Here is a 49,631-nt window from a genome sequence, read left to right as displayed (position 1 = left end):
TGGCGGCTCGCTCGCGCCGCATCTGCGCGACGAGCTGGAGAGCGCCCTGGGGTTCCCCGTCAAGGTGCCCGACCGGCCGAGGACCTGTGTCGCGGAGGGCCTCGCCCTGGCCGGGGCCCGGCCCGAACCCCACGCCCGTCCCGCCTGACCGCCGAGCCCGACCCTGGTCCCCGGGACGCCACGATGACCCCTGCGCCCAGCCGCCCCACCCGATCGACGCGGCCCGACCGTGTCCTGGCCGCCCCACCGTTCCCCCCTCCCCGGCCGCCTCGGAGCACCCGCGCCGCCGGGTCCCGGATCTGGCGCCGCGCCTGGCCCTGGCTGGCGGCGCTCGCGGCGCTGGTGGTCGTGGTGGTCACGGAACTGGGTCTGCTCCAGGGGCGCATCGAGACCGACCTGGCCCGTCTGCGCGACGCGGCAGGCGTCCCGACCGCCCCGGCGAGCGTCCCCGGCCCCACGCTCCCGGCGATCCCCGTCGTGGCGCCCGCGTCCGCCGGTGCGATCGCCGCGGTCCGCCTCCGCGTCCTCGACCCCCCGTGCGCCGCGTCGGGCCCGTGCACCGTCGTGGTCGGGGTCGACCGGTTCCCCGGGGCCGTCGCGGCGCCCGTCCCCTGGACGCTGCTCGTCCTGGACCGCTGCCGCGGCACGCTGGTCCCGCTCGGCGCCGGGGTCACCGCGGTGACGGGCGGCGACTACGGGGTGGCCACCGTCGCGCTGCCGCCCGGCCCTGCGCTCGCCGTCCTCGCCGTCACCGCTGAGCCCTCGCACGCGGCGTCGCCCGCCGTGAGCATCGGAGCGGGACCGTGCTGAACGACGACGCGGGTGGCGGCTGGGACGAGGCGGCGCGGGTCCCGGACCCCGGCGCCGGATGGGGCCGGACGCGCCGGGGGCCCGTCGCCCGGCTGCGTCGGTGGCTGCGGCGTGCCGTCCCGACCCGCCGCGCCGGCAGGCAGGACCGCGCGGCACACCGTCGGGAGCGGGCTCGCGCCCGGGAGGAACGCGGGGCCGAGCCCCGGCGGGAGGCCGCAGCCGACGTCGCCGCCGTCCTCGCCGCGGTCACGCTGCTGGGTCTGGGCGCGGCGAACCTGGCGGCGGCCGGGGAGACCGGCGCGGCGGCCACCAAGCTCGTCACCGGCGGCCTGGGACTCGTGCTGCTGCTCGTGCTCGCCGCCCGGCGCCGTCCGGTCACGCCCGGGCTGGCCTGGGCGGTGTGGGGCACGACCGTGGCGCTGCTGCTCGCGGTGCTCGTCGCCGGGCTCGAGGTCAACGGTGCCCGTCGCTGGCTCGGCGGCGGTGCGCTCACGCTGCAGCCCTCCGAGCTCGCCAAGCTCGCCGTCCCGCTCGTGCTCGCGGCCGTTCTGGGACACGGCCGCCCCACCTGGCGGCGGTTCGCGGTGGCACTGCCGCTGGCGGCCGTGCCGATCGTGCTCGTCGCCGGCCAGCCGGATCTGTCCACCGCCACCCTGCTCACCGCGACGGCGGCCGCCGTGCTCGTCATCGCGCGCGTCCCGTCGCGGCACCTGCTGCCCGTCCTCGCGGGCGCCGCCGTCGCGGCCCCTCTCGCCCTGGGTCTGCTGCACGACTACCAGCTCGCCCGGCTCGGCACCTTCCTCACCGGATCGCAGTCGGCCGCCGGCCCGGGCTGGGCGGTCCGGCAGGCCCGCCTCGCGATCGCGCGGGGCGGCTGGTGGGGGGACCGGACCGACCCGGTGCACACCCTGGCCGCGGGGTACCTGCCCGAGCGCGAGACCGACCTCGCGCTCGCGTCACTCGCCTCGGGCTGGGGCGCGGTCGCGGCCGGGCTGGCGGTGCTCGCCGGACTCGTGATCGTGTGGCGGTGCGTGCTCGGGGCCCGGTCACCGCGCAGTGCCGCGGGCCGGCTGCTCTGCGCCGGTTTCGCGGTGCTGCTCGGCGTCGAGCTCGTCGTGTCCACCGGCGGGAACCTCGGGCTGCTGCCGATCGCGGGTGTCCCGTTCCCGATCCTCTCGGCCGGGGGCACCGCCACCGTGGTCCACCTGGCCGCGCTCGGGCTCGCCCTCGGCGGTCGCCGCGACGGGGCGCGACGCGCCCTGTGGACCTCCGACGCCCGCGTCCGTCCCCGGCTCGCCCGCTCCGTCGTCGCGACGGTGACCGTCGTCCTCGCCGTGTTCGCCGGCTACGGCGTCGGCATCGTCCGCGACCCGGCGGCACTCGCCGCGGGTGTCGACCAGATGACCCGGTGCGTGACGATCCCGGCGCCGCGCGGGGCGGTCCTCGACCGGCACGGCGCCCTGTTGGCCGGCGACGCGGGCGATCGTGACGTCCGGCTCGCGCCCGCGCTGCTGCGCGCCGACCCGGGTGCGCCGACGCGCCTCGCCGCCCTGCTCGGGCGCTCCCCCGCCGCGGTCCACGCGCTGGTGGACCCGGCACCCGCCACGACGGTGGACCTCGACGCCGGCGTCGTGCCCGGACCGGTCGGTGACGCCGTGGCGCGGGCGGCGCTTCCCGGGACCGTCGTCGTCCCCGCCGCGCGCCGGGCCTATCCCACGGGGCCGACCCTCGCGCCGGTCCTCGGGTGGGTCGGCGCGGCCACCCCGGTCCAGACCGCCCGGCAGACCGATCTCGACCCCCGGGGGACGACCGGGCGCGCCGGGCTCGAACTGACCTACGACGCCGTCCTGCGCGGGGTGGCGGGCGAGCAGTGCTTCTGGGTCGACCCCGTCGGCCGGCCGATGGCGGCCGCCGCGCGCCGGGATCCGGTGCCCGGCGCCACCCTGGTCACGACGATCGACCTCGGTATGCAGCAGCGGCTGGTCGCCGACGTCGCCGCCTCCCTGGCCGGGAGCCCGCCCGGGGCGGTCGGCGCCGCGGTGGCGATGGACCCCCGCAGCGGCGCCGTGCTCGCGCTCGCCAGCTGGCCCAGCCACGACAACGGGCTGTACGGCCCGCCGCTGGACACCACCGCGCTCAAGGGCGCCTCGGCGGCCCCGGGCAGCCCGCTGCTCGACCACGCCATCGCGTCCGCCGTCCCGCCGGGCTCCACCTACAAGCTCGTCAACGCCACGGCCGACATGATCCGCCCGGTCATCCCGCCGGAGCGGGTCATCCCCACCGGCGGCAGCTTCACCTACGGCGACCACACCTTCAACAACTGGCGGGTCCTGCCCCCGCAGAACCTCGTCGACGCGATCGCCTGGTCGAACGACGTGTACTTCTACCAGCTCGCGGTCGCCCTGGGCCCCGAGACGATGATCGACACCGCCCACGCGCTCGGCGTCGGGAGCGCCACCGGCATCGACCTGCCCGGGGAGAGCCCCGGCTACCTCGGCACCCCCGCGACCGTCGCCGCGGCCGGCGGCACCTGGTACCCGGGCTCGACGGTCATCCTGGGCATCGGGCAGGGGCCGATCCAGGTCACGCCGCTGCAGGACGCCCGGTGGACCGCCGCCGTCGCCACGGGGGCGCTCGCGACGCCGCATCTCGGGATGGCGGTGGGCACCGGTCCGGGGGCCACCGCGCTGCCCCACCCGATGCCGACGCCACTGCCCTTCGCGGACCGGCTGGAGCCGGTCCGCGCGGGAATGCGGGCGATGGTCACCGTCGGGACGGGGTCCGCGCTGGCCGGCGTCGGGGTCCCGGTCGAGGCGAAGTCGGGGACGGCCCAGGACCCCTCCGTGCCGGAAGGCGGAGTGGACGACTGGATGACGGCCGCCGCGCCGTCAGGCGACCCCTGGCTCGTGGTCACCGCCCTCGCACAGCGTCCGGACACCGGCGGATCCCGGACCATGGACGTGGTGGCGGACATGATGCGCACCTACGGAGCCTCCGCGCCGTGAGGCCGGGCGGGGCCGACGGTCCTGCCGTCAGCGTCCTGACGCCTGACTGTTCACCTGGTGGGCCAGCACGGCCGCCTGCACGCGGCGCTGCATCCCGAGCTTGGCCAGCAGCGCCGACACGTAGTTCTTGACCGTCTTCTCGGCCAGGAACATCTGCTGGCCGATCTCCCGGTTGGTCAGGCCCTCACCGATGTGACCGAGGACCTCCCGCTCCTTGTCGGTGAGCTCGGCGAGCGGGTCGACGGCCACGGTCCGCTCGCGCAGCCGGCTCATCAACGCGGTCGCGGCGCGGCCGTCGAGCAGCGACCGTCCGGCGCCGACCTCGCGGACCGCGTTCACGATGTCGTTGCCCCGGACGTCCTTGATGACGAACCCGCTGGCCCCGGCGAGCACGGCGTCGAACATCGCCTGCTCGTCGGTGTACGACGTCAGCATCAGGCAGCGCAGGTCCGGCATCCGCGAGCGCAGGTCCCGGCAGAGCTCCACGCCGCTCCCGTCGGGCAGCCGCACGTCGAGCACCGCCACCTCGGGGGCCAGGGCCGGGATGCGTGCCAGGGCCTCGGCCACGCTGCCGGCGTCACCGACGACCGTGAGGTCCTCGTGCGCGCCGAGCAGGTCGGCCACCCCTCGGCGGACCACCTCGTGGTCGTCGACCAGGAACACCGTCGTCATCTGTCGCTCTCTTCTGCGCTCGGGCACGGGCGTCGCCCACACCCCGCGTCGTCCTGTCCGACGTCGTCGTGTCCGACGGCGTCGAGGGGGACCCACCACGTCAGGCGGGTTCCGGAGCCCACCGGCATGGGGGCGATCCGGATGTCGCCGCCGGCCGCACGGGCTCGGGCGGCGAGGTTCGCGAGCCCGCTGCGCGCCACGGTCGGCGGGATGCCGATGCCGTCGTCGGAGACCTCGACCGCGAGGACGGAGTCCGCCGAGACGGTCACGGTGACCCGCGAGGGCGCGGCGTGGCGCACCGCGTTGCTCACGCCTTCGCGCACCACCGCCTCCACCGCGACCGCCAGCTCCTCGGGGATGTCCTCCACCGCCCCGGACAACCGCACCACCCGCTCGATCGCGGTGTCGGCGGCCATCTCGGTCGCGGCCTCGTGGATGCGCACCGCCCGATCGCCTCCGCCCCGGGCGGTATGCAGGTCGAAGATCGAGGTGCGGATGTCGCGGATGATCCCGTCGATCTGGTCCACCGCGTCGTCCACGCGGGCGGCGGCCTCGGAGTGCGGCAGCCGGGCGTGCGCGGCCTGCAGGCCCAGGCCCAGCGCGAACAGCCGCTGCAGCACGTGGTCGTGCAGGTCCGCCGCGATGCGTTCGCGGTCGGTGACGACGTCCAGCTGACGCCGCGCACGTTGCGATTCGGCGTGGCGCAGGACCAGCGCGGCCTGGTCGGCGAACGAGGCCAGGATCGACAGTCCGTCGTCCCCGACGGACTCGGCCCAGTGGTCCACGCCGACCACCACCAGCACGCCGCTGATGTCCTCTCCGCCGCGCATCGGCACGGCGAGCCCGGGGCCCTCCCCCTCCCCGCCGGGCCGCAGCACGAGCTGGTCGGCGACCTGCGGGCTCCCGGAGTAGGAGACGGCGCCGAGCACGGTGCCGCGCACCGGCAACCGGGTCCCGGCGGGGAAGCGGTCCTCGAGCCCGACGACGACCGTGACCCGGACGGTGGGCTCGTCGTCGTCCCCGCGGGCCTCGTCCGGCGGGGTCGTGATCAGGGCGCCGGTGGCCCCGATGAGCTCCGCGGCCCGTTGCGCGACCAGGGCGAGCGCCTCCCCGGGGACGGCCCCGGCCAGCAACGTCGTCGTGATCTCCCCGGCGGCCTCCAACCAGCGCTGCCGCAGCCGGGTCTGGGCCACCAGGCGCCGCGTGCGGGCGTGCAGCCGGGCGTTCTCGACGGCGATGCCTGCCGCGGCGGCCAAGGTGGTCATCACGTCCTGGTCGTCGGTCGTGAACGACCCGTCGCGCTTGTCGGTGAGGTAGAGGTTGCCGACCACCCGATCCCGCACGCGCACCGGAACGCCGAGGAACGACGCCATCGGCGGATGGCCCGGCGGCATCCCGATGGAGGCGGGGTGGTCGCGGAGGTCCTCCAGGCGCAGCGGCTCCGGGTGGCGGATCAGCTCACCCAGTAGCCCGCGGCCGGTCGGCGGCAGGCCCAGCCCGGCCCTCGTCACCTCGTCGAGGCCCACCGTCACGAAGCGGGCGAGCCCGGTGCCCGCGTCGTCGAGCAGACCGAGGGCCCCGTAGCGGGCATCGACGAGATCGACCGCCTCGCGGACGATGCGCGCCAGGGTCTGCTCGGCGTCGAGGCCGTCGGCGACGGCCATCATCGACCGCAGGAGCCGGTCGGCCCGCAAGGCCCCGGTCGACCGAGCGGATCCGGGGAGTCCGCCGAGCCTGGGCTCGCGTGTCGTCTCCCGGATGGTCGGCCCCCGCGTCGTCGGTCCCCGCGGGCGCACACCCGCTGGTCTCCATGGTCGCGCAGGAGCGAGGTCCCGGGCCAGGGTCGAAGGTCCCGGTCAGGCCGGCGGCGTGGCGGTCACGATGCGCTTCCCCGTGGTCGGGTGTCGGTCCGGAGCCGCTCGGGCTCCCCGGGTGGGGTCGACCGGCTCGCGGGGCGCAGGCGCGGACACCGGGAGGGCGAGGATCTCCCGTGCCAGCCGCAGGGCGAGGCCGTCACCGGCGAGACCGTGCCCGGACTCGGCGTAGGCGCGGAGCTCCCGGTCGACCAGTTCGCCGACCGTTCCGGGATAGACCCGGCGGGCATGGTGGGCGGCCGCGGTGAGTCGGGACTTCTCGTGGGAGTCGAGAACGGCGACGTTGCCTCTGACGATCGGCTGAGCGGGGATGACGTGCCCGGCCGGGGGGCGATATCCCATGGTGGCCGGTGCCGAGGCGCTCATGGTCCGGCTCACACCACGGTCGGACGACCCGAGGGCCGTTCGCCGTCGCGGGTGTCGGAGAGCACCTCGGACGCGAGCCGGGGAATGAAGCTGTCCACCGCGAGTCGGTAACCGAAGTCCGCGAACGCCACGAGCTCTCGATGCAACAGCTCGCCCAGGGCGCCCGGATACACCTGCCGGGCCCTTTCGGCGGCCGCGAGATACCGATCCCGTTCGAGGTCGTCGAGTTCCTCCGAAAAGTCCGGCTCCCCCGCTGATTCGAGTGTCATCTCCCGCCCCCGCCTGAATGATGATCTAGACACCCCTGCGTATTCACCCAGCGTGACATCAGAAAAGGCTGGAGCGCAGGATATTACCCGAAAAGACCAGTTCAGGATGCCTGATCTGACTCCTTCGGCCGCAGGAGCGGCGCGGACCGAAATCTGATCCCCGTTTCCGAACACCACAACGACCCTTCCGACGCCGGAGCGCACACATGTCGGGCGACGATTTCACGGCGGAGAGGCAATGAGTGGGGCCCATTGAGATCGTGCCCGCTCGAGAGGAGGACGTGAATGGATCTCCATCGCACGCTCACAGTAAGAGGTCACACACTCAGGGGTGCAGGGTCGTGGGCTGAACGAGTGGTCTTGGGCATCCCTGTGCCGGGCCGGGCTCACACTGAGCTACTCAATCCGAGCACTACGGCTCAAGGAGACCAGTGATGGCGATCGCATTCATGTTCGAGGCCGCCAGCATGGCTCAGTCCGACTACGACCGAGCAATGGACGCCATGGGCCTCGGAGCCACGGACGGCCCCTACCCGGACGGCCTGCTCGCGCACCTTGCGGGCGCGGCCGACGGCGGGCGTTGGCGGGTGATCGACGTCTGGGAGACAGAAGAACACGCCGACGAATTCTACGGTTCGGCACAGTTCGCGCCCGTCCGGGAGGGTGGCGCCGAGTTCGGGATCACGAGCACGCCGTGGCCGCTTCACCGCGCGGACATGTACGCGCAGTTCCACCAGCTCGTCTGACGCGTGGGCGCGAGCACCGGCAGATCGATCGAAGGAGAGACCATGGCGGCAATCGAGTTGAAGAGGATGGATCAGCCCGACGAACGCAGGACACCGGACAAGACCAGCGTCGATGTCGTGCAGCTCGGTGAGGCGACCGTCGCCCGGCTGACGCTGCAGCCGGGTTGGCGTTGGTCGGAGTGCATCAAGCCCATTGCGGGCACCGACAGTTGCCAGGCGGCCCATCTCGGTTATCTGGTGGCCGGGCGGCTCCACATCGTGGCCGACGACGGGACCGAGGCGGACCTGGGCGCCGGAGACGCGTACCGACTCTCCCCCGGTCACGACGCCTGGGTCATCGGCGACGACCCGGTGGTGGGTCTGGAGTTCGAGGACAAGACGGCGGCGACCTACGGCCGCGGCTGACGACGGTGAGCGCCGACGACGACGTCGTCAGGGAGACAGTGGGCGAGGCCGGTGCCGGCCGTGACGCGAGGACCCGGGAGCGGATAGCCGAGCACTGGAGCGCATCCGAGCTCGGCGACATCGAGATCGAGCACGCGATCTACGCCCCGGACGCGATCTTGGACTATCCCCAGTCCGGGGAGCGTTTCCGGGGCCGCCCGACCATCGCCGCGCAACGCGGCGGGCACCCGGCAGAGCGCCATTTCACCGTCACCCGAATCCTGGGTGGCGATGACATCTGGGTGAGCGAGTGCGTGATCACCTACGACGGTTCAGTCATCCGCTCGGTGAGCATCATGGAGTTCACCGACGGTCTCGTGACCCACGAGACCCAGTACTTCGCCGCGCCCTTCCCGGCGCCTCCATCGCGCGCGGCGTTGGCCGAGCCGATCCCGGAGCGGGACTGAGGCCGACCGGCGGCGCGCGGAATCCGTGGCGAATCAGCGACCGGCGGCCTGGCCGCCGTCGACATGCACCGTCTCGCCCGTGACGAAGGTGGCGTCGTCGAGATAGCGGATCGCCGCGACGACGTCGGCGACCTCGCCGAGTCGGCCGAGCGGATGGAGTTCGGCCAGCCCTGTGTAGGACTCCGGATCACGCGCGGGCGGCGCGATGACCCCGAGCGACACCGCGTTGACCCGCAGCCCACGCGCCGCGTACTCGATGGCCAGCGAACGGGTCACGGCCACGAGTCCTCCCTTGGTGAGTGCCGCCAGGGCCGAAGGTCGCGCGCTGTCGGCCTGGTCGACCAGGCTCGTGGAGATGTTCACGATGTGCCCGCTACCTCGCCGCAGCATCTGCGGGATCGTTCGCTGGGTGAGGTGGAAGAAACCGGCCAGGTTCACCGAGGTGATCGCGACGTAGTCATCGATGGTGTAGTCGGTGAAGGGCTTGCTGATGTAGACCCCGGCGTTGTTGACGAGGGTGTCGACCCGGCCGAAGCGCTCGATCGTCCGGTCGATCACACGCTGGGCGGTCTCGGGCTCCGTGATGTCACCGCGGACGGTCAGATAATCGCTCTCGTCGGAGAGCGGCACGGAGCGGGCGACACCGACGACGGCGTACCCGGCCCGGCGGTAGGCGCTCACCAGCCCGGCCCCGATGCCCTGGGACGCGCCGGTGACGACGGCGACCTTCCGAGTGTCGGGCGGTGCCCCCGTTTCCACGCAGACCTGTGTACACCGTGCCGAGCGCCGGGAGCACCGCTGCTCGCGTCAGTGGCGTGCCGGGGCGCCCCCGCCACAGGTCCGCGACGCGTCCCGCGTCAGCCGGCCTCGCCCGCGGCGGCCGCACGCTCCCGGGCCCGGCTCCGCTGTTCCTCGAACCGCACGGCCTGGGCGTCGATCCGGGCGAGGAACTCGGACAGCTCGGTACGGGCCTTCTCCCCCTCGGCGTCGAGACCCTCGAGCTCGAACACCTTCCAGTGGCGCAGGAGCGGCCAGATCACCTCGTCGTGGTGGACCCGCAGGTCGTAGATCCCCGCCTGGGCGATCTGCACGGCCTTGCGGGTGAATCCCGGGATGATCACCCCCGGCATCGCGAAGCCGACCACCTCGTCGGTGATGGCGCGCATGGTCGCGTTCGGCGCGATCTCGAGGGCCGCCTGCGTCAGGTTCCGATAGAAGACCATGTGCAGGTTCTCGTCGGTGGAGACCCGGGTCAGGAGTTTCTCGGCGACCGGATCCCCGGCGAACCGTCCGGTGTTGCGGTGCGACACCCGGGTGGCGAGCTCCTGGAACGAGACGTAGCTGAGCACGCGCAGGATCGGCTTCTCCGCCGAGTCGAACCCGGTCTGCATCACCTTCATCCGGGCCTGTTCCAGCTCCTCCGGGTCGACGCCGCGGGTCACGAGCAGGTAGTCGCGGATGCAGAAGGCGTGTCGCCCCTCCTCGGCGGTCCACCGGTGCACCCACGTCCCCCAGGCCCCCTCCCGACCGAACGCCCGCTCGATCTCACGGTGGTAGCTGGGCAGGTTGTCCTCGGTGAGCAGGTTGACCTCGAGCGCCGTCCGGGCGACCGGCGACAAGGCCGACTGCTCGGGATCCCAGGCCTCCCCGCCGAGGTCGGCGTAGTCGCGACCGAGGCTCCATGGCACGTACTCGTGCGGCATCCAGTCCTTCGCGGCCGCGAGATGCCGATCGAGGTTCGCCGTGACCGCGGGTTCGAGGTCGAGGAGAAGGCGGGTGCTGTCCGGAGTCGTCATCGTGTCGCTCCAACCACCGCGGCTCGTTCGCGCCCGCCGGGATGGAACCCGGAAACGGAGGCGATGTCGTGGGCGTGGTCAGCGTAACGGGCCCAGCGACAACAAGATGATCAAGCGACCGGCCGTCGGTTCAGCGCGCGAGCAGCGCACGGACCGCCGTGGCGTCGCGGCACGTCAACGCGTCGGCGGCGAGCTCCCGGGCGTGCTGGAGATCGACGGCCCGGACCGCCTGCTTGACGGCGGCGACGGCGCCCGGGGCGACGCTGAGCTCGCGGACACCGAGACCGATCAGCAGCTCGGCGGCCCGCTCGTCGGCGGCGAGCTCGCCGCAGACCGCGACCAGGACGTCGTCGCCCGCCCGGTCGGCCGTCACGGCGATCAGCGCGAGGACCCCGGGGTCCAGGGCGTCCGCGAGGGCGGCCAGCTCGTCGTTGCCGCGCTCGGCGGCCAGCGTGTACTGGGTGAGGTCGTTCGTGCCGATCGAGAAGAAGTCGACGTGCGGCACGAACGCGGCCGCCTTGAGCGCCGCCGCCGGGACCTCGACCATGATCCCGACCCGCAGGCCCGCAGGGCGTCCCCGACCGACCGCCTCGACGGCGCCGTCGAGCAGGCCGCGGGCCGCGGTGAGCTCGTCGACGTCCGCGACCATCGGGAACATGACGTCGACCGGGTGGTCATGGGCCACGCGCACGATCGCCTGGAGCTGATCGGCCAGCAGCTGCGGGCGGGCCAGCGCCAACCGGATCCCCCGGACCCCGAGGAACGGGTTCGCCTCATGCGGCATCGGGAGGTAGTCCAGGGGCTTGTCGCCGCCGACGTCGAGGGTCCGCAGCGTGATGCGCCTGCCCTCCATGGCCTCCGCGATCGCGCGGTAGGACACCTCCTGTTCGTCGACGTCGGGGGCCCGCTGCCGGTCGAGGAAGCAGAACTCGGTCCGGACCAGGCCGGCGAGGTCGGCCCCGGTGGCGGCCCGGGCGTCGGCGACCGACCCGACGTTGGCGCCGACGAGCACGGTGGTCCCTTCCCGGGTCACGGCGGGCTCGTCTGCCCGTCGCAGCGCGTCGCCGCGGCGCCGGTCGAGCGCGTCGGCCCGCTCCCGGAAGGCGCGCAGCGTCGGTTCGTCCGGGTCGACGACGACCTCGCCGGTGGTCCCGTCGACGACGACGAGCGCGGCCGCACCGACGCGGGCGATCACGGCGGCTCCGACGCCGACGACGGCCGGGATACCGCGGGCGCGCAGCAGGATCGCCGCGTGTGCGGTGGGGCTGCTGCCGGCGAGCACCACCGCGGGCGTCCGGGTGGGGTCGACGGCGGCCGCGTCGGCGGGGGTGAGGTCGTCGGCGACGAGGACTCCGTCGGACGGGGCGTCGTACTCCACGGCGCCGCCGAGCGCGCGCAGGACCCGGTCCCGCACGTCCCGGACGTCACCGGCGCGGCCGCGCAGGTACTCGTCGGCGGCGGTCGCGAACTCCCGCTCGACCTCGTCGAGGGCATCCGCCCAGGCCCGTGCGGCGTCGGAGCCGCCGTCGATGCGGGTGCCGGCGTCGGTGAGCAGGTCGGGGTCGTCGAGCAGCAGCAGCTGGGCGTCGAAGATCGCGGCCTCGGCCTCGCCGATCTCGCGGGCCGCGGTGGCGCGGACGGTCTGCAGGTCGTCGCGGGCGCCGTCCCGGGCGTGGTCCAGGCGGTGGCGCTGCTCGGCCGGGGTGCCGGGGCGGGCCGCGGGGACGACGACGGAGGCCGGGCGCGCCACCCGCACCGGGCCGATCCCGATCCCGGGCGAGGCCGGGACCGGTCGTCGCCCCGCCCGCTCCCCCGCCGCGGGCACCACGGGGGAGGCGGACCCGGACTCGCCGAAGGCGTCCTCGGCCAGGGCGCGGACCCGGCGCACGGCCTCGGCGGCGTCGGCGCCGTGGGCGCGGACGGCGACCTGGTGGCCCTGGAGCGCCCCGAGGGTCGCGACCTTCGAGAGGCTGGCTCCGGAGACCTCCGGACCGTCGAGGGTGATGTTGCGCAGCCGCACGTCGGCGTCGAGACCGGCCACCGCCCGGACGAGCCGGGCCGCGGGGCGGGCGTGCAGCCCGTGCGGCATCGCGACCGTGAACTCCCCACGTAGCTCGTCCGGCGCGTCACCGGTCGATCCGGGGCGGTCGGGCTCGGGAGCGGGATCGGGGGCCACGGACGGTCCGAGGTGACCGGCCTTGGCCTGCAGCGCGTCGGCCGCCTCGGCCGCGACCTCCGCGGCCGGGGCGCCGCCTGCCGCGCTCACCGAGGCGAGCACGAGGCCCTCGACCAGGGGCGCGGAGCTGAGCACGACACGCCCGCGGGTGTCGTCGTCGACCATCTCGAGGGCGAGCTCCGCGGAGAGCACGGCGCTGCCCAGGTCCATCAGGACGACGACCCCGTCGCCCTGATCGGCACGGGTGACGGCCTCGCTGATGGCGACCGCGTCGGTGCCGAAGCTCCCGTCGTCGAGCCCGGCGGCGAGCTCGATGGCTCCGCGGGCCCCGTGCAGCATCTCCCCGGCCAGGGCGATCGCCGCCTCGGCGAGGGCCCGGCTGTGGGACACCACGACGATCCCGACGGTCACGGCGTCCCCTGCTCCTCCAGGGCGGTGGCCGCGGCGGCGACGAGCAGCGCGGCGGACGTGGCGCCCGGGTCCTGGTGGCCGGCGCTGCGCTCGCCGAGATAGCTGGCCCGCCCCTTGCGGGCGGTCATCGGGGTCGTCGCGTCGCGCCCGGCGTCGGCGGCGGTGGACGCCGCGCGCAGGGCCGCCGCCAGCGGCTCGCCGGCGCCGAGGGCGGCGTCGAGCGCGTCCAGGGCGGGGGCGAGCGCGTCGATCATGGTCTTGTCCCCGAGCTCGGCCTTCCCGCGGGAGACCACGCCCTCCACGCCCGCCCGGAGCGCCTTCGCGAAGGTCTCCGGCTCGAGGGTGGCCTCGCCGCCGGTGGCCGAGGCCATCCGGAGGAACAGCGTCCCGTACAGCGGTCCGCTGGCTCCGCCGACCGAGCGGATCAGCACCATGCCGGTCTGCTTGAGCAGCGCGGCCGGGTCGGCGGCGGGCGTGGCGAGGGCGTCGACGACCGCGGTCATGCCGCGCTGCATGTTCGCGCCGTGGTCGGCGTCGCCGATCGCGGCGTCGAGGGCGGTGAGGTCGTCCTTCTGGTCGGCCACCGACGTAGCGAAGGTCCGCAGCCAGCGCTGGAGGGCAGCGACGTCGACACCCGCCATCACATGCCCCAGCGCAGGCCGAGGGTGGCCACCGGCGCGTCCCAGAGACGCAACAGTTCGTCGTCGAAGCGGGTCACGGTCACCGAGCAGCCGGCCATGTCCAGGCTGGTGACGTAGGGGCCGACGAGGGTGCGGACCGGGACGACGCCCGCCTTGTCGAGCAGGGCGGCGATCTCGCCGTACATCAGGTGCAGCTCGAGCAGCGGGGTGGCGCCCATGCCGTTGACGAACACGAGCACACCGTCCCCGCCGGTGAAGTCGTGGTCGTCCAGCACCGGCTCGACGAGCATCTGGGCGATCTCGTGTGCGGGGGCGAGCGGCACCCGCCGCCGGCCGGGCTCGCCGTGGATCCCGATCCCGATCTCGATCTCGTCGTCGGGCAGGTCGAAGGTGGGACTGCCCTTCGCCGGCACGGTGCACGAGGTCAGCGCCATCCCCATGCTGCGGGTGCCGGCGTTCACCCGCCGGGCCAGGTCGGCGAGCTCCGACAGGGAGCGGCCCTGCTCGGCGGCGGCCCCGACGATCTTCTCGACGGGGATCGCGGCGCCGGTGCCGCGCCGCCCCGCGGTGAACAGGCTGTCCTCGACGGCGACGTCGTCGTTGATGACGACCCCCTCGACCCGGGTGTCGGTCTCCGCGGCGGCGAGCTCGGCCGCCATGTCGAAGTTCAGCACGTCGCCGGTGTAGTTCCAGACGAGGTGCAGCACCCCGGCGCCGCCGTCGATGTTCTTGGTGGCCTCGGCCATCTGGTCGGGCACGGGCGAGGTGAAGACCTCGCCGGCGCAGACCGCGTCGAGCATCCCGGGGCCGATGAACCCGCCGTGCGCGGGTTCGTGACCGCTGCCTCCGCCCGAGAGCAGCCCGACCTTGCCCGCCACCGGGGCGTCGGCGCGGTAGATGATGCGCTGGTCGTGGTCGACGCGGAGCTGGGGGTGGGCGCGGTCGAGCCCGCGCAGGGACTCGGCGACGAGGTCGGCCGGGTCGTTGAGAAGCTTCTTCATGGATCCACTCCTGGATCGGGAGCCCGAAGGCTCACGGGTGCGGGCCGGCGCGGCTGTCGACATCACGCGGCCGGAGTCGGCTGCGCGCCGCCGGCCCGGTCGCTCGAGACCGCCGGGGGCCGGGGCGGGACTCGCACGAAGCAGTCTTACCAACCGGGCCCGGCCCGCGTCACGAGCCGGAGCCGGGGGTCCCGCGTCCGGCGGAGCGGACGCCATCGCCGTACGGTCGGGGTTCGCGTCGGGGGATGCGACCGGGGGTGGTTGCGGTGACGTCGGTGTCCGGCCCGCGGGTGGACCCCGCCCCGCTGTTCGACCTGGTCACCGGTTTCCCGCCGGCCGACGCCGTCGACGTGACGGTGCCGATGCCGTTGTCGCTGGCCGTCTACATGACGATGCTCGAATCGACCGGTCACGCGGCCGTGCTGGCCGTGCTGCGCAAGCTCCACATCGAAGCGGCCCGCGAGACGGTGCGCGGCATCCAGGCCGTGGTCGGCGCGCTCGTCGACCCCGAGACCTCCGCGGCCGCCCGGTTGCGGATCACCCACATCGTCGAGCAGCGGGTTCCGCGGGTGAACGGGCTCCGCCCGCACGTGCACGCCTACGTCGGCGCCACCGTCCGGTGCCCGAGCGATGGTCGGGAGTCCCCGGTGGACGTCGAGCGGCTGACGGCCCTCGCCGGCTCGGAACTGTTCGACGACTACCGCGACGGGCTCGCGAGAGCCACGGCCGAGCGCGTCGGTCTGGAGTGGGGGGAGACGCCCTGGTCGCCGTGCGAGATCGTCCGACCTCGCTGGCCGGCCGAACGCGCCGCACAGTCGCGGTACGACGACCTCTCCTGCCGGGGCCCCTGGCCGCGGCGCCAGATCGTGGCCGGGGCGCGGTACTCGCCCGGGGAGTGACCCGGAGACCCGGTCGCCGGGAACGTCGCCCGCACTACTGTGGGGGCGGTGACGGCGTTCTTCCTGCCCGGCGTGGAGCCCGATCGGGCCGAGGCCCGCTATGTCGAGCTCGCGGAGATGGTCGAGGCCCCGCTGGTGGGCCCGGCCGACCGGGTCCTGTCACTGCGGTTCGTCCAGGGCGCCGAGGAGTGGACCGCGACGGTCGGGGAGTGCCTCTCGGGGCAGCTCACCGCCAGGACCGATCGCCGACCCGCCGGACGGTCGTCGTCGGCCGCCTCGTCGCCCGCCCGCCGGGTCTCCGACCCGGCCACCGTGCAGGCGATCTTCGACACGGGTGACGCCTACCGGGTGGTGACCGACGGCCACCCCGTCGGAGAGGTCAGCGACTCGACCTGGGACAACCCGTTCTCGATCTCCCGCCCCCGCACGCGTCAGGTGCTCCGCTTCGGCGAATGACGTGCAGACGCCGCGGTCCGGCGCCGTCAGCGGCTCCCGTTGCGGCGCTCCGCGAGCCGCCAGATCATCGGTGTGAAGATCAGCTGCATGGCGAGGTCCATCTTTCCGCCCGGGCACACGATGGTGTTGGGGCGCGACATGAACGAGTCGTGCAGCATCGAGAGCAGGTACGGGAAGTCGATGCCCTGCGGCCGGGCGAAGCGGATCACGAGGAACGACTCGTCGGCGGTCGGGATCGTCCGGGCGATGAAGGGGTTCGACGTGTCCACGACCGGCACCCGCTGGAAGTTGACGTGCGTCCGCGAGAACTGCGGGGCGATGTAGTGCACGTAGTCCGGCATCCGGCGCAGGACCGTGTCCATGATCGCCTCGGTCGAGTAACCGCGCTGGGCCTTGTCCCGCTGGACCTTCTGGATCCACTCGAGGTTGATCACCGGGACGACGCCGATGGCGAGGTCCACGTGCCGCGCGACGTCCACGTCGCCCGTGGCGACCGCGCCGTGCAGGCCCTCGTAGAACAGCAGGTCCGCGTCGGCGGGTAGTTCCTCCCACGGCGTGAACGTGCCGGGTGACTGGCCGTACGGGCCCGCCTCGACGTCGTCGTGCAGGTACCGGCGCACCTTCCCGCCGCCGGTCTCGCCGAACACGCGGAACAGTTCCTCCAGGTCCTCGAAGAGGTTCGCCTCGGGTCCGAAGTGGCTGAAGGAGTGATCTCCCTGCTCCTCGGCACGAGCCATCCGCTCCTTCATCTCGGTGCGGTCGAACCGGTGGAAGCTGTCGCCCTCGACGGAGGCGGCGTGGACCCCTTCCCGACGGAAGATCTGGTCGAACGTGCGCATCACCGAGGTGGTGCCTGCCCCGGACGAGCCGGTCACCGCGACGATCGGGTACTTCTCGGACACAGTGCCTCGATTCTGGTGCGACGGTCAGCCGTCGGCCCGGTAGAGGCCGCGGGCGCCGAACAATGCGGGCTCGGCCCCGTTCTCCATGGCGTGGAGCGCTTCGACCCGCTCGACCTCCTCGGCCGCGCCGAAGACGAGCGGGATCCGCTGGTGGAGCTCGTCGGGCACCACGTCGAGGATCCGGTCGCGTCCGGTGCTCGCCCGGCCGCCGGCCTGCTCGACCAGGAAGGCGACGGGCGCGGCCTCGTAGAGCAGCCGCAGGCGGCCGGTGCGAGCCGGATCCTTCGTGTCGTCGGGATAGAGGAACACGCCGCCGCGGGTCAGGATCCGGTGGAGCTCGGCCACGAGCGACGCCACCCAGCGCATGTTGTAGTCCTTCTCCCGGGGCCCCGACCGGCCGGCGAGACACTCGTCGACGTACCGGCGCACCGCGGGATGCCAGAAGCGCCGGTTCGATGCGTTGATCGCGAACTCCGCGGCGGTCTCCGGGATCCGCATGTCCGGCGCGGTGAGGACGAACTCCCCGAGGCCGGGCTCCAGCGTGAAGCCGTGCACGCCGGCGCCGACCGAGAGGACGAGCACCGTGGACGGGCCGTAGATGGCGTAGCCCGCGCACACCTGCCGGCTGCCGGGCTGCCGGAAGTCCGCCTCGTCGGCGTCGACGCCCTCCACCGGAGCCCGCAGGATCGAGAAGATGCTGCCGACCGCGACGTTGACGTCGATGTTCGACGACCCGTCGAGCGGATCGAACGCGAGCAGGTACTTCCCCCGTGGGTACCGGGCCGGGATGTGGTGGGGCTCCGCGAGCTCCTCGGACACCATCCCCGCCAGCTGCCCACCCCACTCGTTCACCCGGAGGAACAGGTCGTTCGCGACGACGTCGAGGGTCTGCTGGACCTCCCCCTGCACGTTGATCGTGGCCTCGGCGCCCAGCACCTCGCCCAGCGCCCCGAGCGCCACCCGCTTCGCGATCGCCTTGCAGGCGAGCGCGACGTCGAGGATCACGGCGTTCAGCTCACCGCTCGTCTCGGCGTGACGGCGGCGCTGCTCGATCAGGAACCGGGCCAGGGTCGTGCGGTCGGCGACCATCCGCGTCCTCCTCGGGCCTGCGCACGTCCAGGACGCGGAGCTCGGAGCCCTCGGCAGGTGATCTCGAGGCTAGGTCGGTGGCCGGGCCGGGACCTCCCTCTCGCGGTGGGGAGGAGGGGGGAGATCGACGAGGGTCGGCGCCGACCGGCGCGCGTCTCCCCCTCGTCCCTCCACCGCCTGAGGGACGTGCGGTCGAGCGACGCGGGCGTACCGTCCGCCCGGCCACCGGCGACCGCCGCGTGCCCCGCCATCGGAGGACGCCATGACCACCAGCACCGTCACGACCCCCCTCCACGCGACTGCCCGTGAGCTCGTCGGCACCGGGCGCGGGATCCTCGCCGCCGACGAGAGCATCTCGACGATGTCGAAGCGCCTGGAGGGGGCCGGGGTGGCGCCGACCGGGACGAACCGGCGCGACTACCGCGAGCTCCTCGTGACCACGCCTGGCCTCGCCGACGGCGCGAGCGGGGTCATCCTGTGCGACGAGACGCTCCGCCAGAGCCTGACCGACGGCCGGCCGTTCCCCGTGGCCTGCGCCGAGCTCGGGATCCTGCCGGGGATCAAGGTGGACACCGGCGCCAAGCCCCTCGCGGGAGCGCCGGACGAGACCGTCACCGAGGGACTCGACGGCCTCGACGACCGCCTGGCCGAGTACGCCGAGATGGGGGCCCGCTTCGCGAAGTGGCGGGCCGTGCTCACGATCAGCGGGACCACCCCGACCCGCTGGGCCCAGGCGGCGAACGCCCACGCGCTGGCCCGCTACGCGCGTTCCTGCCAGGAGGCCGGACTGGTGCCCGTCGTCGAGCCCGAGGTCCTCATGGACGGCGCGCACTCCCTCTCGGAGTGCGCGTCGATCACCGAGTCCACGCTGCTGTCGGTGACCCGGGCCCTCACCGCCGCGGGCGTCGACCCCGCCGGGATGGTGCTGAAGCCGAACATGGTGCTTCCCGGGGCGGAGTGCCCGCAGCAGAGTTCGCCCGCCCAGGTCGCCCGGGCCACGGTGGAGGTGCTGCGCTGCGCCGTCTCGCCCCGGCTCGCCGGGGTCGCCTTCCTCTCCGGCGGCCAGTCCCCCGAGACCGCGACCGCGAACCTCGCCGCCCTGCAGGAGCTCGACGTGTCCTGGCCGTTGACGTTCTCGTTCGGTCGGGCGCTCGTGAGCCCCGCGCTGGAGGCCTGGGGCGGCGACCCCGACCACGTGGCCGACGGCCAGGCCGCCCTCGCCCACCACGTCGACGCCAACGCGGCGGTGCTGCGGGACGACCGGTCCTCCGAGCGGACCGGCTGAGCGCTCAACCGGTCAGGCGCGCCCGTCTGGTCTCCAGGAAGGTCCGTTCGGTGTCGTTCGTGGCCAGGCTGATGGCCTCGGCGTAGGCGGCGACGGCGTCCGAGGTGCGGTCGAGGCGGGTGAGCAGGTCCGCGCGGGTTGCGGGCAGCAGGTGATACCCCGGGATGTCCAGCTCGTCGACGATGGCCAGCGCCGGCGCCGGTCCGTGCACCTGCGCGACGGCCACCGCTCGGTTGAGCGCGACGATCGCGGTCGGGTGGTGGTCCAGCAGCTGGTCGTAGAGCGCCAGCACCTGCGTCCAGTCGGTCTCCGGACCGTCGGTGTGCACGGCGTTGATCGCGGCCTGCAGCTGGTAGGGCCCCGGTCGGGCCCGGCGCAGGCACCGCCGCACCAGTTCGTGCCCCTCGGCGATCAGCTCGCGGTTCCAGGCCGACCGGTCCTGCTCCGCGAGCACCACCAGCTCGCCCGCAGGACCCACCCGCGCGGGCCGCCGGGCCTCGGTGAGCAGCAGCAGCGCCAGCAGCCCGATGGCCTCCGGCTCGTCGGGCATCAGATCGGCGAGCGCCCGGGCCAGTCGGACGGCCTCGAGGCAGAGGTCGGTCCGCAGCAGCTCACCCGACGTGGACGTGTACCCCTCGTTGAAGACCAGGTAGAGCACGGCGAGCACCGAGGCCAGGCGATCGGGGAGCTCGGCGGCGGCGGGCACCCGGTAGGGGATGCCGGCGTCACGGATCTTCTTCTTCGCGCGGACGATCCGCTGGGAGACCGTCACCTCCGGCACCAGGTAGGCCCGCGCGATCTCCGCCACCTCGAGCCCGCCCAGCAGCCGCAGGGTGAGCGCGGTCTGCGCCGTCGGCGACAGCGCCGGGTGGCAGCAGGTGAAGATCAGTCGGAGCTGGTCGTCGCGCACCGGTCCCACCTCCTCCGGCTCGTCGGATTCCTGCAGCAGCAGCGCCTGCGCGTGGCGGTCCTCCCGGGTGGATTCCCGCCGGAGGCGGTCGATCGCCCGGTTGCGGGCAGTGGTCACGATCCACGCGCCGGGGTTGCGCGGCGGTGCGTCGTCCCATTTCTGGAAGGCCAGGGCGAACGCGTCCTGGACGGCCTCCTCGGCGAGCCCGATGTCGCCGAGGAGGCGCGTCAGCGTGGCCACGCACCGGCCGTACTCCGCCCGGTAGACGGCGTCCAGGTCCATCTGCCGATCAGCCCTGCGACCAGCCGTCGAACGGGCGTACCTCGATCGGGCACCCGCAGGCGATCGCACACTTCCCGGCCCAGGACAGCGCCTGGTCGAGGTCGTCGCACTCGATCACCCAGAACCCGCCGAGCTGCTCCTTCGTCTCGGCGAACGGGCCGTCGGTCATGGTGGTCGTGCCGTTTCCGGGACGGACGACCGTCGTGGCGTGCGAACCCTGCAGGCCCCCGACGAACACCCACGAACCGGCGGCCCGCATCTCGTCGGTGACCTTGCCCGTCCGGGCCATCTGTGTCTGCAGTTCCTCGTCGGACTCCGGCTGGCTCTCGTCGTACTGGACGGCGAGCAGGTACTGCGTCACGGCGGGACTCCTTCGAACCGTGGGGCGGACAGTCGGACGGCCGTCAGGCGGACAGGCGCCGCGCGACCACCGGGATCACGATCGCAGCGGCGACGAGGTGGGTCACCATGAGCAGCATCTTGGTGGTGGTCGCGGCGTCCGCGAGCACGTCGGGCACCAGCGACAGCGCCGTCAGCACCATCGTGGTGCGGACGAACGCGATCCGCGGACGGCGCGCCCAGCGACGCAGGCCCAGCGCGAGCAGCAGGCCCACCACCGAGAAGATGGCGGTCAGCACGGCGAACCCGGGCACCGGGATCGGCGCCCCGGAGACGTCGAGGCTGATCCCGGCGAACTGGCCCACGGCGGCGACGGTCGCGGTCGCGGCCGCGGCGAGGCACACGGCGATCAGGCCGCCGCCGATGACGGACTTCGCGGGAACGGTGGTGGTGGTGGCGGTCGTGGGAGCGGTGGTGACGGACATCGTGGGCCTCCGGTGAGGGGCGACCGGCCCGTTGCCGGTCTCTCACCCGGACGACGAACGGGATCGACGTCCTTCGACACGACCGCGAAAAAAACCTTTCAGAGGCCGCCGTGGCTCGACAGCACGGGGGCGGTCGGTAGCGAGAGCACCATGGTGAGCCCGCCTCCCGGGGTGTCCTCGGGGGTGAGGGTTCCGCCCATCGCCTCGGTGAACCCCCGGGCCACGTGCAGACCGAGCCCGACGCCCGTGCCGGTGTCGCGGTCACCGAGGCGCTGGAACGGCGTGAACAGCTTGTCCCGGGCCTTCGGCGACACCCCGGGGCCGTCGTCGACGATGCGCAGCTCCACCCGCTCGTCGTAGGCGCTGGCCCGGACCGCGACGCCCGAGGCGCCTGCGTGGCGCACGGCGTTGTCGAGCAGGTTGGCCACGACGCGCTCGGCGAGGCCCGCGTCGGCCAGGACGTCGGGGAGGGTCTCCGGCACGTCGACGGTCACGCCGCGGGCGGTGTCGACCTCGAGCCCGGCCAGGGCGAGCGCGACGACCTCGGCCACGCCCACCGGCCCCTGCTGCGGGGTCACCGCGCCGGTGGCCAGCCGCGAGGAGTCGAGCAGGTTGTCGACCAGCCCGCCGAGCCGGTCGACGGAGTCCTCGACGACGGCGAGCAGCTCCCGGCGGTCGTCGCTCGAGACCCGCAGGGTGGGGTCGCGCAGTGTGCCGGCGGCGGCCTTGATCGTGGTCAGCGGAGTGCGCAGGTCGTGGCCGACCGCGGAGAGCAGCGCGGTCCGCAGCCCCGCGGCGTCGGCGCGACGCTGCGCGTCCGCGGCCTCGGCGGCCATCCGCCGGTTCCGCAGCGCCAGCAGGGCCTGCCCGCTGACCGAGCCGAACAGCCGGCGCTCGTCGGCCGAGAGGGTCCTGCCGCACCCGACGAGATGGACGTCGGTGTCCACCTCGACGTCGGCGTCCGCGTCCCCGGGCCGCGCGACGGCCGGATCGCCCACCGACGCCGACACCGTCCAGGTTCCCGAGGTGCCGCGCTCGAGCAGCGCCACCGATCCGAGCCCGAAGGCCTCCCGGACCCGGTCGAGGAGCTCGGTCAGCGGGTCGGAGCGGGTGAGGACGACGCGGGCGAAGGACGCGAGCAGGGTCGCCTCGGTCCTGGCCTGCGCGGCCTGGACGGCCCGCCGGTCGGCGCGGGCGACCACCAGCGCGACCAGCACGGCCACCAGCACCATCGTCCCGACGGCGACGACGTTCTCCGACGACGCGATCGAGAACGTGTACAGCGGCGGGGTGAGCAGGAAGTTGAGCAGCCCGCCGCCGAGCAGGGCGGCGAGCAGCGCGGGACCGAGACCGCCGACCAGGGCCACCACGACGGTCGACAGCAGGAACAGCGTGACGTCGGTGGGCAGGCCCACCAGGTGGCGGCCGACGACGCCGAGCACACCGGCCAGCGCGGGCGCGAGCACGGCCAGCGGCCAGCCCAGCACCCGGCGGCTGCGGGGCAGGTGGATCCCGCGGGCGCCCGGCCCTCCCCCGCGCACGGCGCTGCCCGCGTAGTCGTGGCTGACGAGGTGGACGTCGATGGAGCCCGACGCGGCCGTCGCGCGGGCCCCGATGCCGGGGTCGAGCAACCGGGCCCATCGGGAGCGCCGCGACGTCCCGAGCACCAGCTGGGTCGCGTTCGCGCCGCGCGCGAACTCCAGCAGCGTCGACGGCACGTCGTCGCCCACCAGCGAGTGGAAGGAGCCGCCGAGGCCGTCCGCGATCCGGCGCAGCTCGGCACCGGAGGCGGTGTCGCGCCCGCCCGGTGCCCCGGTCCCGTCGCCGCGCAGCACGTGGACCACGAGGAGGTCGGCGGCGTTCGCGCGCTGGGCGATGCGGGCCGCACGGCGCATCACGGTCGCGCTCTCCGGCCCGCCGGTCACGGCGACGACGACCCGCTCGCGGGCCTCCCACACCTCGTCGATGTGGGCCTCGGTGCGGTAGCGCTGCAGCGCGACGTCGACCTGGTCGGCCACCCAGAGCAGCGCCAACTCCCGCAGCGCGATGAGGTTGCCGGTGCGGAAGTAGTTCGACAGCGACGCGTCGATCGTGTCGGCCCGGTAGATGTTGCCGTGGGCCATCCTCCGGCGCAGCGCCTCCGGGGTGATGTCGACCAGCTCGAGCTGGTCGGCGGCGCGCACCACCGCATCCGGGATGGCCTCGCGCTGACGGGCTCCGGTGATGCGCTCCACGACGTCACCGAGCGACTCCAGATGCTGGACGTTGACCGTGGAGAGGACGTCGATCCCGGCGGCGAGGATGTCCTCGACGTCCTCCCACCGCTTCGCGTGGCGGCTGCCGGCGGCGTTGGTGTGCGCGAGCTCGTCGACGAGCACCACCTCGGGGGCGCGGGCGAGCACCGCCTCGACGTCGAGCTCGGTCAGCTCGGTGCCGCGGTGCTCGACGTGCCGTCGCGGCACCACCTCGAGGCCCTCGAGCAGCGCCTGCGTCCTGGCGCGGCCGTGGGTCTCCACCAGCCCGACGACGACGTCGGTGCCCCGGTCGACCCGCCGGTGCGCCTCGCAGAGCATGGCGTAGGTCTTGCCCACACCGGGAGCGGCGCCGAGGTGGATGCGCAGTTCGCCACGGCGAGGTGCCGACGCGTCGTCCATGTCGTCCATCGTGCTCCGCTCAGCGGATTCCCGGCGCCGCCGCCGCGAGGGCGGCGTCGAGGTCGGGAACGTTCACCCCGGGCTCGCCGAACACCCCGAGCGACCGGCCGTCGGTGGCCCCGGCCACGAGGTCCCGCACCCGCTCGACGGGCAGCCCGGTCACCCGGGCGACCCGGGGGACCTGCAGCGCGGCGTAGGGCGGGCTGATGTGGGGGTCGAGCCCGGAGCCGGACGCGGTGACCGCATCGGCGGGTACCGCCGGTGGGGAGACGCTCTCGCGGGCGGCGATCGCGGCCCGGCGGGCGTCGATCGCCGTCACGAGGTCGGCGGAGTCGGCGGACTTGTTGGACCCGCCGGAGGTGGAGGGGTCGGCGGGCCCGAGACCGTCGTCGGCGGTCGACGACGCGCTCGGGCGGGTGTGGAACCACGGGTCGGCGGCGGGGTTCGCCGGGACCTGGTCGATGCCGATCAGCGACGACCCGCGGGGCGCGGCGCCGGGGGCGCTGATCAACGATCCCTCGGCCGGGCCGTGCAGCCCGGGCAGGCGGGAGACGGCCCAGATGCCGAGCGGGTAGATCCCGCCGAGGAGCACGGTGAGCACGAGCAGCAGGCGCAGCGCGGCCGCGGCCTGCCGGCCGAGCATCGACGGGCGGAGCGCCGGGGTCGAGTGCGCCGCGTCGCGGTCGGGGGGCGTGGAGACGGTCGTGGTCATGGTCAGCCGATCCCCGGGATGAGCCGGACGACGAGGTCGATGAGGTAGATGCCGACGAAGGGCACGACGACGCCGCCGAGCCCGTAGACCAGCAGGTTGCGGCGGAGCAGGGAGTCGGCCGTGCTGGGCCGGAAGCGCACGCCGCGCAGAGCGAGCGGGATGAGCGCGATGATGACGAGCGCGTTGAACACGACCGCGGACAGGATCGCGCTCTGCGGGGTGGCCAGCCGCATGATGTTCAGCGCCCCGAGCTGCGGATAGATCGCCAGGAACATCGCGGGCAGGATCGCGAAGTACTTGGCGAGGTCGTTGGCCACCGAGAACGTGGTCAGCGCCCCGCGGGTGATCAGCATCTGCTTGCCGACCTCGACCACCCCGATGAGCTTGGTGGGGTCGGAGTCGAGGTCGACCATGTTGCCGGCCTCCTTCGCGGCCGCGGTCCCCGAGTTCATCGCCACCCCGACGTCGGCCTGCGCGAGGGCGGGGGCGTCGTTGGTGCCGTCCCCGGTCATCGCCACCAACCGGCCGCCGGACTGCACGCGGCGGATCAGCTCGAGCTTGTCCTCGGGAGTGGCCTCGGCGAGGAAGTCGTCGACGCCGGACTCGTCGGCGATCGCCCGGGCCGTCAGCGGGTTGTCCCCGGTGATCATGACGGTGCGGATGCCCATCGTCCGCAGTTCGGCGAAGCGCTCGGCGATGCCGGGCTTGACCACGTCGGTGAGCTCGATGAGTCCCTTGACGCCGTCACGGTCGGCGACCGCCAGCGGGGTCCCGCCGCGGCACGAGACGTCCTGGGCGATCTCGCGCAGCTCCTCCTCCTCGCCGGACCCGCCGGCCCAGGTCAGCACCGCCGAGACCGCACCCTTGCGGATCTCGCGGCCGCCCAGGTCGATGCCCGACATCCGCGTCCGGGCGGAGAAGGGGACGAACTCGGCGACCGCCTCGTCGGCCGTCGCGTCCCCGGCCAGCCCGAACGCGGCGTGGCAGAGCGCGACCACCGACCGGCCCTCGGGGGTGGTGTCGGCCAGGCTGGAGAGCCGGGCCGCGGCGGCCAGGTCGTCGGGCTCCACCCCGCGCAGGGGGTGCAGCCGGGTCGCGCGGCGGTTGCCGTAGGTGATGGTGCCGGTCTTGTCGAGCAGCAGGGTCGACACGTCGCCCGCGGCCTCCACCGCCCGGCCCGAGGTGGCGAGCACGTTGCGCTGCACCAGGCGGTCCATGCCGGCGATGCCGATCGCGGAGAGCAGGGCCCCGATGGTGGTGGGGATCAGGCACACCAGCAGCGCGACCAGCACGACCAGCGACTGCTGCTGACCCGAGTAAGCGGCCATCGGCTGCAGCGCGACCACGGCGAGCAGGAACACGATCGTCAGGGCGGCGAGCAGGATCGTCAGGGCGATCTCGTTGGGGGTCTTCTGGCGCTGGGCACCCTCGACCAGGGCGATCATGCGGTCGACGAACGACTCCCCCGGCCTGGTCGTGATCCTCACGACGATCCGGTCGGAGAGCACGGTGGTCCCGCCGGTCACCGACGAGAAGTCCCCGCCGGACTCGCGGACCACCGGGGCGGACTCGCCGGTGATGGCCGACTCGTCGACGGTGGCGATGCCCTCGACGATCTCGCCGTCGCCGGGGACGATCTCGCCCGCCGCGACGACGACGTGGTCACCGATCCGCAGCGCGGTCGCGGCGACCTCCTCGCTGTGCCCGCCGACGAGGCGCCGGGCCACCGTGTCGGTGCGGGTGCGGCGCAAGGCGTCGGCCTGCGCGCGACCGCGGCCCTCGGCGACGGCTTCGGCGAGGTTCGCGAACAGCACCGTGAACCACAGCCACACCGCGACCAGCCAGGCGAACGCGCTCGGGTCGACGATCGCCGAGACGGTCACCACGAGCGAGGAGACCCAGACCACGAACATGACCGGGTTGCGGACCTGGACGCGGGGGTCGAGCTTGCGCAGCGCCTGGGGCATCGAGCCCCAGAGCTGGGAGGGCCGGAAGGCGCCTGCCCCGACGGCGCGGCCGGTGCGCCCGGCGTGGACGCCGCCGGCCGCTGCGGGCGGCCGCCCGGTGAGCACGGTCATGACAGTCCCTCCGCGATCGGGCTCAGGGCGAGCGCCGGGAAGAAGGTGATCGCCGCGACCAGCACGACCGTGCCCGCGACGAGCACCGTGAACAGGGGTTTGTCGGTGGCCAGCGTCCCGGGGCCGGGCTCCACGCGGGGTTGCCGCGCGAGCGATCCGGCCAGGGCGAGGACGGCCACGATCGGTACGAAGCGGCCCAGCAGCATCGCCACGCCCAGGGCGGTCTGGAAGAAGCCGCCGGTCACGGTCAGCCCGCCGAACGCGCTGCCGTTGTTGTTCGAGGCCGACGCGAACGCGTAGAACACCTCGGAGAGGCCGTGGGCACCGTCGTTGCCGAGCGCCTCGCCCGTGGACGGCAGCACCACGGCGAGCCCGGTCCCGAGCAGCACGAGCGCAGGCATGGCGAGCACGACGACGGCCGCGCAGGTCACCTCACGCCGCCCGAGCTTCTTGCCCAGGTACTCCGGGGTCCGTCCGACCATGAGCCCGGCCAGGAACACCGCGACCACCGCGACGACCAGGATCGAGTAGAGGCCGGTCCCGACCCCGCCGGGCGTCATCTCGCCGAACAGCATGTTGAGCAGCGCGCCACCGCCGCCGAAGGCGGAGAAGCTGTCGTGCAGCGAGTTCACCGCGCCGGTGGAGGTCGCGGTCGTCGAGTCGGCGAACAGCGCCGACGACGGGACCCCGAAGCGCACCTCCTTGCCCTCGAGGTTCGCGCCCGCCGCGAGGGCCGCCGGCCCGGTCGCGTTCGCCTCCGCGCTCCAGATGACCGCGAGCATCAGACCCCACAGCGTGGCCATCACGCCGAGCAGCGCGACACCCTGGCGCACCGATCCCACCAAGCGCCCGAAGGTCCGCGTCAGCGAGACCGGGATGACCAGCAGCAGGAAGATCTCGATGATGTCGCTCGCGCCGTTCGGGTTCTCGAACGGGTGCGCGGAGTTGGCGTTGAGGATGCCGCCGCCGTTGGTGCCGAGCTCCTTGATCGCCTCCTGCGAGGCGGCGGGCGCGAGGGCGAGGGTCGACGCCCGGCCGTCGGGCCCGACCACGTCGACACCGGCTCGCAGGCTCATGACGACGCCGAGGGCGACGAGGACCACCGCCCCGACCGCGGCCAGCGGGAGCAGGATCCGGACGCACCCGCGGGTGATGTCCACCCAGGCGTTCCCGAGGCGGTCGGAACCGGTCCGCACGAAGCCCCGGACCACCGCCACCGCCACCGCCAGGCCCACCGCGGCGGACAGGAAGTTCTGCACGGTGAGCCCGGCCATCGCCACGACGTGGCCCATGGTCGTCTCGGGCACGTAGGACTGCCAGTTCGTGTTGGTCACGAACGAGACCGCGGTGTTGAACGCGACCGACGGCGACACCGCACCCCGGCCGAGGTCGGCCCCGAGGACCGCCTGCAGCCGTTCGAGCAGGTAGAGCAGCACGACGCCGACGAACGAGAACGCCAGCACGGCCACCGCGTAGGTGGTCCACCGCTGCTCGGACCCGGGGTCGACGCGGACGAGGCGGTACATCGCGCGCTCGATCCGCCAGTGGCCGTCGTCGGTGTAGACGCGGGCCATCCAGTCCCCGAGCGGCCGCCACACCGCCGCGAGGGCCAGCAGGAGCACGGCGAGCTGGACCAGGCCCGCACCCGTCGTGCTCATCAGAACCGCTCCGGGCGCACGAGGGCGACCACCAGATAGATCAGCAGACCGAGCGCGAGCAGGCCCCCGACGACGTTCGCCGCGATCACAACCGGTCCAGCCCACGCACCGCGAGCAGCAGGACCGCGAACACCACGATCAGCACGCCCGCGAACACCAGGTCCTCCACGTCACGCTCCCCACGTCTCCGGTTCCCGGACGAGCCCGGGAACCGGCGGCGATCGTGGACTCGGCGAGGACGCACGGGGGCCGACGTTGACGACTTCTTGACGCGCGGGCGCCCACTTCTACGCCGTGTTGACGGCTCCGGGTGATCGGTCGCCGCGGGCCTGGAGACCCGACACCCGCATGGTCACGTTGATGCGCTCGCCGTCGACGGTCCCGATCGGCGGGGCCGGGAGCTCGGGGAGCAGACGCGGCACCCCGTGGTGGACCAGCCGGTTCTCCCGTCCTAAGACGACGAGATCGCCGGACTCGAGCTGGACGTCGGTGTAGGGGCGGCCCCGGTTCTCGGTGTTGCCGATCCGGAACACGCAGGCGGCGCCCAGCGAGAGCGAGACGACCGGATCGGGTGCGCGCTCCTCGCGGTCGGCGTGCATCCCGAGCCGGGCGTCACCGCGGTAGAAGTTGACCAGCGCGACGTCGGGTCGGTAGGCCGCGCCCGCGGCGGCGTCCCCGTAGGCGTCGGCGACGGCATCCGAGCCGAGGTCGGCGAGCCAGCCGGGGAACGGCGTCACCGGCGACCCGTCCTGATCATCGCGGGTGGCCGAGTAGCGGTAGGGGATCCAGTGCCAGCCCAGGCACACGGCCGACACGCTCATCCGGCCCCCGTTCGGCAGCTCGGCCTGCCGGGCCCCGGGTCCTTCGGCCGCCCAGCCCCGCGCGGCCTCGACCAGGGCGCCCTGCCGCGCCTCGTCGAGCCAGCCCGGCACGTGCACCACCCCGGGGCCCACCTCGCGGCGGGGTCGGCCGAACAGATCGAGCACGTCGTCCTCCTTCTCCCGGGGCCGTCGCCGGAGTGAACACCGCGGGCCCGTCCGGCGATGCAACCCTCCCGTCGAGGGCGGTGTTCACCGGGGCAGTCCGACGGAGATCGACGAAAAGGAGACGCTCATGGGCGCCGAAGAGAACAAGGCCGTTGTCGGCCGCTGGTTCACCGAGTTCTGGGGCAAGGACTTCGACCCCGCCGTCATCGACGAGGTGGCCGCCCCCGACATCCGGTTCGAGTACTCCCTGCACGCCCCGTGCCGCGGTCGGGCCGAGGTCCGCGCATTCGCGACGGAGTTCCGGACCGCGTTCCCGGACCTGAACTTCTGGGGGACGGCCGACCTCATCGCCGAGGGCGACTACGTCGTCGGCCGCTGGGAGGGCGGTGGCACCCACACCGGCCCCGCGTTCGAGGACCTGCCGGTCGGCTCGCTTCCCGCGGAGTCGGGCAGGAGCATGCGCTTCACCGGCACCACGGTGCTGCGGGTCGAGAACGGCCTGATTACCGAGGAGATCGGACTCGACGACGGCGTGACCGTGCTCAAGCAGCTCGGACTCATCCCGCAGCAGTAGACGCGCCCTCGCCCGCCCGCCGACGGGGCCCCGATCGGCGGGCGGGCTCAGACCGACTGCTCCTGGCCGCTGAACATGTCGATCAGGCGATGGGGGGTGTCGTCGCCGAACATGAGCTCGTAGAGCTCGGAACCGTCGGTGGCCGCCGCGGCGCCGCGGGGGAACAGGGCCTGCTCGTACTCGGCGAGCGCAGCCTCGACGTCATCGGGGTTCGCGGCCAGGGCCTTCCCGAGCTCGGCCCCGTCCTGCATCGCCAGGTTGGCGCCCTCGCCGTTCGGGGGCGCGAGGTGGGCGGCGTCGCCGACCAGCGTCACGCCCGGCGTCCGGTCCCACCGGTGCCCGATCGGGAGGGTGTTGAGCGGGCGCAGCACCGGCGCGACGTCGGTGTCGGTGATCAGGGCGGTCAGCTCGGGGGCCCAGCCGTCGAACTCCTGGACGATCCGCGCGATGGCCGCGGCGGAGTCGGTGAAGTCGATGTCGGCGAACCAGCCCAGCGGCCGGGAGAGCGCCACGTAGGCGTGGAGGGTGCCTGCGCTCTCCCGGTGGGCCTGGATGCCCTTCCCCGGAGCGAGCGCGGCCAGTGCTCCGCCGCCCACCGCGGTCGCGGCGGCGGGGTGGCGGGTGTCGCCGTCGACGAGCCAGGTCTCGACGAACGACGTACCGCCGTAGGTGGGAGTGGCGTCGGAGACGAGCGGGCGGACGCGGGACCACGCGCCGTCGGCGCCGACGAGCAGGTCGGCGGTGACGGTGGCGCCGTCGGCGAAGCGGATCTCGTGGCGGCCCCCGTCGAGGGCCCGGACCGCGTCGACCTGACGGCCCCACCGGACGGTGCCGCCGGGCAGGGAGTCGAGCAGGAGCGCCCGCAGGTCGGCCCGCTGCACCTCGGGGCGGCCGCCCGTGCCCTCGTCGGGCTGGTCGAACAGCACGGTCCCGTCCGGGGCGAGCACCCGGAACTGCTCCCGGCCCTCCAGGATGAGACCGCGGAACTGCTCGGTCAGCCCGGCGGCCTCGAGGGCCGGTTGGCCGTTCTCGGCGTGGATGTCGAGCATCCCGCCCTGGGCGCGGGCGGTCGGTGAGGGTTCGGCCTCGTAGACCGTGGCCGGGATGCCGTGGACGTGCAGGACGCGGGCGAGGACGAGACCGCCGAGTCCGGCGCCGATGATCGTGACGGTGCGCATGACGTCCCTCCGAGGGATCGGGGCCGCGCCCGGTGCGGCCCGGCCGGCATCTCTGGAATGTCGTTCCAACAAGGAGCTTGGAACGACGTTCCACGCATGTCAAGATGGCCGGTGTGACATCACGGACGCACAGGTCACCGCGGCGCGCGGAGGCGCTCTCCCGGGAGCGGATCGTCGAGGCCGCCGTGGAGGTGCTCGACACGGCGGGCGAGGGCGGGCTGACGTTCCGGGCGCTCACCGAGCGCCTCACCACCGGGCCCGGGGCGATCTACTGGCATGTCGCGAACAAGGGCGAGCTGCTCGGCGCCGCGACCGATGCCGTCGTCGCCGGCGCCCTGGCCGCCGAACCCGCCGGGCCGCCGGGCGCGACGCCGCAGGACCGGGTCCGTGCCGTCGCGCTGGGCCTGTTCGACGCGATCGACGCACACCCGTGGGTCGCGGCGCAGCTCTCCGGCGGCTCGTGGCAGGCGACGACACCGAGGATCTTCGAGAGCATCGGCCGGCAGGTCAGCGCGCTGGGCGTGCCGCAGCGCAACTGGTTCACCGTGGCGTCGCTGCTCGTGCAGCACATCCTCGGGGCCGCAGTCCAGAACGCCGCGAACGCCCACGTTCTCGGGCCCGGCGTCGATCGGGGCGAGTTCCTCGATGCCTTGTCGAGGGCATGGCAGGAACTCGACCCCGACGACTACTCGTTCACCCGGACCGTCGCGGACCAGATGCGCAGGCACGACGACCGCGAGCAGTTCTCCGAAGGGCTCGACCTCGTCCTCGCCGGCATCACGGCGGTCCACCCGGCCCGTGACTAGAGGCGCCGGCCGGCGGGTGCGTGGCCTTGCTCAGCCGGCCCGGAACTCGACCGGACGCTCGGGCGAGGCCTCGGCGAGGGCCTTGCGGGTGCGCTCGACGTCGTAGTCCTTGCCGTAGACCGGGGTGCCGGGCTGCTGACGCCAGGAGTCCTCGAGGCTCCCGGCGTCGACCGGGTCGAACCCGAGCTCGTCGACCAGGGCGAGCACGGTGTCCTTGACCGGTCCGTCGGCGCCCGCGATGGGCAGCGCGATGCGGTCCTCGCCGCGGGGCCTTCCGCGCTCGAGCAGGTGCTTCCAGTAGATGCCGTTGAACACCTTGTGGACCCCGATGCCGAGCAGATCCGCCACCCAGACGCTCTCGGGAGTTCCGTTCTCCAACGCGTCGATCCGGCCGTCGCGCTGCTGCGGGTAGTAGTTGTTCGTCTCGATGACGGGCGCGCCCGGCTTGGCCGAGGACACGATCCCGGGCGCGAGGTCCGGGGTGTTCTTCTGCGGGATGCTCACGATCACCACGTCGGCGTCGAGGGCCGCCTCCCGCGCCCACACCGCGGTCGCCCCGGTCTCGGCCGCCAGTTCGGAGAGCGTCTCCGGGTCCCGGGAGTTCGCCACCCGGACCTCATGACCCAGAGCGGCGAGCCGCCGCGTGAGTGTGCCGCCGATCATGCCCGCACCGATGATCCCGATCCTCATGACGGCGAGAACCAGGCACGACCGGGCGGCTATTCCCCCGACACCGCCCGCCCGGCCGCACCGGTCAGGTCAGGGCGAGCCACCGGTCCAGCTCGCTGGAGCACTCGGTCATCGCGCCGCCTGCGCCGCTGGCCCACACCAGCTGGCTGGACTCCTCGCCGCCCAGCCGCATCTCCACCACGACGATCCAGTCGTCGACCCGGTCGCGGAGCTTCACGTGGTAGGTCCGGCCGCCGTGGCGGTTGGTCCACCAGGTGCTCACCACCGCCCACTGGCGGCTCAGCAGCGCCGTCCACACCAGTTCGCCGGGCCCGTCCCGGCAGTCGGCGAGGTGGGTCTCGACGTCGACGGCGGCCTCGGTCCCGGTGCGTTCGACGCGAGGCTGGGTCCCCGTTCCGGGGCCGGAGCGTCGCAGGGTCCGCGAGACCGTGTCGCTCCGGGTGTCCTCATCCCGGTACGGGCGCGTCGTGGGCGGTGAGCCGCGGTCGGCGCCCGCCGGCGCAGTGGGCGCGACCGCCCGGGCCGAGGTGGACGCGGCACCTCGCAGGTGCTGGAGCCACTCGAGCACCGGGGGTCGGCGGGCCGGGTCCGCGCTGAACCCGCCGAGGATCTGCTCGGCCTGTCCGGGCGGGGTGTTGGCCAGGAACGGGTGACCGAACAACTGCTCGGCGATCTGGTCCTCGTCGGCGGGCGGCGGCGTCCCGAGCAGGGTGTAGAAGCCGAGCGCGGCGAACCCGTAGCGGTCCGCGGCCGGGCTGTACTCCCCTCGGCTCCAGACCTCCGGGGCGGTGAAGCCCGGCGTGCCGGCCGCGTCGCGGGTGTGGTGCGCCGCGAGCCGGACCATCCCGAAGTCGACCAGGACCGCGCGGCCCTCGTCGTCGACCATGACGTTCCCCGGGGACAGGTCGCCGTGGACGACCGGGCGGCCCGAGGGGGTGGCCCGGCCGGCATGCAGCATCTCCAGGGCGTCGGCGACCTGCTCGAGCAGGCGCAGCCCGGCGACGGTGCCCTCGCGCCCCTCGCGCAGCAACAACCAGTCCCGCAGCGCCAGCCCCGGGACCCAGTTCATGACCAGGTACAGCGCGGGCCCCGGCGTGGTGACGTCGTGCCGGCCGGGACGGTCGGCCGCCGGGTGCGGTGGGGCGGCCTCGAAGTGCTCGCGGACCCCGATCACCGAGGGATGGGTGACGAACCGGAGCAGCTCGGCCTGCTCGGCCCAGCGGGCGCTGATCCGCGTCAGGTCGTCGTGGTGCTCGGGCCGCAGCATCTTCACCGCGACGGTCTCGGACACCCCCGCGAGATCCACCTCGGCGCGCCACAGCGACGCCTCGCCTCCGGATCCCTCCAGGCGGACCAGCCGATACTTGTCCGGCCGCTCTGCCGGACCCACGAACACGTCCTGCCCCATCGCCGTCCGACCCCCCGTCTCCGTCGTCGGCTCCTGAACGACAGTAGCCCGAGGTCGGGGGCCCGGGCGTCGTCCAACCGGACTCTCAGTGGTGGCCGGAGGGCGGTCGACGAGAGCCGCTCCCGGGGCCCCGGGCACGATGGGCCCGGTGACGACCGGTGCGGCAGCGGAGATCGGTGCCGGCACCGGATGGCGCCGGGCCGTCCTCGGTCTCGGCGCGGGCGTCGCCGCGGCCCTCGTCGTCGTCCTCACGCTGGGGCTGCCGACCGGCGGGACGTTCGGGGTGGAGGACAACGGCGACGGCTACCGGCTCTACTGCGGCGCGGGCCTGACGCCGTCCACGGTCGACCGGCTCGGGGCGTGGAAGGGCGGGGTCGTCACCGACTTCGCCGTCGGCACCCCGACGTGCTGGTCGACGCCCTCGTCGGCCGGGCTGGTGGTGCGGGCGGCGATGCTGGGCCACCAGGGCTCGCTGGCGCTGGGCAGCGTGGCCTGGTGGTACGCCGCTCTTGTCGGCCTCGTGGTGGCCGCGGCGGCGTGGGCCGCCTCGGCGGCGGGGATGTGGCGGGCGGCGGTGCTGGTCGTGCCGGTCGCCCCGCTCGCCCTCGGCCCGTTCACGCGGTTCTTCCTCTCGACCTACGGCGAGCCGGCCGGGCTGCTGGGCGCCCTCGCGGTGGCGTGCGGGATCGCCGCGCTGCTGGTCACCCGCCCCGAGCACCGGCGCGCCCGCACCGTCGCGGTCCTCGTGGCCGCCCTGGGCGGCGGGATCGCCGCCACCGCGAAGGTCGCCTACGTGCCGGTGCTCGTCGTCGCTCTGGTGGCCTGCGCCATGGTCGCCGTGGGCCGTCGTCGGCCGCGGCGGCTGATCGGCCCGGCGATCGCCGTGGTCACGGTGCTCGCGGTGGCCGTCCCCGTCGGCGCCGCCGTCGCGTTCCAGGACTCGGTCTACGAGGGCGCGAACGTGCACGACCTCGTGTTCACCCTGGCCCTCACCGAGCTCGGACCCGGGGCCACCGCCGACCTCGGACTGCCGCCGGAGGCCGCCGCGGTCACCGGCACCGGCTACTTCAACGGGCCCCCGCATCCGAGCGCCCCGTGGTGGACCCGGGCGATCCGCGACCGGCCCGACGCCACCCGCACCGCCGCGTACGAGACGCTGGCCCGGCACCCGGCCGCGCTGTTCCGGGCCGTGGGGGTGGGGTTGCAGGCCACCACCCGCGCCGACCTGCCGTACCTGGCCTCGGGGCCGGCCGACACGTCACGGTTCTCCCCGCCCGGCGGCGACCCCGGCTGGTCGGGAGCGCGCCAGCCCGACCTCCGCGCGGTCCTCGACGGGACCCGGCGCCCGCCGTGGCTCCCCACCGCACTCGTCCTGCTCGCCGTCCTCGCTGCCGGCAGCACCGTCGCCTGGCGACGGCGGGCACCCGCTGCCGCCCGCTGGTGTCTGGCCGCTGGGCTCGGCGCGGTCACCGCACTCGGTCTCGTCACGACGGCGGTACTCGGGGACGGCTACTTCGAGGTGTTCAAGCACGTCTGGCTCGCGGCCTACCTGCTCGTGGTGACCGGGATCTGCCTGCTCGTGGCTCTCGCCGCGGGGATCGGACCCGTCGGCCGGAGGTTCGTCGGTCGCCCTCACCGATCAGCTCAGCGGGGCAGCCCGCCGAGCACTCCGGCGGGGTCGTAGCGGTCCCGCAGGGCCAGGAGCCGGGCCCGGTTGCCGCCGAAGGCCGCGGCGGTCTCGGCCTCGGTCTCGGGGAAACCGCTCCGCAGTTCGACGCTGTAGACGCCGGAGCCCGTCCCCGGGCTGCGGCAGCCGGATCGGGTCGGGTTCGGCGCCGTCGCGGCCCGGGATGGCGAACTCGGGCAGCCCGCTCAGGTAGCGGCCGGAGGACTCGGACCGGTGCAGCGGTGCGGGGCGCGAGCCGGCGGTGACGGCGGAGGTCGCCGCGCGGGCGCGTGCCACGATCGCGTCGTCCGTGCTCGCGCACGCGGTGTAGACGAACAGCACGGGCTCGTCCGGCGAGAGGGGCGTGTAGCCGAGGACCGCGCCCATCGTCGTGTCCCGCGGCAGCTCGGGAGCGACCTGGAAGTAGGTGGCGAGCGCGTCCAGGCCCACCACCATCCGGTCGACGAAGACGGGACCGATCTCGTGGGTGCGGAACGTCGCCGAGGTGACCACCCCGACGGCGGGAGCGCAGCCCCGGACGGCCCACCACAGGTCGGCGTCCTCGCCCGGGCTCGCGTCCGACAACCACACGACCCGGCCCGTGGGAAGGACGAGCTCGACCCCGACCCCGAGCTGAGCCCCCCGCCCCGCACGGTGACCCGGTCGCCGGTCGCCGTCGCGATCTCCATGACGGTCGCGACGTCGTCGACGCCGTGTGGTGCCACGACGCACGACGGCCGTCGTCGCGAGGCGTCGGGGAAGAAGACCCTGGCCAGGGCGTCCTCGTAGCCGGCCGTCCCGGGCAGGTGCACCCGGGAGCCGAGCGCGGACCGCAACCGGCCGACGGCGGTCGCCGTCGGGGGCTCGTCGAGCCTGGTCTCTGCCATCAGCGGCTCCGCCTCGACGCATATGGTCCTCATAGTTAGCCCGACTGGCGCAACATAAGGATGACGCACCGTGCGCACAAGACGTCCGGTTCGACGGCGTCCGGGGCCTCCGTCGCCCAGTACGGTGAGCCGACCAGGCCGGCGGGAGCGACAGTGCACGAGGACTTGACCGCGACCGAGGTCGTGGGGGCCATCGCCCGGGGCGAGCTCACCGCGCTCGCCTACCTCACGTCCGTCCTCGAGCGGGCCGCGGAACGGGCCGATCTCGGCGTCGTGGTCGCGCTCGACCCGGACGGAGCGCGGACGGCGGCCGCGGCGATCGACGCGGCCCGTGCCTCCGGAGCGCCTCTCGGCCCCCTGGCGGGCCTTCCGTTGCTGGTCAAGGACAACATCAACACCGCGGCCCTCCCGACGACCGGCGGCACGCCGGCACTGCGCGACGTCCGCCCGACGTCCGACGCCGAGGTGCTCGCCCGGCTGGTGGCGGCCGGGGCGATCGTCGTCGGGAAGTCGACGATGCACGAGCTGGCGTTCGGCGTGACCACGACGAACCTCGCCCCGGGGGCCGCGATCGCGCGGAACCCGTACGACACCTCCCGCATCCCCGGCGGCTCCTCGGGCGGCACGGCCGCGGCGATCGCGGCGCGCATCGTGCCCGCGGGCCTGGGCACCGACACCGGCGCCTCGGTGCGGGTCCCGGCCGCGTTCAGCGGGATCGTCGGTCTCCGCCCGTCGACCGGGGGTGGTCGGCGTCGCTACAGCGGCGCCGGCGTGCTCCCGCTGAGCCACACGCTCGACACCGTCGGCCCGCTGGGCCGGACGGTCCGCGACGTGGCGCTGCTCGACGCAGTCGTCACCGACGGACCGGTGCCCGCGGCCGTGGAGCTCGCCGGCCTCCGGATCGGCACGCCCGCCGTCCTGTGGAACGACCTCGAGCGGCCCGTCGCGGCCGTGATGCACGAGGCCCGGCGGCGGCTCGCCGAGGCCGGGGTCGTGCTCGTCGACGCCGACATGCCCGAGGCCCTGGCCCTCGCCGAGAAGATCGTGTTCCCGCTCGCGCTGCACGAGCCCCGCGATGACATCCCCGCCTATCTCCGCGAGACCGGCATCGAGGGGATCACCCTGGAGACGATCGCGGCGGGGATCGCGAGTCCCGACGTCCGGGGTGCCTTCGGCGCGGTGACGGCCGACGCCTTCGGCGACGCGTACCCGGACGCGATCGCCGTCCACCGGCCGCGGCTGCAGCAGACCTACGCCGCCTACATCGCCGAGCACCACCTCGACGCGATCCTGTTCCCCACCTCCCCCGTCCTGCCGGCACCGATCGACGCGGTCAACGGGTCCGGCACCCTGACGGTCGACGGCGGGCCGCCGGTGGACACCTTCACCACCACGATCCGCACCGTGGGCCCGGGGAGCTGCGCGGGCGTCCCCAGCCTGTCGCTGCCCGCGGGCCGCACCCCGGCCGGGCTGCCGGTGGGCCTCAACCTGGAAGGCCCCGTCGACGGCGACACCGCCCTGCTCGCGATCGGCATGGCGGTCGAGACGCTGCTCGGGTCGCTTCCGGCGCCGCCGGGCCGGTGAGGCGCGAGCGCGCCCGAGAACCCTGAGGCCGGCACGCGTCATCCGGCTCAACCCGCTGAGCCGGAAGGCCCCTTCGAACCGCATTGGTCGCGGGAGAACGGCACGCGGGCGCAACCAGCGGCGGTCAGTTCTCAGCTACGGGCGATCACTACGGAGCGCTTCCTAGTGTCCTTCGCGGGTCACCGCCCCGCTCCCCCGTCGGGTGGCCGGCCCGTCCCGCTCCCCCGCTCGCCGTGGCGTCCCCGCGCCCCGGCCGCCCCCGTGAGGTTCCCCGATGCCCGCGAAGCACCGCGCTCCCCGCCCCGTCGCCCGCCTCCGGACGACCGTCGTCGCCAGCACCACCGGCCCCCTCGCCCTCGCCGCCCTGGGGACGGTCGCCGCGCCTGCCGCCCAGGCCGCGCCGTCGGTGAACTGGGACGCCATCGCCCAGTGCGAGTCCTCCGGCAACTGGGCCGCGAACACCGGCAACGGCTTCTTCGGAGGCCTCCAGTTCACCCAGTCGACCTGGAAGGCCTTCGGGGGCAGCGGCAGCCCGCAGGGTGCTTCCCGCGCGGAGCAGATCTCGGTGGCGGAGAAGGTGCTCGACGGGCAGGGCATCGGGGCCTGGCCGGTCTGCGGCAAGCACGGGAGCCAGGGCGGGGGCAGCACCTCGAGCGGGGGCAGCACGTCCCACTCGACCGCCGGCCACACCAGCACCGCGAAGAAGTCGACCAGCAGTTCGACGCCGAAGCGGAGCAGCGCCCCGAAGCACGCGCAGGCCGACGACTACACCGTCGTCGCGGGCGACACCCTCGGCTCGATCGCGAGCACCCATCAGGTCAGCGGGGGGTGGCAGGCCCTGGCCTCCGCCAACCGGACCGTCACCGACCCGAACATGATCATGCCCGGCCAGCACCTCGCCATGCCCGGCGGTGGCTCGGCCCTCTGAGTACGCGGCCGACGGGAGTGCTCGTCGTCACCCTCGCGCCCGGTCACGATCGCGCAGCGACAACGGTTCCTTCCCTCATGACGTTGGCCCCCACGACCGCCCGGGACGCCCCGGACCTGGCTTCCCGGCGGCGGTGGTCGATCCTCGCCGTCATCGCGATCGCCCAACTCATGGTGGTCCTGGACAACACCATCGTGAACATCGCGCTGCCCTCGGCCCAGGCGGATCTGGGCTTCGCCGACCCGCAGCGCCAGTGGGTCATCACGGCCTACGCGCTCGCCTTCGGCAGCCTGTTGCTGCTCGGGGGGCGGATGTCCGACCTGTTCGGGCGCAGGCGCGCGTTCATGGTCGGCCTCATCGGCTTCGCCGTCGCGTCGATGGTCGGTGGCGCCGCCAACGGGTTCGAGATGCTCGTGATCTCCCGTGCGGCGCAGGGTGCGTTCGGCGCGCTGCTCGCCCCGGCGGCGCTGTCGCTGCTGACCACGACGTTCCCGGGTGGCCGGGACCGCGCGCGGGCGTTCGGCGTGTTCAGCGCGATCGCCGGCTCGGGCGCGGCGCTGGGCCTGCTGCTGGGCGGGACGCTGACCGAGTACGTCGACTGGCGCTGGTGCATGTACGTCAACGCCGTCTTCGCCGTGGCGGCCTTCGTCGGGGCGGCGATCCTGCTGCCCGCGTTCCCGAAGCGGGAGCGCCCGCATCTCGACCTCCTCGGCACCGTCGCCGGCTCGGCCGGCCTGTTCTGCATCGTCTACGGGTTCGCCACCGCCGAGACGGACGGCTGGTCGTCGGGGCCGGTCCTCGGGTTCCTCGTCGGCGGCGTCGCCCTGCTGGTGACCTTCGTCCTGCTCCAGCGGAAGGTCCGCGCGCCGCTGCTGCCGCTGCGCGTCGTGCTGGACCGCAACCGCGGCGGCGCGTACCTCGCGATCCTGGTCCTCGCCTCGGGGATGTTCGCGGTCTCGCTGTTCCTGACCTACTACCTGCAGGAGTCGCTGCACTTCTCCCCGGTGCTCACCGGTGTGGCCTTCCTGCCGATGGTCGCCTCGATCGTCACCGCGTCGACCACGGTGCCCGCCACCCTGCTCCCCCGCGTCGGCCCGAAGCCGCTGATCTTCGCCGGGCTGCTCGTCGGCGCAGGTGCGCTGTTCTGGCTCTCGCGCATCGACAGTGCGAGCACCTACGCGAGCGGCGTGGTCGGGCCCCTGATCCTCATGGGGCTGGGCCTCGGCACCGCCATGTCGACCTCGATCAACACCGCCACCCTCGGGGTGGACCCGGGCGACGCCGGGGTCGCGTCGGCCTCGGTGAACACCATGCAGCAGGTCGGCGGGTCGGTCGGCACCGCGCTGCTCTCGAGCATCGCCGGTACCGCGGCCGCGGCCTCCCTGGCCGCGAAACCCGGGGCCACCGCCGAGGCGACGGTCCACAGCTACACCGCGGCCTTCCTCGCGGCGTCCCTGCTGTTCGGAATCGGCGCGATCGTGGCCGGGTCGATCGTCCGGCGCGGTCGCCCCCACGCCGCACGTCCGGTCACCTCCACCGGCAGCACGCCACCCGCGCGGTCCGGGATCGAGGGCGTCGTGCACGACGACGGCGACGCGCCGCTGGCGCTGGCCGTGCTCACCCTCGTCGACAGCGCGGGCGGACAGGCCGGCCGCACCGTCACCGACGACGACGGGCGGTACCAGCTGAGCACCGACCGCCCCGGGACGTTCCTGCTGCTGACCGTCGCGCCCGGCCACCACCCCGTCGCGGTCCACGTCGTCATCGACGAGAACACCACCGTCCGCCGGGATCTCAGTGCGGGGAGCGCAGTCGGCGCCCGCGCCTGACGGGGCGGGCGGGCCCCGCGGTCACCTGGGCGGGGGCGGGCCCGGAGGTGACGACCCGGTCCGGCGCGGGCCGGTGGCGTTGCTGTAGGCGTGCGCGACGTGCTGCAGCGAGGGGTAGGTCGCCGGCGGGAGCTGGTGCAACCGGGTCATCGTCTGCGCATCGGACCCGTAGGACTCCGCGGCGGCGATGATCTGCCAGGGCCGGGCGGGGAAGGCGAGGCCGGCCAGCACGCTGGTCAGCATCTCCAGCACTCCGTGGTCCGGACCGGGAGCGCGGTGGCCGTTCGAGCGCGACAGACCACGCCTACCGGCGTCACCGGTGGCCGGGGCGTTCTCGTGGATCTCGCTCATGGCGATCAACTCCTGCCGCGCGAGGTCTGGGCGCAACAGTGACGGAGATTACACTGTTCGGCCGGTGATCGGGGTCGCCGGTCGATCCCGGACCGCGTGTCCGAACGGAGCACAGCAGACCAGGAGCCGGCCACCGAGGTCAGGTCCAGGTGGTTCGTCCGGTTTCATCCGCTCGGGGTGAGGTGCCGGCGGTGGGCCTCCGATGAGACTCGCTGCGGCCGACCGTCGAGGACCGGGCAGGGGCGACGCGCTCATGACGTGGCTGCGGGGACATCCGGTCGTCACGTTCTTCGTCGTGACCTTCGTCGTCGCCTGGGCCTTCGTCCCGTTCGGGTCGTTCGGCGCCTTCGCGCCCCTGCTCGGCGCCCTGGTGGTCGCCCCCCTCTGCGGCGGCCGGGCCGGTCTGCGCGAGCTGGGCTCGCGCCTGATCCGGTGGCGCGTGGGGTGGTACTGGTACGCGGTCGCGTTCGGGCTCCCGCTGGGGGTCCACGTGGTGACGGCGATCCTCGGTATCCCGGCGGTAGGCGCTCCCTCGGTGACCCTGAGCTCGGTCGGCAGCTTCCTGCTGGTCTTCGCGATCCGGCTGGTGAACCCGCTGGACGGGCCGCTGGGTGAGGAGCCCGGATGGCGCGGGTTCGCCCTGCCCGGCCTGCAGGCCCGGCTCTCCCCGCTCGCCGCGACCGCGATCCTCGCGGTGGTCGTCACCGTGTGGCACGTCCCCCTCGTCTTCTTCGAGGAGGGCGGGACGACACCGACCTTCCTGATCTACTTCACGGTCACGACGGTCGCCGTGACGTTCTGGTACTCGTGGCTGTTCAACCACACCCGCGGGAGCGTTCTGCTGGTCCTGATCGCGCACAGCGTCGAAGGCAGCATCCAGACCTCCGGACCGGTGCTGATCTACACGGGCGTGTGGGTGGTGGTCGCGCTCGGCCTCGTCCTGCTCGACCTGCAGCACTGGCGCGGGCGCGCTCCGGCGGAGGCGCAGACCTCCCGGAGCGCGGACCGACCCGAGATCACGTTCTCGTGAGCGACACGCGCAAGACCTGGCGCGACACGCTCACGAGGATCGGATCTCGCTCGGCCAAGGCCCCGATGGGGAGCTCTCAGGCTCCGCCCGCGGTCTGACCCGCCGGCACGAGCGCCCCGTTCGGCGTCTGCGGTTCCCCGGTGAGCCGGTGCCGGGGCTCGGGCAGGGTCGGCAGCGGAGAGCGCCGCAGCCGGGCGGCCTGCCCGGCGATCCCGACGACGAGCAGGGCCGACAGAGCGAGCGTGGCACCGAGCGTGCCCCACCCCAGACCGCCCTCGTCGGTGGGCTTGGTCAGGAAGTCCCCACCTGCCGCTCCGAGCGGACGGGTGAGCACGAACGCGGGCCAGAAGAGCAGCGCCGTGGGCACCGCGGTCGTGTAATGCAGGCCGAGCAGGACCAGCAGCAGGACCGCGACGACCGTGAAGGCGGCCAGGAACCCGAGGCCGGTGTCGTCGGAGAGCCAGTCGCCGCTGGCGGTGCCGAGCGTGTTCGACACCAGGATCGCGACCCAGTACAGACCCTCGCCCCGACGGGTCGCGATGTTCTCGACGTCGTAGGTCTGACCGGTCCGCCACCACGCCACGAAGACCAGGGCCAGCAGGGTGGTGAGAATCAGCGCCCCCCATCCGTAACCGATCCCGCCCGCGGACGAACTGGCGTGGCCGAGGTAGCCGCGGTCCATCCCGTCCGAGATCTCGGTACCCACCGCGCTCGTCGAGAGCACCACCGCCCAGAACAGCGTCGGGACGAAGCGGCGCGCGCGCAGCTGAGCGGCGACCAACCCCCCGAACACCACCAGCAGGACCAGCGCCGTCGCCAGGTAGCCGACGCCGAGGGTGATCCCGAGCTCGTCGCCCAGGGTCTCCCCGAGCGTCACGGCCACGATCTTCAGCACCCAGAACAGAACGGTGATCTCGGGAAGCTTGCGCAGCACCCGCACCGTCGCCTCGCTCCGATCCATCAGTTCCCCCGAACCGTCGTCATCACAGATCTCGGTGATCGTGACCGCAGCGAGATGTGACGGTGATGTACGCGAGACCCGCGGACGGGTGGGTCCATGGCGGCGCGCACCTCCTCATCGGCGTCACATGGGTCTCCGCGCACCGTCGCTGTCGTGCCTGCGCCCCGGCTGAGAAGACCTCGGATCACCGACTGTGGCCCACAGCTCTTACCCAGCTCCGACCCGCAGCACGTGGCGGCCTCACCCCCGCCGATCACCGTGGAGATGGTCCGGAACGCCACCCGGACCGACACCGAAGAACCCAGCTCGGAGGTCCGCAGCGATGTCCTCGCCGACAGCGCCCACCCATGACTCGCCGGTCCGCCGGCTCGTCCCCCTGGTGGTGGCAGGCGGTCGGACGAGGTGGCCGGACACGGTCTCGCTGACGGGCCGGGTGGTGATCATCAGCGCGACCGTCGGGCAGGGCCACGAGGGCGCCGCCCGCGAGCTCGCCCGGCGCCTGGTCGCCCGGGGCGTGCAGGTGGAGGTCCACGACTACCTCGACGCTCTGCCCGCAGCCGCCCGTCGGGTGCTGCGCGATCTCTACCAACCGACCGTGCAGTACGCCCCCGCGCTGTTCGACACCCTCTTCGACGGCCTCGAGCACGACGGCGTGCTGCGTCGCACCGCGGAGCTGGTGTGCCGCTGGGCGGAGACGACGGTCGCGCGGTGGGCCCGCGACGCGGACGTCGTGGTCACGACCTATCCGCTGGCCGGACAGACCCTCGGCGCGCTGCGCGAGCAGGGCCGGGTGACCGCGCCCGCCGTCACCTACCTCACCGACCCGGCCGCGCATGCGACCTGGTGCCATCCCGGGGTCGACCACCACCTGACCGTCACCGAGGCCACCGCACGCGACGCCGAGCGCTACGGGGTGCGTGCCCGCGCGAGCGGCCCGCTCTGCGCGCGGGCCTTCGCGGCCCCCGACCGGAGCAGGAGCGCCGTCCGTGCGGAGCTGGGACTGCCCGACGACGCCCCGGTGGCGCTGATCAGCGCCGGATCACTGGGCATGGGGTCGGTGCCGCGCACCGTCCGCGACCTGCTGGCGAACCCGCGGGTCCGCGTAGTGGTGCTGTGCGGACGCAACACCACGCTGAGCCGCAGGCTCGGCCGCCTGGAGCGGGTGGTCGCCCTCGGCTGGCGGGACGACGTCAGCGCGCTGATGGGCGCGGCCGACGTCCTGATCCACAACGCGGGCGGGCTCTCGCTGACCGAAGCGCTGGCGGCCGGGCTGCCCGCCATCACCTACCGGCCCATCGCGGGCCACGGCCGAGCGAACGCCGCCATCCTCGACCGGGCGGGCATCGCACCGTGGCCCCGGACCGCCCCGGAGCTGGCGACGGCCGTCGACGAGGCGACGAACGGGCGCGGGACCGGGCGGTTCTGGCCGCGCGGGGCGGATCCGGCCGCCCTGGTGCAGGGGATTCTGGCGGCTCGGCGCACGCCCGGCCTGGCCACCGGGAGCCGGTGATGAGCGGAACGCTCGCCGCGGCCCTGGTGGCGGGCGCGGCCGCGGTCCTGCTGGGCACGTCGAGCGCGGCGCAGCGCCGCGGGATGGCGACCGGCGGGGATCGCCCGCGCACTGGACTCCTCGCCACCCTGGTCCGCAGCGGCTGGTGGTGGGTCGGCACCGCCGCGTCGGTGGGTGGCCTCGCGCTGCAGTTCCTGGCCCTGACGCTCGGCTCCCTGATCGTCGTGCAGACCACCCTCGTCGGCGGCATCGTCGCCACCACCCTCGCGGAGTGGCTCCTCCTGGGCCGTGCACCGAGCCGACGCCGATGGGCCGGGATGGCCCTGACGACGACCGGCCTCGCCACCGTGCTCCTCGCGCTCTCCCCCACAGCTGGAACGGCGGCCCGCCTCCCGTCGGCGATGGCCCTGCTCCTGCTCGGCGGCGTGACCCTCGCGCTTTCCGCGGGTGCCGCGTGGCGGGCCCGGTCCCCCGCGGCGACCGGGATCGCCCTCTCGATCGGGACCGGCCTCGGATACGGCGTCACCGCGATCGCGCTCAAGAGCGTCGGGGCCGAGCTCGCCGCCGGGTGGGCCGCGCCGCTCGGCCACCCCGCGCTCTGGGTCGCGGTGGTCGTCGGGCCGCTGTCGGTCCTGCTCAGCCAGCACGCCTTCCGGCGGGCCCGCGCGGTGGCCGCGGCCGTGTCGGTGATCGTGGTGATCGACCCGGTGGTCGGCCTGCTCGCCGGCGTCACGTGGTTCGGTGAGCACGTCGTCGTCACCCCGACCTCGCTCATGACCGCCCTCGCGGCCGCCGCCGCGGTCGTCGTCGGCATCGTGGCGTCCCATTCGGAACCGCGACCCCCCGCGCCGACCGACGATCGGCCACCCTGGCGGCCCGCGCCCGAGCACGGGACGACGCCTCGTCGCGACCAGGTCCTCGTCGGGGCACGCTCGTCGGGATGACCGGCCCCTCGGGAGAGCCATGAACGGTGCGTCCGTCAACGTCGGGTGGGGCCTCGCGGCCGCCCTCCTCGTCCTCGTCGGCGTCGCGGTCGCGGTCTCGCTCCTGGGCCGCTTCGGCATCGCGCGGGCGCTGTCCGTGGCGTCGGTGCGCGCGGTGCTCCAGCTCGCCCTGGTCGCGACGGTCATCGTGGCCGTGGTGCGGTCCTGGTGGCTGACGGTCGCGTTCGTGCTGCTGATGCTCGGCGTCGCCTCCTGGACCTCCGCGCGCCGGATGACCACCCACCGCAGCGGATTCCTCGCGGCGGCCGCGATCGTCGCCGGCGTCGTGCCCGTCCTCGCGATCACCCTGGCGAGCGGCGCGGTGCCCCTCACCGGGATCGCGGTCGTCCCGGTGGCGGGCATCGTCATCGGCGGGGCCATGACCGCGACGTCCCTCGGCGGACGTCGCGCCCTCGACGACCTGGAGTCGCGTCGCGATCAGTACGAGGCGGCCCTGGCGCTGGGTGGGCACCACCGCGACGCGGCCATGATCGTCTGCCGTCCGGCCGCCACCCAGGCGCTCGTGCCGCCGATGGACCAGACCCGCACGGTCGGCCTCGTCACGCTGCCCGGCGCGTTCGTCGGCGTGCTCATCGGGAGCGGGAACCCCGTCCAGGCGGCGGCCGCGCAGGTCCTGGTCCTGCTGGGCCTGCTCGCCGCCGAGACGGTGGCCGTCGCGGTGGTCCTCGAGCTCGTCGCCCGCGGGATCGTGGTGCGCCTCCCGAGCATCACCGGCGGTTCGGCAGGCTGAACGACGCCCTCAGCTCAGCGCGCCGCGGGTCCATGCCGTCTCGACGAGGGCCACCGCGGCGACGACCAGCACGGCCAGCAACCACCCCGCGAGCACGTCGGACGGGTAGTGCACGCCGAGGACGAGACGCGAGGTGCCTACGGCGAGCAGGAGGGCGCCCGTGGTCGCGCCGACCGCCCAGCGGGGACCTCGCCCGGACGACAGCAGGCCCTGTCGATGGACGAGCCGGCCGATCAGCAGCACGATCCCGAGCGAGAGCATGGCGTGGCCGGACGGGAAGGAGTACCCGGGCACGGCCACGGCATGCCAGCCGAGCGGCGGACGTGGCCGGGCGACCAGGGACTTCGCCCAGACGTCCACGGCGATCAGGAGGCCGAGGCCTATCCCTCCGGACACCACGGCCGGCCAGGCCCGCCGCACCGCCCACCAGCCCAGCACCACCAGCGCCGCGGTGACCGTGACCGCGGGTGCCCCGACGTCGCTCACCACACGGGCCGCGATGACCGGGCCCGCAGAGCGGTGGTCGACCATCCAGGCGACCACCGCCGGATCCACCACGGCGAGACCGGTGTCGGTCACGACGCCGAACCACAGCGCCTCGAAGGCGCCGACCGCGAGGATCACGCAGATCAGCAGGAACGAGGTCGCACCGCCGGACCAGCGCGGGCGTGGACCGCCGACCGGCCGCAGGGTCGAGGAGGACATGACGGGGACACTGCGCCGACGGTCATGTCACGCCGATGAGAGCCCTTCACCGGGGCCGAGCGTTCTCATGAGAGATACACGAATCGGACCTACGCTCCCGCTACATGCGGGTTCTGGTGGTGGAGGACGAGGTGCGGATGGCCGCCCTGATCCGTCGTGGGCTCGAGGAGGACGGCTACGCCGTCGACATCGCCACGACGGGCCCGGACGGGCTCTGGCAGGCCCGCGAGTTCGTGTACGACGCGATCGTGCTCGACGTCATGCTGCCCGGGGCGGACGGGTTCGAGGTGTGCCGGCAGCTGCGCGAGTCCGGCCGCTGGTCCCCCATCCTCATGCTCACGGCGCGGGACGGTGTCGACGACCGCATCCGCGGCCTCGACGTCGGCGCGGACGACTATCTGACCAAGCCGTTCAGCTTCGGTGAGCTCGCCGCGCGGGTGCGGGCGCTGATCCGGCGAGGCGGTGTCGACCGCCCCACGGTCCTGCGTGTCGGGGACCTCGTGCTCGACCCGGCCAGCCGTCGGGCGTGGCGGGGCGACGACGAGCTCGCCCTGTCGACCAAGGAGTTCGCGCTGCTCGAACTCTTCCTGCGCCATCCCGATCAGGTGCTCTCCCGCACCTCGATCCTCGAGCACGTGTGGGACTTCGCCTACGACGGCGTCTCGAACATCATCGACCAGTACGTGTCCTATCTGCGACGCAAGATCGACAAGCCCTACGGAAGCGAGCTGCTGGAGACCGTCCGCGGCGCCGGCTACCGGCTGCGTGCCCCGGATACTGAGCGGCAGGTCCCCACACCGCATCCCTGACCAGGAGAGGGGTCGATCCCCGTGCCGTTGCGCGTGCGTCTGGCGCTCGGGTTCGCGCTGGGCACAGCCCTGCTCATCGGGGTCGTCGGGCTCGGGTTCGTGCTGCAACTCCGGACGAGTCTCTACGCCACCCTCGACGTCGGGCTCGCCAGCCGGGCGGCCACCCTGTCCGAGCAGTACACCTCCGGCGGTCTCCCGGCGCTGCGCACCAACCGCGACGAGGAGCCCGTCCAGGTGATGACGGCCGACGGTCGCGTCCTCGTCAGCTCCACCGACCTCGCCGCGGGGCCGGTCCTCGACCACGGCACGCTCTCGACCGTTCTCTCCCGCCGCGTCGACGGCTCCGGGCCGCTCGGGTTCACCACCGGCGACGATGACGAGCGCATCCGGTTCCTGGCCACGGTGCTCTCGGATCGCGACGGGCTGGTGCTGGTCGTCGGTACCGGGACCGACATCGCCGACGCGGCCGACGAGCACGTCGACACCGGGCTGCTGATTCTCGGCCCGATCGCGGTGATCGCCGCCGGCCTCGGGGCCTGGTGGCTCTCCGGGGCCGCCCTGCGCCCGGTGGAACGCATGCGCCGTCAGAGCGCCGGGCTGGCCCGCCACGACGACGGCACCTACCTCGAGGTCCCCGGCACCCGCGACGAGATCGCATCACTCGCGACGACGCTCAACGAACTGCTCGACCGCCAGCGCCACGCGCTGGCCCAGGAACGCCACGCCCTCGAGCGCGAACGAGGGTTCGTCGCCGACGCCGGCCACGAGCTCCGCACCCCGCTGGCCACCCTGCGCGCCGAGCTCGAGCTCGCCGGCCGCCCCGGTCGCGACCGCGACGAGCTCGCCGAGGCGGTGTCCTCGGCGGCAGGCGAGACCGACCGGCTCATCCGTCTCGCCGAGGACCTGCTCACCCTGGCCCGCGCCGACGGCTCCGGCGGCTTCCTGCGGGTGCGCCCGACCGACCTCGCCGTGGTGACCGCGTCCGCCGCCCGTGCCGCGTCCGCGGTCGGCGACCTCCGGGACGTCGACGTCGTCGTCGACGCCCCGCGACACCTCGAGGCCGACGCGGATCCCGACCGGCTGCGCCAGGCGCTGGACAACGTCCTCGCCAACGCGATCCACCACAGCCCCGGGCACGCGGTGGTGACCGTGACCCTGGCCCGGGAGGGCGGTCGTGCGGTGTTCTCGGTGGCCGACGACGGACCCGGGTTCCCCGACGAGTTCCTCCCGCACGCCTTCGAACGGTTCCGCCGCGCCGACACCGCCCGCACCCGCAGTGACGGGGGCAGCGGCCTGGGCCTCGCGATCGTCGACACCATCGCGCATGCCCACCACGGCCGGGTCCGGGCCGCCAACCGCGCGGAAGGCGGCGCCGTCGTCGAGATCGACCTGCCGCTGTCCGGCGACCGCGGGAGTGTTGTGAGCAGGTCGCCGATCACGCCGGGAGAGGACCGCGTACCTACGGCGCCGCCCTGATGCCGCCCGCAGGCGTCAGCGCGCCCCCGCTCCGACGAGGACCGGGAGCCTCTCGGAGGGCGCCGGGGGCGCCGGTCCGGGGCGGGTGCGGGCGTCGAAGGCGCACAGGAGGGCTCGGTGCGCGGGTCGCTCCACGTACCGCGTCATGGCCG

The 49,631-nt window shown here is 73.9% G+C and carries 48 protein-coding genes; 20 read left to right on the top strand and 28 right to left on the bottom strand.

Annotated features, from left to right (window positions below; all coding sequences use genetic code 11):
• Positions 1-183 precede the first annotated feature (183 nt).
• Positions 184-810 (top strand): hypothetical protein, encoded by a 627-nt coding sequence (locus VGI02_RS09450; protein WP_331627077.1) that lies wholly within the window; start codon positions 184-186, stop codon positions 808-810.
• Positions 804-3,815, top strand: a complete 3,012-nt coding sequence (locus VGI02_RS09445) for an FtsW/RodA/SpoVE family cell cycle protein (protein ID WP_331627076.1) — start codon at positions 804-806, stop codon at positions 3,813-3,815. Before VGI02_RS09450 ends, VGI02_RS09445 begins: the two co-directional genes overlap by 7 nt.
• Positions 3,816-3,842: 27 nt before the next feature.
• On the opposite strand, the gene VGI02_RS09440 is transcribed toward VGI02_RS09445, so the two are convergent.
• From VGI02_RS09440 to VGI02_RS09425, 4 genes are all read right to left on the bottom strand, one after another.
• Positions 3,843-4,487, bottom strand: a complete 645-nt coding sequence (locus VGI02_RS09440; protein ID WP_331627075.1) for a response regulator — start codon at positions 4,485-4,487, stop codon at positions 3,843-3,845.
• Positions 4,484-6,154, bottom strand: a complete 1,671-nt coding sequence (locus VGI02_RS09435) for a GAF domain-containing sensor histidine kinase (RefSeq protein ID WP_331627074.1) — start codon at positions 6,152-6,154, stop codon at positions 4,484-4,486. The genes VGI02_RS09440 and VGI02_RS09435 overlap by 4 nt, the downstream gene beginning before the upstream one ends.
• Positions 6,155-6,343: 189 nt before the next feature.
• Entirely contained in the window at positions 6,344-6,727 is a 384-nt protein-coding gene (locus VGI02_RS09430) for a hypothetical protein (RefSeq protein ID WP_331627073.1), read from the bottom strand.
• A gap of 8 nt (positions 6,728-6,735) precedes the next feature.
• Positions 6,736-7,200, bottom strand: a complete 465-nt coding sequence (locus VGI02_RS09425) for a hypothetical protein (RefSeq protein ID WP_331627072.1) — start codon at positions 7,198-7,200, stop codon at positions 6,736-6,738.
• Positions 7,201-7,430: 230 nt separating this feature from the next.
• Here VGI02_RS09425 and VGI02_RS09420 point away from each other — a divergent pair, with 230 nt between their 5' ends.
• From VGI02_RS09420 to VGI02_RS09410, 3 genes are read left to right on the top strand one after another with little or no spacing between them, the layout of a single operon-like run.
• Positions 7,431-7,742 (top strand): hypothetical protein, encoded by a 312-nt coding sequence (locus VGI02_RS09420; RefSeq protein ID WP_331627071.1) that lies wholly within the window; start codon positions 7,431-7,433, stop codon positions 7,740-7,742.
• 42 nt (positions 7,743-7,784) lie between these two features.
• Positions 7,785-8,147 carry a cupin domain-containing protein gene (locus VGI02_RS09415; RefSeq protein WP_331627070.1) on the top strand — a complete coding sequence of 121 codons (363 nt, stop codon included), beginning with the start codon at positions 7,785-7,787 and terminating at the stop codon, positions 8,145-8,147.
• 5 nt (positions 8,148-8,152) lie between these two features.
• Complete coding sequence (locus VGI02_RS09410; RefSeq protein WP_331627069.1) at positions 8,153-8,593, top strand: nuclear transport factor 2 family protein; 441 nt, start codon at positions 8,153-8,155, stop codon at positions 8,591-8,593.
• 33 nt (positions 8,594-8,626) lie between these two features.
• Here VGI02_RS09410 and VGI02_RS09405 read toward each other — a convergent pair whose 3' ends face one another.
• The 5 genes from VGI02_RS09405 to dhaK form a co-directional block, all read right to left on the bottom strand.
• Positions 8,627-9,352: an SDR family NAD(P)-dependent oxidoreductase gene (locus tag VGI02_RS09405; RefSeq protein ID WP_331627068.1), complete on the bottom strand. Its 726-nt coding sequence runs from the start codon at positions 9,350-9,352 to the stop codon at positions 8,627-8,629.
• Between the two features lie 98 nt (positions 9,353-9,450).
• On the bottom strand, positions 9,451-10,389 hold the full coding sequence (locus tag VGI02_RS09400) for an acyl-ACP desaturase (RefSeq protein WP_331627067.1): 939 nt from the start codon (positions 10,387-10,389) through the stop codon (positions 9,451-9,453).
• A 130-nt stretch (positions 10,390-10,519) separates the two neighbouring features.
• The gene (gene ptsP, locus VGI02_RS09395) at positions 10,520-12,976 is read right to left on the bottom strand and encodes a phosphoenolpyruvate--protein phosphotransferase (protein ID WP_331627066.1); all 2,457 of its coding nucleotides are present in this window, start codon (positions 12,974-12,976) and stop codon (positions 10,520-10,522) included.
• Positions 12,973-13,617, bottom strand: coding sequence for a dihydroxyacetone kinase subunit DhaL (dhaL, locus tag VGI02_RS09390; RefSeq protein WP_331627065.1), 645 nt, complete (start codon positions 13,615-13,617; stop codon positions 12,973-12,975). The genes ptsP and dhaL overlap by 4 nt, the downstream gene beginning before the upstream one ends.
• Complete coding sequence (gene dhaK, locus VGI02_RS09385; RefSeq protein ID WP_331627064.1) at positions 13,617-14,618, bottom strand: dihydroxyacetone kinase subunit DhaK; 1,002 nt, start codon at positions 14,616-14,618, stop codon at positions 13,617-13,619. Before dhaK ends, dhaL begins: the two co-directional genes overlap by 1 nt.
• 266 nt (positions 14,619-14,884) lie before the next feature.
• Between dhaK and VGI02_RS09380 the strand changes: the two genes are divergently transcribed.
• Positions 14,885-15,517, top strand: a complete 633-nt coding sequence (locus VGI02_RS09380) for a hypothetical protein (RefSeq protein WP_331627063.1) — start codon at positions 14,885-14,887, stop codon at positions 15,515-15,517.
• Positions 15,518-15,565: 48 nt separating this feature from the next.
• Complete coding sequence (locus VGI02_RS09375; RefSeq protein ID WP_331627062.1) at positions 15,566-15,973, top strand: hypothetical protein; 408 nt, start codon at positions 15,566-15,568, stop codon at positions 15,971-15,973.
• Positions 15,974-15,999: 26 nt separating this feature from the next.
• Here the strand turns inward: VGI02_RS09375 and VGI02_RS09370 are convergent, their stop codons facing one another.
• Both VGI02_RS09370 and VGI02_RS09365 read right to left on the bottom strand, forming a co-directional pair.
• On the bottom strand, positions 16,000-16,875 hold the full coding sequence (locus VGI02_RS09370; protein WP_331627061.1) for a phosphoribulokinase: 876 nt from the start codon (positions 16,873-16,875) through the stop codon (positions 16,000-16,002).
• Positions 16,876-16,899: 24 nt separating this feature from the next.
• Positions 16,900-17,964, bottom strand: coding sequence for a class 1 fructose-bisphosphatase (locus VGI02_RS09365; RefSeq protein ID WP_331627060.1), 1,065 nt, complete (start codon positions 17,962-17,964; stop codon positions 16,900-16,902).
• 262 nt (positions 17,965-18,226) lie between these two features.
• On the opposite strand from VGI02_RS09365, the gene VGI02_RS09360 reads away from it, so the two are divergent.
• Positions 18,227-19,249, top strand: a complete 1,023-nt coding sequence (locus tag VGI02_RS09360) for a class I fructose-bisphosphate aldolase (protein WP_331627059.1) — start codon at positions 18,227-18,229, stop codon at positions 19,247-19,249.
• Between the two features lie 4 nt (positions 19,250-19,253).
• Here VGI02_RS09360 and VGI02_RS09355 read toward each other — a convergent pair whose 3' ends face one another.
• From VGI02_RS09355 to VGI02_RS09310, 10 genes are all read right to left on the bottom strand, one after another.
• Positions 19,254-20,441, bottom strand: coding sequence for an RNA polymerase sigma factor (locus tag VGI02_RS09355; RefSeq protein ID WP_331627058.1), 1,188 nt, complete (start codon positions 20,439-20,441; stop codon positions 19,254-19,256).
• A gap of 7 nt (positions 20,442-20,448) precedes the next feature.
• On the bottom strand, positions 20,449-20,802 hold the full coding sequence (locus VGI02_RS09350) for a YciI family protein (RefSeq protein ID WP_331627057.1): 354 nt from the start codon (positions 20,800-20,802) through the stop codon (positions 20,449-20,451).
• A gap of 43 nt (positions 20,803-20,845) precedes the next feature.
• On the bottom strand, positions 20,846-21,265 hold the full coding sequence (locus VGI02_RS09345; RefSeq protein ID WP_331627056.1) for a DUF6069 family protein: 420 nt from the start codon (positions 21,263-21,265) through the stop codon (positions 20,846-20,848).
• A 98-nt stretch (positions 21,266-21,363) separates the two neighbouring features.
• Positions 21,364-23,928, bottom strand: coding sequence for a sensor histidine kinase (locus VGI02_RS09340; protein WP_414638229.1), 2,565 nt, complete (start codon positions 23,926-23,928; stop codon positions 21,364-21,366).
• Between the two features lie 10 nt (positions 23,929-23,938).
• Positions 23,939-24,562: a potassium-transporting ATPase subunit C gene (locus tag VGI02_RS09335; RefSeq protein ID WP_331627078.1), complete on the bottom strand. Its 624-nt coding sequence runs from the start codon at positions 24,560-24,562 to the stop codon at positions 23,939-23,941.
• 71 nt (positions 24,563-24,633) lie between these two features.
• Positions 24,634-26,709 (bottom strand): potassium-transporting ATPase subunit KdpB, encoded by a 2,076-nt coding sequence (gene kdpB / locus VGI02_RS09330; RefSeq protein ID WP_331627054.1) that lies wholly within the window; start codon positions 26,707-26,709, stop codon positions 24,634-24,636.
• Positions 26,706-28,367 carry a potassium-transporting ATPase subunit KdpA gene (gene kdpA / locus VGI02_RS09325; protein WP_331627053.1) on the bottom strand — a complete coding sequence of 554 codons (1,662 nt, stop codon included), beginning with the start codon at positions 28,365-28,367 and terminating at the stop codon, positions 26,706-26,708. Before kdpA ends, kdpB begins: the two co-directional genes overlap by 4 nt.
• A complete protein-coding gene (gene kdpF, locus VGI02_RS09320) occupies positions 28,367-28,456 on the bottom strand; it encodes a K(+)-transporting ATPase subunit F (protein ID WP_331627052.1) in 90 nt (29 codons plus the stop codon). Before kdpF ends, kdpA begins: the two co-directional genes overlap by 1 nt.
• Positions 28,453-28,611, bottom strand: a complete 159-nt coding sequence (locus VGI02_RS09315) for a hypothetical protein (protein ID WP_331627051.1) — start codon at positions 28,609-28,611, stop codon at positions 28,453-28,455. The genes kdpF and VGI02_RS09315 overlap by 4 nt, the downstream gene beginning before the upstream one ends.
• Positions 28,612-28,654: 43 nt before the next feature.
• Positions 28,655-29,353, bottom strand: a complete 699-nt coding sequence (locus VGI02_RS09310) for an alpha-ketoglutarate-dependent dioxygenase AlkB family protein (protein ID WP_331627050.1) — start codon at positions 29,351-29,353, stop codon at positions 28,655-28,657.
• A gap of 127 nt (positions 29,354-29,480) precedes the next feature.
• Between VGI02_RS09310 and VGI02_RS09305 the strand changes: the two genes are divergently transcribed.
• The gene (locus tag VGI02_RS09305; RefSeq protein ID WP_331627049.1) at positions 29,481-29,927 is read left to right on the top strand and encodes an ester cyclase; all 447 of its coding nucleotides are present in this window, start codon (positions 29,481-29,483) and stop codon (positions 29,925-29,927) included.
• A 47-nt stretch (positions 29,928-29,974) separates the two neighbouring features.
• Here the strand turns inward: VGI02_RS09305 and VGI02_RS09300 are convergent, their stop codons facing one another.
• Complete coding sequence (locus VGI02_RS09300; protein WP_331627048.1) at positions 29,975-31,105, bottom strand: FAD-dependent oxidoreductase; 1,131 nt, start codon at positions 31,103-31,105, stop codon at positions 29,975-29,977.
• 104 nt (positions 31,106-31,209) lie between these two features.
• On the opposite strand from VGI02_RS09300, the gene VGI02_RS09295 reads away from it, so the two are divergent.
• Positions 31,210-31,911, top strand: coding sequence for a TetR/AcrR family transcriptional regulator (locus VGI02_RS09295; RefSeq protein ID WP_414638228.1), 702 nt, complete (start codon positions 31,210-31,212; stop codon positions 31,909-31,911).
• 30 nt (positions 31,912-31,941) lie between these two features.
• Here VGI02_RS09295 and VGI02_RS09290 read toward each other — a convergent pair whose 3' ends face one another.
• Positions 31,942-32,601, bottom strand: coding sequence for an NADPH-dependent F420 reductase (locus VGI02_RS09290; protein WP_331627046.1), 660 nt, complete (start codon positions 32,599-32,601; stop codon positions 31,942-31,944).
• A gap of 64 nt (positions 32,602-32,665) precedes the next feature.
• A complete protein-coding gene (locus VGI02_RS09285) occupies positions 32,666-33,991 on the bottom strand; it encodes a serine/threonine-protein kinase (RefSeq protein WP_331627045.1) in 1,326 nt (441 codons plus the stop codon).
• Between the two features lie 166 nt (positions 33,992-34,157).
• Here VGI02_RS09285 and wsfD point away from each other — a divergent pair, with 166 nt between their 5' ends.
• Positions 34,158-35,693 (top strand): glycan biosynthesis hexose transferase WsfD, encoded by a 1,536-nt coding sequence (gene wsfD, locus VGI02_RS09280; protein WP_331627044.1) that lies wholly within the window; start codon positions 34,158-34,160, stop codon positions 35,691-35,693.
• On the opposite strand, the gene VGI02_RS09275 is transcribed toward wsfD, so the two are convergent.
• Positions 35,649-36,266, bottom strand: a complete 618-nt coding sequence (locus tag VGI02_RS09275) for a hypothetical protein (RefSeq protein WP_331627043.1) — start codon at positions 36,264-36,266, stop codon at positions 35,649-35,651. The two genes, wsfD and VGI02_RS09275, sit on opposite strands and share 45 nt — an antisense overlap.
• Before the next feature lie 461 nt (positions 36,267-36,727).
• Between VGI02_RS09275 and iaaH the strand changes: the two genes are divergently transcribed.
• The 3 genes from iaaH (at position 36,728) to VGI02_RS09260 (ending at position 40,903) form a co-directional block, all read left to right on the top strand.
• The gene (gene iaaH / locus VGI02_RS09270) at positions 36,728-38,146 is read left to right on the top strand and encodes an indoleacetamide hydrolase (RefSeq protein ID WP_331627042.1); all 1,419 of its coding nucleotides are present in this window, start codon (positions 36,728-36,730) and stop codon (positions 38,144-38,146) included.
• Between the two features lie 274 nt (positions 38,147-38,420).
• Positions 38,421-39,074 (top strand): LysM peptidoglycan-binding domain-containing protein, encoded by a 654-nt coding sequence (locus VGI02_RS09265; RefSeq protein WP_331627041.1) that lies wholly within the window; start codon positions 38,421-38,423, stop codon positions 39,072-39,074.
• Positions 39,075-39,151: 77 nt separating this feature from the next.
• Positions 39,152-40,903, top strand: a complete 1,752-nt coding sequence (locus VGI02_RS09260; protein WP_331627040.1) for an MFS transporter — start codon at positions 39,152-39,154, stop codon at positions 40,901-40,903.
• Between the two features lie 21 nt (positions 40,904-40,924).
• Here the strand turns inward: VGI02_RS09260 and VGI02_RS09255 are convergent, their stop codons facing one another.
• Positions 40,925-41,254, bottom strand: coding sequence for a DUF2795 domain-containing protein (locus VGI02_RS09255; protein WP_331627039.1), 330 nt, complete (start codon positions 41,252-41,254; stop codon positions 40,925-40,927).
• Between the two features lie 202 nt (positions 41,255-41,456).
• On the opposite strand from VGI02_RS09255, the gene VGI02_RS09250 reads away from it, so the two are divergent.
• Positions 41,457-42,284, top strand: coding sequence for a CPBP family intramembrane glutamic endopeptidase (locus VGI02_RS09250; protein WP_331627038.1), 828 nt, complete (start codon positions 41,457-41,459; stop codon positions 42,282-42,284).
• 76 nt (positions 42,285-42,360) lie between these two features.
• Here the strand turns inward: VGI02_RS09250 and VGI02_RS09245 are convergent, their stop codons facing one another.
• Positions 42,361-43,245 carry a COG4705 family protein gene (locus VGI02_RS09245; RefSeq protein WP_331627037.1) on the bottom strand — a complete coding sequence of 295 codons (885 nt, stop codon included), beginning with the start codon at positions 43,243-43,245 and terminating at the stop codon, positions 42,361-42,363.
• Positions 43,246-43,567: 322 nt separating this feature from the next.
• On the opposite strand from VGI02_RS09245, the gene VGI02_RS09240 reads away from it, so the two are divergent.
• Genes VGI02_RS09240 through VGI02_RS09230 form a run of 3 tightly spaced genes read left to right on the top strand, consistent with a single transcriptional unit; the run spans position 43,568 to position 46,489 of the window.
• Complete coding sequence (locus VGI02_RS09240) at positions 43,568-44,755, top strand: MGDG synthase family glycosyltransferase (RefSeq protein WP_331627036.1); 1,188 nt, start codon at positions 43,568-43,570, stop codon at positions 44,753-44,755.
• Positions 44,755-45,699 carry a DMT family transporter gene (locus VGI02_RS09235; RefSeq protein WP_331627035.1) on the top strand — a complete coding sequence of 315 codons (945 nt, stop codon included), beginning with the start codon at positions 44,755-44,757 and terminating at the stop codon, positions 45,697-45,699. The genes VGI02_RS09240 and VGI02_RS09235 overlap by 1 nt, the downstream gene beginning before the upstream one ends.
• A 19-nt stretch (positions 45,700-45,718) precedes the next feature.
• On the top strand, positions 45,719-46,489 hold the full coding sequence (locus VGI02_RS09230; RefSeq protein WP_331627034.1) for an ABC transporter permease: 771 nt from the start codon (positions 45,719-45,721) through the stop codon (positions 46,487-46,489).
• Between the two features lie 9 nt (positions 46,490-46,498).
• Here the strand turns inward: VGI02_RS09230 and VGI02_RS09225 are convergent, their stop codons facing one another.
• Positions 46,499-47,194 (bottom strand): phosphatase PAP2 family protein, encoded by a 696-nt coding sequence (locus VGI02_RS09225; RefSeq protein ID WP_331627033.1) that lies wholly within the window; start codon positions 47,192-47,194, stop codon positions 46,499-46,501.
• A 104-nt stretch (positions 47,195-47,298) separates the two neighbouring features.
• Between VGI02_RS09225 and VGI02_RS09220 the strand changes: the two genes are divergently transcribed.
• A complete protein-coding gene (locus VGI02_RS09220) occupies positions 47,299-48,003 on the top strand; it encodes a response regulator transcription factor (RefSeq protein ID WP_331627032.1) in 705 nt (234 codons plus the stop codon).
• 21 nt (positions 48,004-48,024) lie between these two features.
• A complete protein-coding gene (locus tag VGI02_RS09215) occupies positions 48,025-49,479 on the top strand; it encodes a sensor histidine kinase (RefSeq protein WP_331627031.1) in 1,455 nt (484 codons plus the stop codon).
• Positions 49,480-49,631: the final 152 nt, after the last annotated feature.

Origin of the sequence: Actinomycetospora sp., assembly GCF_036497245.1 — a bacterium.
GTDB lineage: Bacteria > Actinomycetota > Actinomycetes > Mycobacteriales > Pseudonocardiaceae > Actinomycetospora.
This window is presented reverse-complemented; position numbering and strand designations above follow the sequence as displayed.

Coding starts and splice junctions, on each gene's coding strand:
- VGI02_RS09450 (WP_331627077.1), top strand. CDS start 184: ATGACCCCTGCGCCCAGCCGCCCCACCCGATCGACGCGGCCCGACCGT.
- VGI02_RS09440 (WP_331627075.1), bottom strand. CDS start 4,487: ATGACGACGGTGTTCCTGGTCGACGACCACGAGGTGGTCCGCCGAGGG.
- VGI02_RS09435 (WP_331627074.1), bottom strand. CDS start 6,154: ATGATGGCCGTCGCCGACGGCCTCGACGCCGAGCAGACCCTGGCGCGC.
- VGI02_RS09430 (WP_331627073.1), bottom strand. CDS start 6,727: ATGAGCGCCTCGGCACCGGCCACCATGGGATATCGCCCCCCGGCCGGG.
- VGI02_RS09420 (WP_331627071.1), top strand. CDS start 7,431: ATGGCGATCGCATTCATGTTCGAGGCCGCCAGCATGGCTCAGTCCGAC.
- VGI02_RS09415 (WP_331627070.1), top strand. CDS start 7,785: ATGGCGGCAATCGAGTTGAAGAGGATGGATCAGCCCGACGAACGCAGG.
- VGI02_RS09400 (WP_331627067.1), bottom strand. CDS start 10,389: ATGACGACTCCGGACAGCACCCGCCTTCTCCTCGACCTCGAACCCGCG.
- dhaL (WP_331627065.1), bottom strand. CDS start 13,617: ATGGCGGGTGTCGACGTCGCTGCCCTCCAGCGCTGGCTGCGGACCTTC.
- dhaK (WP_331627064.1), bottom strand. CDS start 14,618: ATGAAGAAGCTTCTCAACGACCCGGCCGACCTCGTCGCCGAGTCCCTG.
- VGI02_RS09365 (WP_331627060.1), bottom strand. CDS start 17,964: ATGGTCGCCGACCGCACGACCCTGGCCCGGTTCCTGATCGAGCAGCGC.
- VGI02_RS09360 (WP_331627059.1), top strand. CDS start 18,227: ATGACCACCAGCACCGTCACGACCCCCCTCCACGCGACTGCCCGTGAG.
- VGI02_RS09355 (WP_331627058.1), bottom strand. CDS start 20,441: ATGGACCTGGACGCCGTCTACCGGGCGGAGTACGGCCGGTGCGTGGCC.
- VGI02_RS09345 (WP_331627056.1), bottom strand. CDS start 21,265: ATGTCCGTCACCACCGCTCCCACGACCGCCACCACCACCACCGTTCCC.
- VGI02_RS09340 (WP_414638229.1), bottom strand. CDS start 23,928: ATGGACGACATGGACGACGCGTCGGCACCTCGCCGTGGCGAACTGCGC.
- VGI02_RS09335 (WP_331627078.1), bottom strand. CDS start 24,562: ATGCTCGGCCGGCAGGCCGCGGCCGCGCTGCGCCTGCTGCTCGTGCTC.
- kdpB (WP_331627054.1), bottom strand. CDS start 26,709: ATGACCGTGCTCACCGGGCGGCCGCCCGCAGCGGCCGGCGGCGTCCAC.
- kdpA (WP_331627053.1), bottom strand. CDS start 28,367: ATGAGCACGACGGGTGCGGGCCTGGTCCAGCTCGCCGTGCTCCTGCTG.
- VGI02_RS09305 (WP_331627049.1), top strand. CDS start 29,481: ATGGGCGCCGAAGAGAACAAGGCCGTTGTCGGCCGCTGGTTCACCGAG.
- VGI02_RS09300 (WP_331627048.1), bottom strand. CDS start 31,105: ATGCGCACCGTCACGATCATCGGCGCCGGACTCGGCGGTCTCGTCCTC.
- VGI02_RS09295 (WP_414638228.1), top strand. CDS start 31,210: ATGGCCGGTGTGACATCACGGACGCACAGGTCACCGCGGCGCGCGGAG.
- VGI02_RS09290 (WP_331627046.1), bottom strand. CDS start 32,601: ATGAGGATCGGGATCATCGGTGCGGGCATGATCGGCGGCACACTCACG.
- VGI02_RS09265 (WP_331627041.1), top strand. CDS start 38,421: ATGCCCGCGAAGCACCGCGCTCCCCGCCCCGTCGCCCGCCTCCGGACG.
- VGI02_RS09260 (WP_331627040.1), top strand. CDS start 39,152: ATGACGTTGGCCCCCACGACCGCCCGGGACGCCCCGGACCTGGCTTCC.
- VGI02_RS09255 (WP_331627039.1), bottom strand. CDS start 41,254: ATGAGCGAGATCCACGAGAACGCCCCGGCCACCGGTGACGCCGGTAGG.
- VGI02_RS09250 (WP_331627038.1), top strand. CDS start 41,457: ATGAGACTCGCTGCGGCCGACCGTCGAGGACCGGGCAGGGGCGACGCG.
- VGI02_RS09245 (WP_331627037.1), bottom strand. CDS start 43,245: ATGGATCGGAGCGAGGCGACGGTGCGGGTGCTGCGCAAGCTTCCCGAG.
- VGI02_RS09240 (WP_331627036.1), top strand. CDS start 43,568: ATGTCCTCGCCGACAGCGCCCACCCATGACTCGCCGGTCCGCCGGCTC.
- VGI02_RS09235 (WP_331627035.1), top strand. CDS start 44,755: ATGAGCGGAACGCTCGCCGCGGCCCTGGTGGCGGGCGCGGCCGCGGTC.
- VGI02_RS09230 (WP_331627034.1), top strand. CDS start 45,719: ATGAACGGTGCGTCCGTCAACGTCGGGTGGGGCCTCGCGGCCGCCCTC.
- VGI02_RS09225 (WP_331627033.1), bottom strand. CDS start 47,194: ATGTCCTCCTCGACCCTGCGGCCGGTCGGCGGTCCACGCCCGCGCTGG.
- VGI02_RS09220 (WP_331627032.1), top strand. CDS start 47,299: ATGCGGGTTCTGGTGGTGGAGGACGAGGTGCGGATGGCCGCCCTGATC.